The sequence below is a fragment of the Bdellovibrionales bacterium genome, from assembly GCA_016716765.1.
Classification (GTDB): Bacteria; Bdellovibrionota; Bdellovibrionia; order Bdellovibrionales; family UBA1609; genus JADJVA01.
On sequence record JADJVA010000001.1, the window covers coordinates 115,344 to 169,291 of the forward strand.

The following is a 53,948-nucleotide window of genomic DNA, read 5'->3' on the forward strand; positions in this document are numbered from 1 at the left end:
ACAGTGGTAAGGGTATTTACGATTTAGCTGCCTTTGAACAAGCAACACGAGATAAAATTCCTGAAAACTCTGTCTTGAGTCACGACCTGCTGGAAGGCAACTTTGCTCGCTGCGGATTTCTCAGTGACATTGAATTTTTTGAGGATTTCCCTTCGCACACGAACGTTGCTGCCTTGCGTACGCACCGCTGGATACGCGGAGATTGGCAACTTTTACCCTGGATATTCGGATTTCCGAGCCACAGGATCTCCCTCATTGGACGATGGAAAATGATCGACAATCTTCGCCGATCCCTTGTCGCACCAGCTAATTTTTTATTTTTTGTTCTAGCAACAAGCTTTGCGGGGTGGAGAGGTTGGCCTCTGTTCTTGCTTTTTGCAACGAGTCTTTTGACCCCCACTCTGATCAGCCTATGGACAGATTCTTTCTCTCGGCAGCGAGATCAGTCCCTTTTGCTTCATTTTCTTACCGTGTACAAAAAATTTGAAATCAATTTGAGGCGAACCTTCTTGTTTTTTACTTTGCTGCCGTACCATGCTTGGATTTCTGTTGATGCCATCGGTCGGACTTTTTATCGCCTGGTCGTGAGTGGCAAAAAGCGCCTCGAGTGGACAACTGCGGCTCAAGCAAAAGCTTCTGCCAATCTTGACCTGCGAAGTTTCGTGTTGAGTATGCGTGGGGCCATTCTTCTCAGCTTCTCAGGCTTTATTTTTTTATTTTCAATTGGAAATCCAGTTTCACTTGCAACCCCAACACTGCTTTTGTGGCTCACCTCTCCGTGGTGGGCTCGCTTTTTTAGTATCAAAAATAGAAATCACGTGAATAATTTCATCAAGCCGGATGATGCTGCCTATCTTCGCTCCACGGCCCGACGAATCTGGTTATTTTTTACCACGTTTGTCACAGCTGAATCGAATGACCTGCCACCCGACAACTTCCAGGAGGACCCACATCCCATCGTTTTTCATCGAAGTTCGCCGACAAACTTTGGCCTTTATTTGCTGTCGATTCTTGCGGCGAAGGATTTTGGCTGGATCGGAACTCTCGAGACCATCGACCGCTTGGAGTCAACACTCAAAAGTCTCCTTCTGCTGCCCCGACACAAAGGGCATTTCTACAATTGGTATGACATCAAAAATCTCAAGGCCCTCGAGCCGCGCTACATCTCCTCAGTGGACAATGGCAATCTGACGGGTCATCTTTTTGCTATTGCCCAGGGATGCGTTGAGATTTTGAGGTCGCCTCCTCAACCTCCTGTCATCAACTCGGGCATACTTGGCACAGCCTTGATTTTGGAAAACGCATTGAACCGCCTTGGAACCAATCGGACACAGTCGGACGAAAATTTCCGACATGTCAAGGAGGCCTTTGTGGTTCTGCGTTCACTTCTTCAGACAGAAACTGAACAGATTAAGAATTGGTCTCAGCACTGGACGAATTTACAATCACAATCCGTAGCCTTCACCCAGCAATGCATGACAATCTTTCCCATGACTAAACCCACTGGATCCTACGAGATCTTGAACTGGTGTCAGGCCCTTCAAAACGATATAGAAAGCTCAGCCAGGGATTACTTGTCATTGTCACAATGGAGGGATTTTGCGAACGAAGGACAATTGAATACTAAGCTGTCAATGGATCACACTTGGTGGAGCAGTTTTCGCCAAAGACTCAATCGACGCGTTCCTCTCGAGGAAACTGCAACTCACTGCTCTCAGATTTTAGATGAGCTGATGGCTTTCAGAGCAAGCGAAGTCCACCCTCAACAGGGCCATTCAGATCTTTTTGAGGCATTGATTAAATGTCTGAAGAAAACATCTGAAAATTCTAGACTTCTTGTCCAAAGAACAAAGGAGATCCATGCCATTTCTCGACAGCTGATTCAGGAAATGGATTTTAGACTGCTCTACGATTCTAAGCGCAAACTCTTTTCAATCGGACTACGAGTCGCCGAAGATCAGCTCGACCAAAGTTATTACGATTTATTGGCATCGGAGGCCCGGCTGACAAGCTTTATCGCGATCGCCAAGGGGGATGTCCCCGCTTCTCATTGGTTTCATTTGGGTCGAAATCTTGTTCGGGCGGGGCCAGACCCAGCCTTGATTTCTTGGTCAGGATCGATGTTTGAATATCTTATGCCCTGTCTTGTGATGCAGTCGCCCCATGGCAGTCTTCTCGACGACTCCTGTCGCCGCGCCGTAGACAGACAAATTCAATACGGACTTGAGAAAAATCTGCCTTGGGGGATCTCTGAGTCGGCTTACAACAAGCGTGATCTTCACTTCACTTACCAGTATTCCAGTTTTGGAGTCCCGGATTTGGGCCTTAAGCGCGGTTTAGAAGCAGATTTGGTGATCGCACCCTATGCTTCAATTTTGGCGACTCTCTACAGACCGTCGCAAGCGGTCAAAAATTTGCGTCAGCTGCAAGCCCAGGGCGCTCTCGGACTTTTTGGCTTTTTTGAGGCCGTCGATTTTACTCTCAGCCGTCTCCAAGAAGGACGAAATAAAGCCATTGTTAAAGCATACATGGCCCATCATCAAGGCATGTCTCTCGTCGCGCTGGCAAATATTTTTTCGGACTCTTCCATGCAGAAGCGATTTCATCTGGATCCCTCTATTCAGGCGACGAGCCTACTTTTGCAAGAGAGCATACCGCTGAATATCGGAACCTTGAGTGCACCCGACTCGAAGAATCGGGTGGAGGTGATCCGTGAATCGGCGGAACACACGACTCGCCGATGTGTTGCCGTCAATCGACCTGTACCAGCCACTCATATTTTATCTAATGGTCAGTACACAGTGATGGTAACCGCAGCTGGAGCCGGATTTAGTCGAATGCATGATCTGGCCGTCACGCGCTGGCGAGAGGATACGACTCGCGATAATTATGGATTTTTTCTTTATATAAAGGACTGTCAAAGAAAAAAAGTTTGGTCAGCAGGCTACCAGCCGATCTGCTCTGAATCCGCTCGCTATCAGGCCTCATTTTCGGAAGATCGGGTTAAAATTGTAAGAGAAGATTACCAGATAGAAAGTAGGCTTGATATTTTTGTTTCTCCCGAGGAAAATGCTGAAATTCGTCAATTGACGCTCATAAATAGGGGGTCATCAACTCGTGAGCTTGAGGTCACTTCCTATTTTGAGTCCGTGTTAAATGCACATCAATCTGATCTCGCTCACCCTGCCTTTTCAAATCTTTTTGTTGAAACTGAGTTTAATCCTAAGATATCGGCATTAATTGCAAGCCGACGCCCGCGATCATTCAAGGATAAACGGCTCTGGATGATGCACGCCCTACACACGGATTTTCATTCAGTAGGGCCTCTCCAGTATGAGACCGATCGTTCCCGTTTTTTGGGTCGCGGACGAAATCTCAGAAGGCCAGCTGCTCTTTTTGAATCAGAGAACCTTTCAGACACGGTAGGATCTGTGCTCGATCCGGTGATGAGTCTGCGCAGACGAATTCGCCTTGAGCCGGGGGATACTTGCCATTTGGTTTTTTCTCTCGGAGTCACAGAGACCCGTGAGGCCATTGATATCATGGCGGAAAAATTCAGTGATGCCTCTGTTTTCAATCGAATCAACGAATTGGCCTGGCAGCAGGCTCAGATCAAACTCTTTCATCTTGGAGTGGAACCAGACGAAGCCCATCTTTTTCAACAGTTGGCCGCTCGCCTCATCTACTCTGACCCTTCTCTGCGACCTCCTTCTGAGTTACTCAAGAAGAACATCAAGAATTTAGGGGCACTTTGGGCCTTGGGAATCTCAGGCGATCTTCCCATTGTGATTGTCCGAATTGATGACATAGAGAATCGCAGTCTCGTTCGCCATTTGCTCAAAGCTCAAATATATTTATCCACAAAAGGATTTCACTCCGATCTTGTCATACTTAATGAAGCTGCGAGCTCCTATTCGCAGGATCTGCAGCTCTCTCTGGAACGAATGGCTCAGACGGCTTTTATCCCTTCTGATATTTTAGCGAGTAAACATGGCAAGGTATTTGTTTTGCGCCGAGATTTAATCTCAGAAGCCGATTGTATTTTGCTGACAAGCGAAGCTCGCGCTATTTTCTCAACACATGGAGGAAGCCTATCAGATCAAGTGAAGCGCACAAAGACGCAATCCTTTCGAAAACTCGAGTCCGTTGTCTCAGTTCCGGAAGAGTCTGAAACTGGGCCCGCGATACCGCAACTTGAGTTTTTCAACGGACTCGGAGGTTTTTCGACCGAAAGCCATGAGTATTCCATTGTCCTCAAAAACACTGAAACGACTCCGGCCCCTTGGATCAACGTGATTGCCAATTCCGAATTTGGGTTTCAGGTTTCTGAAAGCGGCAGCGGATACACCTGGTCATCAAATAGTCGCGAGAATCAACTGACCCCTTGGTCGAACGATCCTGTCGGCGATCCTTCCGGTGAGGCATTCTTTATTCGTGATCGTGACTCAGGTGCCGTTTGGAGTCCTACAATATCTCCGATTCGCCTTTCTCACGCCACCTACACAGCTCATCATGGTCAAGGCTACAGTCGCTTTGAAACTCAAGCTTACGGAATCTTTTCAGAGCTCAAGCAATTTGTTCTGGTTGATCAGCCCGTTAAGGTGTCCCGCCTCAGACTCGAGAATCGATCAAGCAAAATGCGACGGCTCACTCTGTCTAGTTATGTCGAATGGGTATTGGGGTTTTCACGCTCGACCATGGCACCCACGATGATCACTGAGTTCGACGATTCTTCACAGGCCATCTTTGCACTCAACCCAAGAAATCCTGAACATGGAGGGAAGGTGGCGTTCAATGCAGTTCTTCAAAAACACACCTCTTTCACCTGCGACAGAACTGAATTTATCGGGAGAAATTCAGATTTATCTCAGCCCGCAGGCATTTTATGCGACCGTCCACTTCTCAATGTTTCCGGCTGTGGATTGGATCCCTGTGCAGCCCTACAGACCGAAGTTCAAATTCCGTCCGGCAAAGCTGTGGAGGTCATTTTTGTCCTCGGACAAGCCGAGAATCGAGTCTCTGCACGCAATTTGATGAAGGTTTTGCGAGAAGACATCGATCTTCATCATGAATTTGAACGCGTAAAAACTCAGTGGAACAATCTCCTTGAAACGGTTCAGGTTGAAACTCCAGACCGAAGTTTTGATTTGCTCCTCAATCGATGGCTTCTCTATCAAACCATTGTTTGCCGAATTTGGGCGCGGGCCGCATTCTACCAGGCCGGAGGTGCCTTCGGGTTCAGAGACCAGCTGCAAGACGTCATGGCCGTTATGCTTACTGCTCCATCAATGGCTCGTGAACAAATACTGCGAGCGGCTAGTCGCCAGTTTATCGAGGGAGATGTGCAGCATTGGTGGCACCCTCCGCTGGGTCGAGGAGTGAGGACTCGTTTTTCAGATGATCTCCTTTGGCTATCCTATGTTGTTTCACGTTATCTTGATCTCACTCAGGACCATTCTATTTTAGATGAAATGATCTCCTTTCTTGAGGGACCATCACTTCTCCCTGAGCAAGAGGACAATTACTTTCTTCCAGATGTTTCTTCCCAGAAAGCATCTCTTTATGAGCATTGCGCGCGCGCACTCGATCAGAGCCTCAAGCTTGGTCGGCACGGACTCCCGCTCATGGGTGGCGGAGACTGGAATGATGGAATGAACCATGTTGGCATCAAAGGTCAAGGCGAAAGCGTCTGGCTCGCTTGGTTTCTGATTGATAATTTAAAGAGTTTTGAAAAACTCGCTGCAAAAAGGGGCGATGGGGATCGAGCCACAAAGTGGAAAGAACATGCGACTCACCTCGCAGAATCGACTGAAAAAAATGCTTGGGATGGATTTTGGTATCGACGAGCTTACTTTGATGACGGAACACCACTGGGTTCAGCTGAAAGCTCCGAGTGTCAAATCGATTCACTCTCGCAGACTTGGGCTGTTATGTCAGGTGCCGGCCAGACTGATCGCGCGCGGACAGCCATGAATTCTGTGTATGAGAAACTTGTCAAATCCAATGAAGAATTGATTTTGTTGTTCACTCCACCCTTTGATCAAACGAATTTGGATCCAGGCTACGTCAAGGGATACCTGCCCGGGGTGCGCGAGAATGGCGGTCAATACACTCATGCAGCCAGCTGGGTAGTTATTGCGACCGCCCTTCTTGGTGATCGGGAACGAGCGTGGAAACTCTTTTCTTTTTTGAATCCGATTCGGCGGTCCATTGATTTGCCAAGCGTGAATCGTTATAAAATAGAACCTTATGTTTTGCCGGGGGATGTTTATTCGGAGGAGCCTAACGCCGGACGTGGAGGCTGGAGCTGGTACACCGGAGCAGCTGGCTGGCTGTACCGAGCTGGGATCGAAAACATCCTGGGCTTTCAGGTCATTGGCAGTGAGATACTTCTTAAACCCTGTGTGCCACCCGAATGGAAAAAATTTAAAATTCGATACAAGTACAAGAGCAGCACCTACTTTTTTCACGTTGAGATCGATGGGCCCCAGACGATCATCGAGGCACAGAAGATCCAACTCATTGACGATGGAAAAGAGCACGAGGTTTATGTGAGGTTTTCCTCGTAACCATCTGATCTAGTTTGAATCGACACCAATCGCTTTCACATCCGCCTCCTGATTCATCCCCTTGATGAAGTGCCACCAAAAGATAGTATCCATAATTTTTTGTGTTTCACGATTTTTGGACCACAATGCGATATTCGTTCGAAGTTGATCTTCCTCCAGTCGTTTCGGAAAAACAGAGAGTAACCTCTCCCCTAGTTTCGCAGTGACCAGATCACGAAACCGATAACTCAACACCCTGCTTTGGCTGTGAATTCGATCTTCCGCTCTACGATAGCCAGAAGCAAAAACCACTCCAATTCCCGTCGCTACTGGTGGCAAACCGAAGGCGAACCGTAAATCACCCTGATCGAAAAAGATCCAACTGGCACCAATTACAGCCAAAACTGGGGTTGCCACCGCCAAACCTAAAACCAAATCAGTACCCCATTGCGGAAGTCCCAATTCCTGAATTGATTTGCTTGCCCGATCAAACTTTCCCAAAAGAAAATGCTTCGATCTTAGATTTGCCACGAACTCATGATATACCACCCAATTTATCTCACTCGTTACTTTATCTTTAAAGACTGCATACATTTGTTTCCCATCGGAGTCCCCCTCCTCAACGGAAAATGTCCGACGTATTTCAACAATACTGGTCCATATCGCATCAGCGTAAGATGAAGCGATTTCATCCAAGACTCCATTTTCCAGAATGCTCTTCTCACCTATCGATACAATCAATTTTTGAGCACAGGAAGATTTCAAATTTGAGGCGCCAACAGCCGTGGCCTGAGAGTTGTGACAAATCAGTACGACAAAAGAGACCATGAGAAAAAAGTTGAGCCGCACCGCAACCTCCGAATATGTTTATAATTACAATGTTTACATGTTTCGATCTAAAATGAAATTTTGAATTTTAACCAGGCTCGAACTAACAAAACACCGAAAGCTTGTCCAGTTCATTTTTGGGACATCAAAAAAATGACCGCTTTTCCAGGTGTTAATTTCACAATTTGAAACGAATTCAGACAAGTGCTGAATGTACGAGCTTGTGTTGTTCCGAAAAAATTGCTGACTGAGTCAACTCAGCTGGCTGGGACTCCTGAGACCTGTAATAAATAATTTCAAGTGCCTGCATTTTAATTGCATCAACTACGTCCGCTGGTTTCTGCCGACAATAGAGAAGAGTCTTCCAAGATGAGAAATGGGAGTGATTGTGAAAATCGCTTGACGCAATTTGTGGCAATTTTTCTGACTCGACTTCGAAAAAGTAGCGTTGGAAACTTGAAACTTCCCAGGCATCGAAGACTTCCCTGAAAGTTTCACGGTGATTCCATAGATGGAGCGACTGGAATTCAATTTTTCCTGTATGCAAGGGGTGTGCGGCAATAAGCGCCGTTGTTGTTGATTTAAACTCCTTTAAAATATCTAAGGTTGTCTCGTTGGCATTGGGGCAGGAATCGGGATTCAGAATAATGAAGTGAGAGGACCTGTCACCACAAAAGGAATTTTTTGTCACTTCAACTCCGGGAATAACCAACATGCCGTATTTTCTCATCGCACGGAAGGCTTCACGATGTATTTCTTCCATGTACTGACCAAAATTCTCCTCCGAAATCGATCGTTTGAGCTTGTGAGACACATAACCTATCAGATTATTTGATTCACAAAGATGATCGGTGATCGCGATGACGTCAAATTTTGCTCGACCATAAAGATCAACAATTTCTCGGATAGAGAGTTTTCCATCGCTATAAGTAGAGTGGATATGAAGATCAGAAAGCATTGCCATTATTTGCTTCACTCCATTGCTTTGTATTTTGGGTTGCTATCATGGCCTCGTCGACAAGCGCAGGGGCTCCAAATTCAATCGTCACATCAATTGAGGCGAGTCCGACCAATTGAAAAAGGTGGGCAAGGAACACATCGCGATCAATATATGCGATGGGCTCAAGTGGCTGATAGGTCAATCGAAATGGGATAATTTGGCAAGGACAGGATTTCGCAATTTCAAAGGCACCCTTATTCCACCTAGGACTCTCCCCTAGGGAAGTGGTTCCCGAGGGGAATATACAGAGTTTGCTCTTTTTGCGTCTGAGCTGATTCGTTACACTCGTTTTGGCCTGGTCACGTGAACGGCTGGAATTGCGATCTACAAAAATAGTGTCCATCGCCTTCGCACCACGCCCAATCAGGGGCCATCGGGAAATTTCTGATTTGCTTAGAAATGAAAGTTCAGGAATGGCCTTCACAAGAACTGGGATATCTAAATAACTTAAGTGATTGCCGACCAATATCCAGGGCCCTTCAGAAGGAGGCATAGTCCCTTTGATTTTCAAATTCACGTTCAGATGGCGGAGAATGTGGCGCGCCCAAGCTCTCTTGAGGCTAAAATGGGGAGCCTCTCGTCGCTGGGAAAAAGTCAGATAACTGTGTGTAATCACAAATACCTGGCTCGCGCGTTTAGCCTTGGTCCAATTCTTCAGAATCGTCTTTGTCATTTGTGAATGATAACCGATTTTATATCTTTTAATTTTTAGGAGTTGATTAGCTCATTTTAACCAAACCCTGACATTTACAGAAAATCCGGATGTTAGAATAAGGACAAATGGAGGTAGATATGTCCGAATTGCTAATGCGAGTGAGCGAAGCCCTGAAATGGAATTCTCGACGGCTGAATTCATTTGTTGCCAAAGTACCCTTGTTTCACGAATTGGACAAATTTGAAATCAGGGTCGCAGAGAGAAGCGATGAACTTCGAGAATCATTTCGACTTCGACATGATATTTTTTACGGAGAATTGGCGGGAATTCGTCGCTTGGGAGGTCTCGACATTGATCGCTTCGATATGCTCTGCGATCATCTGATTATCGTTCACAAGCCGACTCAAAAGGTTGTTGGAACATATAGACTGAACTGTTCTCTCTTTTCGAATAGTTTCTATTCGAGCAAAGAATTTGAAATGGATGAACTCCTTCGCTTTCCTGGTCCCCATCTAGAACTGGGCCGCGCCTGTATTCATAGCGATTTTCGTACTGGATCTGTTATTTCATTACTCTGGCGCGGCGTTGCAGACTATATGGAAACAACTGGAGCTCAACTTCTTTTTGGCTGTTCAAGTATTAAAATTTCTTCACTTGAAGATGCGGCTCTTGTCTACAAATATCTGGCGTTCGATAGGAAAGCCCTCGTCGATAGCCCCATTTTTCCAACAGCCAAATTCCGGATGAAAGGTCTAGATGAACTCATTCGCATAGACCCGTCAAATATACAGGAAAATGACAGAAGAAAGGCTCGGGCTCTCCTGCCTCCGCTTCTCAAGGGATATTTAAGGATGGGTGCGAAAATTGCCGGACCTCCAGCCTGGGATGAAGAGTTTCAATGCATTGATTTCCTAACCGTCGTCACTCGCTCAGAAATAGGAGACGACAAAATAGCTCGCTTTAAGTCTTCTGTCCCAACTGAAAAACAAATGATTTGATTTGGCTTATCACCCAATCCGGCTCATCTAAGACGAGATCATGACCCGCAGTCGGATGCACCTCAAGATGGGATGAGAAGGCCCGAGCCAGATCGATGGAGCAACGAGAAGAAACGAGGTTATCCTGTGAAGAAGCAAAAATAACCGTTGGGACCTTTACAGGCTTCTTCAATTGAATTCTAGATGCCAACACAATTTGTCGCAAAAAATTCTCTCTTTTGAGTGGCCACCGCAAATCAAAATCAGCAAAGAATTGTGCAAAATGCTGCTGTTTATCGGAGCTCATCGCGCTTGTCAGGCGGAGAATCATCTTCTCTCGACTGAGCGGATCTTTGGCAAGAATCGCAGCAGCGATTCCGAAAAGCGATTGAGGTCTCAAACGCTGCCAAGGTTTGGAATATTGCTTGAGACTCGGGTTTATGGCTATGAGAGAAAGAAAAGACTCGGGGCTTGCTTCTGCCCATTTGAGTCCAACCATTGCTCCCAAAGACAATCCCAAAAAATGAAATGGAGTCGTTCCTGTCGCCCTATGAACTTCTTCTCTCAGGATATCAATGGTCTCACTTACATTCATTGGAGTTGAAAGATGACATTTTGTTCCGTTCCCAGGCAGATCAAGGAGAAGGATTTTCGAACTCGGAAATTGCTGCTGAAGCTTCTCTCCAAAAGCGCCCCAGTGTCCTGAGTGCCGCATAAGACCTCTGAGAAGCACCCATGGTTCAGAGATGCCCATACCACCGCCTCCCCCTACTCTGGTGATGATTCTCGTTTTTTTTGATCTGGATTTCTTTCCAAAATTTTTCTGAATAGAGGCTTCTCAATAGAAAATCGATCAGTCCATAATGCCGACGCAAAGTGCGAGCTCGGCGATGGCCTTTGACGGGATTGAAAAAACCCAGCTTTGAGAACAACTGGAGAGGATTCTTCTTAATCCAATTCCAGGAACCCATTTCAAGAGATAATGGGAGAAAGATATTTGAGCTTTGCTTTTGATGTTCTAAAAACATGTAATCCCATAGATCCCCATGAGTCGTATAGTCATGAGATTGCGGTTGAATCCGATAGATGTGGTGGGGAAAGTTTTCTTCATAAATATCTACAAGTGCAGAAACTTCCGTCATCAGAGGGAATGGTCGCTTCGAATAAGCAAAGGGAAACCAAAGGCGATCCACAATTCCAAAACCCGAGTGAATATCAAGTGAAACTAACACGGGCGAACGTGCCGCCTCATGGAGAACGCGTTCACATAGTATTTTAGCTTCACTTTCTAATTCGTTTGCAAATCCTCGATACCAAGGAAGGCTCCTGCTCAATCGATGCCCACCAATGAGCCAAGGAGTTCGCTCTTCTGCTTCTATTGGTGCATTCCTCATGAGATCTACATGGTTCACATTGGATCTTCGAAAATGAACAAAACCGTAGGGATTCACAAAAGGCACTATAACCAATCGAACTTTCTCAAAAATTTGATTCAGACTGGCATCCCACTTTATTCTTCGTGAAAGCGTGTCTATGAGCGACAATGAAAGTTCCACGCCTATTCTTTCTAATCCGTGAACTCCACTGGACAAAAGAAGTGTTGGAGCTGGCTTTTCCCGAGAGGGGCCAAATTTCACGATAGGAAGAGGATATCTCGCCCCCTGCCAGGAAAACCAAAATTGCTCGTCCAGAATTCCAAGCTTGTCAAATTGCTCTGTCGCTGCCGTGAGGCGTCCGAGTTCCTGTTTGAAAATTGACATAACACCTTTCAATGTTCTCTATTGTCGCATTCTATCAAATTTTTTCCTGCATTTCACACGCTTAATGGGCGAATTGAGACCTTCCGAAGAAAAAAAGTCAATTTGCCAAGGCTAGAATAAAAAATGTCAAAAATACCGAAAGATTCTCCAATAAAAGCAATTTAGGAGTTCAACTTAAGAACGTTTATGAAGCATCCGATAAGCCTCATGTGCGGGCATTCTTAGCTGACTCATTCATCTGAGCCGACTCATAGCGGGACGTTTTCGGAGGCTCACGTGATACAGATCTCTATCTTTAAGATTCCTTTCTCACTCCTCGCAGCTGTGAGTTTGACTTCTTGCCTCAATGTGGACAACGATATTTCTGGAAACATGGGTTTCTCTCCGATACACATGGATGTTCCATCAAACACAGATCTCAATGCGGAACTCAAAATTGTGATCTCTGGCGGTTCTCCCCCATATCAAATTGACATTCTAGAGGGACGTGGGTCGTTCGATGTCAATTCCAACAGCTTTTTTCCTCAAACGGCAGGAAAAATTCGACTTCAAGTTACCGATTCTAACAATAAGAAGTCGGAAATGATTTTTAAGGTGAGCCTTGGCAAGATCATTGCCAAACAGGCAACTAGTTACTCCTTTGATTTTCAATCGGGACTGATTTTCTTTGCCTCTAACTTAGAAGATGAAGTACGCGTTGATCTCTACTCTCATGACATGGAATCGCTCGTCACCCGCCGTTTGAGCTGCCCCGGGGGAGCCCGACTTGGATCCGTGTCAGATTTTAAGCTCTCGCCCGGCGGGAACAAACTCGTGTATCGAGCAGACCCCGAATTGAGCGGATTAAGGCAACTCTATTCGATTGACATCAACGGGAGCAATTTAGTCAAATTGAATCACACCGAACATTACGTTTACAACTCTATGATTTACGGCCAAGGAGTCCAGAGCGACTACCAAATCACCAATGCTGGTCGGGTCATCTACCGTGATGGAAACCACAACCGTTTCGCCGACAATGAAATGAGAGTGCAGGGTGTAAACTTGGATGGAAGCCTTTGGGGATATGTCAGTGCTGAGTTGACCGGCGGAGCGGACCGATCATCTGAGGGGTTCAATCTTAGTCCTGATGGTTTATGGGCCGTTGCCAGTCTCATGTGGTGGGAAAATTGGTACAAACAAGCCTTTGCCTTTAAGACAGATGGAAGTACGACGTCGATGTCAAATCGCCTGCATATGGTGCCTCCGAATGCAATGGCGAGATATGACGATATGGCTGGTGGTGGCGTTTCATTTAGCCCTGACTCCAATTGGGTTTTTACACCGGTTGTGTATGACTCAACAATTCCAACCGACATGTATCGTCTCTATTCAACTCATTTGAGCGTGGACCCGGCCAACCCCATTTTGCTCGGAAAAAATTATCACTTTGGAGCCATTTCAGGTGATTCGACTAAAATTGTGGTTCGAAAGGCACAAAAAGTCGGCTTTCTTTACTCGCAGGTTGATTTGTTACTTCTTTCTCCTGACGGCAGCTGGTCTTATCCCCTCCTTGAGCCAGTGACTAATTACTCCTTCACTCCAGATTCCAGTCATCTCATCTTTATAAGGCCCTCTTCGAAAAGACTATACGCAATCTCTGTTGATGGCACAGGAGAGATTCCCTTAAGCGGAGTCCATGCTGGTCCTGACGGAACGATTGCTTCTTTTTACTCGAGCGCCGATAGCTCGCAAGTCCTCTACTGGTCATCAGAAGAAAATGGCACAGATTTCTATCTCTACAAAGCAAGGGTCGACGGATCCCTTCGAGAAAAGATGTCAGAAACTGAGTCTTCAAAAGTGCCAATTAAGTTTCTTATCAACGACCAGAGAACGTATTGCTTCTTTGCAGTTGATGTCAACGGTGACGGAAAAGCCAATGAATTTCATATTTTGAATTTATCGACTGGTAAAGTTCAAAGATTGAGTGGCGTTCTCGCACCAAATACCTACATTGATAATTTTTATGTGCATCCTTCTCAAAAGAAAATATATTTCTCTACCAAGGGTGAGTCCGGCGGATATGATCTCTACTTGGCAACGCTCGACTACTAAACTATATATGATTTAATTTGGTCTTACCTTCAATTCGAACAGAGTAAAGTTCCAAAAAAGCATAGTTCCCCACCACTTAAACTCAAAGACCCCTCAGTTTCTTAAATACCCTCATCTGTTTTTGATAGGAAAGCTTGCAAGAGAGGATAATACAAGTCCTCTTCAAGAGGAATTTGCAACTCCTCTTTTATGACCTCTTCAGAGAATTGGATTTCGGCGTTCTCAATGACAGCAAGAGGTCTCGCTTCAGCGCCTTCGCCCATCATCATAACAGCAGCGGCCGCAAGACCATCCGCATAATTCATCTGAGTCATACGCAGCTCACGACCAAATAGGTCATGTGTACCAACAAGATTTCGGACCGCACGAAAGCCCGCATAACTCAAACATATTCCGGTTACACCTCTTCTGAGCGGAGTCGTGTGAGAATCGGTCACCACAAGACCAAGGTTCTCTATATTCCAAGCCTTCCGAAGATCCTTCCAAAGTTCCTGAGCACTTTCGAACGGATCCTCCGGATAAAGGATCAAGTCGGCGTGTTCAGAATTTGATTCGTCAATTCCGGCTGAAGGAATAAGAAGACCGTTCTTGATTGTAAGAAAGCAGCCGTGACCGATCTCCCCAAGGTAAAGGTCCGCCTCCTTTTCTACAATTTCTCGTTTTGAAGTGTTGGCATGGGATTTAAGTCGGCCCTCTGCAAGGCTCATTATCTTTGATGTAACGGCCAACAAAATCCCCTCTTGAACGAGTTGGTTGGGAATCGACTGGACAATAAAGTCACAGAGATTTTCTCGTTGATGAAATATTCGAGTTTGAATGGGGTGGATCGACAGCGGCTTCAATTCAAACCTCCCGAAAAGTGCGAAACGTGCGTTGATGAAGATCAGGTCTGTGTACGCGCAAAATATCAACACCTCTCTCTGCAAGTTTGAGTGAAACACCTAAAGTCTCAGGATCACGATTCCCGACCTCCCGATGGCCCCATTGATTGAAAAAAGATTTTCGGGAATGTCCGACCAGAATTCGAACGGGAAGAAAAAAAAATCTTTGGATTTGCTGTAAGATAAGCACCGAAGTTGCTCCAGTTTTTCCAAAACCAATGCCCGGGTCGAAAATAACCCTGTCAAGATTGACGCCAGAACGATCCAGTTGGTTTATTTTTCTTTGGGCCCACTCAATGATGTTCTGCACGGGATCATCTACCTGCAAGTTTACATCTGGATTGGCAGGAACTGTCAAACTGTGCATCAATACATACTGACACTTTGTCCCTTTGAGAACTTCGAGCATGCCCTCATTTGCCAATCCACTGACGTCATTAATGATTTCCACGCCAAGGGACGCGGCCCTGGCAGCTGTTTGCGGATGGTAGGTGTCTACGCTGATCCATGGGCGAAATATTCGATTTCGAAATCTATCAAAAATTAATTCTAGCTTCGCTGCGAGCCGACCCCACTCTTCTTCCGGAGTGAGAGGATGGGCCCCTGGCCTGGTTGACTCGGCTCCCAAATCAAGGATCTGCGTATTGTCCTGATCAAAGGCCTCCAAGATATCTTCCAGTTTTGCAGCACAAGAGAGCTCGTTACCGTCAGAAAAAGAATCAGGCGTGAAATTTAAAATGCCCATCCAAAGAGGAAGAGGATTATTTAGAGAGCGGCTGCGCTCCAATACGGTCTCCTGATGTCCCGGAATTTTCAATGAGGGAGCAAGGTGCTTGAGCGGCGCCAGCACAAATTGCCGGTTAAAAATCTCTGGATGAGGCACCTGAAGAGTTTCGCTACTAAAAGTCTGGTCTCCAAAAGTGAGAAGATCGAGATCCAGTGATCTTGGTGCCCACCGAGGGGCCGGCTCTCTCCCGAGGTCAACTTCAATTTTTTTAAGACATCGCACAAGCTCATTGGGACTACCGCCCCAGCCTATTTCAACAACGGCGTTCAGAAAGGATTTGCGCCAATGTTCAGGGGCCCCCTCTGGCACCAGCGCCGGAGTCTCAACAAGAGGTGATCGCTGTAGCAATTGAACCGCACTTTCGTTGGAAAGAGCCCTAGCGGCCTTTTCCAGATTGGATCTTCGATCGCCCAGGTTCGAACCGAAGCCAACAAAACATCTCATATCGCAAAATCCCCACACCGAAAGATGACTCCCCCGCGAAGATTCTCGACTGGCGGATGCATTTTGTGAACAGAAATTCCTAGATCAGCGGTGGAACCGACTATCTCTCGAACAAGACCATAAATTTCATAGCCCATCCTCTCGACCAAAGAAAACTCCCGAGACTCGCAATGTCTCTTGATGGACTCGGATATTGTCGCATAACAGATCGTGTCGTCGAGTGAGTCCGTCAGCGCCCCTTTTGGACACTTAAGAAATCGAATCTCAACTGACACCCGAACCTCTTGAGCTTTGGATCGCTCTGCCTTCGAGCACCCCAGTCGCACAGCAAGAGTCAGCTCTTCAAGCTTAAGGGAACTACATGGAAAGCTGATTTGGGACATAATTCGCTCTTTCGTCTTGCACTGAGGTTAGAAAGTCCCAGAGCGACTGAGCCGCATCTGTAGCAGCTCTCTGAGCCAACTGCTTTTTTTCAGATGGCAGTTTTTCAAGCATTTCCAAAATTACAGAGCGATGCTCAATATCGGCCTTTCGATGAACCTCAAAAAACGCGAGCGTCCTCTCGTCATCTATACCATACCGCAACCGTAACCCCTCCAACTTCGACTCTGCAATCTCAGGAACCTGCGATTCATATGCGTAAAGCGCGCCTAGTCCCTCCTCAAAAGAAGATCGAGAAAATCGAAAGAAATGAGATATCACATTCTGAATTGCACGACCAGGCTCCGCTCCGAGAATTTCATCTCGATGTGTACCCAGGCCTTCAGCAAATTGCAGCCAAAGTTCTGGATGCGAAGTCCCGTAAGAAGCTCCCTCTTCTTCATTTAGATTTTCCAAAATTTTCTTTCGTTGACTCTGGTTTTCGCAGTGAGAATGTATAGCGCCCAAATATCGTGGAAAACAGTCAACGTGAAAGTAGTACTGGGTGGCATACCTGCGGAGCACGTCTTTTGACAAAGTGCCAGCCGCCCAAGCTTGATAAAAAGGATGCTTTAAGAGATGAAGATGCGCAAAAGAAGCTGAAAATAAATCAGTCATAGTTCCTCCTAGATGAGAGGGATTCTAACAAATTCACTTGATAAGATAATCTCAATATACTAATTCAATCGTTTAGTGAAACTTAATAATATTGATTTCAATAAAATTTCGATTTTTTGCCAGGTGATAGAATCAGGAAACTACCAGCGCGCCTCCGAGACCCTGCACGTCACACCTTCCGCATTAAGTCAGACCATAACGGGCCTAGAACGCTCACTTGGAATTTCTCTGTTTGATCGACGAGGAAAAAAACTGATTCCCACAAATGAGGGCTTAAAGATTTATCAGGAGTTTGGACGGTCGCAGGCCGCACTCCTTCAAACCTTGAGACAGATCAAGGGCCGGGAAATTGAGGTTTCTGGCATGCTCCGAATCGGCGCCTACCTTGAATTTGCAAAATCAAAACTGACCGTTTTAATTAAGGAGTTTATTCAGGAATTTCCAGAGGCCAATATAAAAATGGTCTTTGATTCTCCTTCGTGTCTCAATCAGCTCTTAAATCGTGGTCGTCTCGATCTCAGCCTCTCAATTTTCCCTTCTATTGAAAAGAAGACCATTCGCTCCCAGGCACTTTGCCAGGAAGAGTTGGTGCTCGTCTCCTCGGCTAACATGTTTCCCGAAAACCCCACTTTCGAACAAATCCTGAAAACTTCGATTGTTGATTACTATTTCAATCATCAGCCCATCCGTCGCTGGCTCGCAATTCACTTCAACAGACGTCCTAAAAAAATTCCCGTTCGTGTCTTTGCTTCAACAGCCGAAATGGTTGTCTCCCTTGTTCGGGAGGGAGCTGGAATTGGCATTGTCCCAAAATACCTTGTGGCTTCACCTGAAACTCGAAAGGGGCTTAAAATTATTCGACCCAGCTCAAACAAAATGACCGATTATATCTGGCTACTGGAGAGGGTCGGGTCTGAAAAATCAGCAGTCCACGCTGCCTTTAAAGCTAAACTGATGGATCAGTTTACCCCCCCGGTTTAAACGAGATAGGTCCACTGATCAATCTTGTTCGAGAGCCTTTTTGGCCTTGGCATGAAGGGAATCCAAAGCATCACCAAGCTTCTTTCTTAAAGTCTTCAAATTGGCGCTTGCATCCTGTTTCAAGGAATCCACCTCAGCACGTATTCCGGTGCGTTTTTCTTCGAGTTCCTTGATGGTTTCTTCGAGAGCTTTATCGCCTTTCGCCTTCACTTTTGTTCGCAACTCTTCAATTTCTTTTTCAACATCATTAAGTTTGACCGACATCTCATTTTTTAGAGCTTTGATGTCTTGCTTCGCGCCCTTAACCGTTTCAAGTTCAGCATACGCAAACCTCAGCGAAAACATCAACAACAGTACGAACACCAAAAACTTCATATCTCACCTCAAATAAAGTTGTCACAATGAACGAATAGGCGACACACTATCACCTATTTGGTTGTGATGTAAAATCTAGTTTAAGTGCCTTGAATATCGGTTAAATTGCTTTCGCTTGTAAAAATGAGCAATATTTACCCAAACTGACCCGCATGATTGTTGTTCCAAAATCCAAGGGTCCATGGCTGAAGTAGATTTCAGGAATTCAGGATCTTCAAACATGCGTCCGGCAGCAGCGCTCCCCTTGTGAGCACTGCACCAAGCCGAACTCGATCCTGAACTCCTGAAATCTACTTCAGCCAACTCCCTGTGTCTCTTGGACACAACTGAATCACCGAAGGCTTGCGGGCCAGCGGCTGTATTAAGGTAAAACACTTTCGAACGACCTGACCTAGGATCCAAACTTCAGATCCTTTCTCAGAAAGTCGGATGGACGCCGACAGATCATTGATTATTGCATGAGTCGAATGCCGGCCAAGGGGAGCTTCAAAAAATTGGTTTTGATCCTTTATTTTCTCTTAGTCAAACCTACGCCATATTCAGAACTAACATCAATCGCCTGATCCGTAAAACCTGGCGTACAACGAAAGACTTCAGAAGCCTTAAGGGTCACATACCATGATCCCCATCCGAATTTGGAATCCTTGGTTGGCCCGCAAGCCTCCGGTGATTCAGTTGTGTCCAAGAGACACAGGGAGTTGGCTGAAGTAGATTTCAGGAGTTCAGGATCGAGTTCGGCTTGGTGCAGTGCTCACAAGGGGAGCGCTGCTGCCGGACGCATGTTTGAAGATCCTGAATTCCTGAAATCTACTTCAGTCATGGACCCTTGGATTTTGGAACAACAATCATGCGGGCCATTTTATAAAAATTACACCGGCCACCTGAAGCTTGTCTTTTATCAAACCCAACTTGAAGCTTATCTATCGGACTCAATGGAGATTCCAAAAACGTATTTTCGGGGGATTATATGAGATATCTGAAAAGTGTATTTTTAGTTGCCATCTTTGCTGCATTTGGGGCTCTCGCAATGCCACCACCAGAAATTCGACTCACTCCTGGTGTTTTCAAAATGGTTCCCATCAATGCAGTGGGAAAACCCAATCCTCATTGTTCTGTTTATCGAGAGCTTGTTCTCGATGAAGCTGAGATGACTCGGTCGTTTGCCTTGATGAGCAACCGACTGCAAGGCTTTTGTGAGATATATGTCCTTCCGGACGAGACTTACTACAATCTCCAATACAAATCTACCAGCTGCGGATCACATAACTATGAGGGCAAGCGAATAACAGCAGAGGGAGTTGAAAAGATCACCGTAACAGATCACAGAACTAGGATGTGCCAAGACCTTCGAGTTGGACTCATCGAACTCAGTCTCGAAAAACCTGACGGCGAAACGATCAAGTTGATCAATGAACTTTAGAGTTTGAAATTTTTTATTTTTACTCCTCCTGAATAGAACATGATCATTCAGGAGGACGCCACCGATCGACCTGCAATTGCGAAAAGGCCAATAGGACAAGCCACCTTGATGCATCATGTCTTTCTGGCATGACTCACGTGACTTCCTCAGACACCAATCCCACTCGCTTTGTCAGATCTGTAAATTCCGTTCTTCTTCCTGCAAGCCAAAAAGCTTGTCCGTCTATCGAATATTTCTGCTCTGAGAGCTCCTCATCAATTTTACAAAAGGCTCACTCTCTTTCATGGTCCCTATCTCCGCACAATTCCAAGGAAATAAATTTCTTCAGACTTTTCAAGCCATTGGATTTCCTCAGCACCCTTCTTAGCTTGGCGCAACTATTGCTGAGAGACGCTTACGACATTATTTTTGAAATTCCAAAATGGAGGTTCTTCCAGATGCAAACCCGATTTCATATGACTTCTTTGTTGACCTGCTTGTCACTCGCAACTGTCCTAGCAAGTTTGCCAAATGCGTCATCTGCAGCAGAAAATAGTGAAAAAGTGAAAGTGCGAGTCTGCGGCGGAGGCAAAAGCGGCACCTATATAAAGGTTGGTAAGTACCTAAAACATATGCTCGAAGCTTCGGGTGGCAATAAAACTTTTGATGTCGAAATTTATTCGACCTCGGGATCAAAGGAAAACATTGAAGCCATCAACAATAACAAGTGTGATGTTGCCGTTATCCAGCACGATGCAACAGCCTGGTTTAGAGCAAATTCTGCGGACAACCCTATTGACTTGAGAATTGCTTCCAGGGCCTACGACGAACATGCACATCTCCTTTGCCATCGTGATCTCGGTGTCAAATCCTTCGCGGACTTAGAAGGTCTTTCCCAAAAAGGCCAAGGAACCGTTTATGTTGGTTCGCTTCAGAGCGGCGGAGCCATGACTCTTGAAAATCTAAAGGCCTTCTACCCATCTGCGTATGGAAAGATCGACGCCACCCCCGTTGAGCCAACTTTGGATTCTGCTGGAAATATCAAGTTTGATACAACTCAAAATTCAATTCGAGCCGCTCTTGACAACAAGGCCTGTGCCTTCTTTGTAACCAGGGCTCCCTACAAGTACCTGGCTGATCTTCCTTCTGAGGTAGCTACAAAACTGAATCTCGCAGATATCGATGATTGGAAATTCAATGACTTGAAAGACGGCGGAGAAAGGGTTTATGACTTTGTGCCTTATGACGAGATTTCTCCAGCCGATGGTGACAAAATTTACGAGAGTCTCCGAAACCTCTCATGGTCACGGACTACAAAGACAACTTTAAAGTTGTCGGCTGATCTAGTTGTCAATAGCGAATGGGAAAAGGACATGATTGCTCGTCTCAAAGAGGGCCAGCGTCCTGGAGCCGCTCAACGTTGGCAAAGCACCCTAGAGAAAATTGGTACAAAACAGGGCAACTTCAGCCAGCTAGATTCTCAGTTCAAAGACATCCCTGTAACAGTGCTTCCAGAACAGAATTAAACAAAAGGGGCGGATTCGAATGCACAAATCATACAAATCCAATTTGAATTTGATGGCTGTCATTTACGCAGCCTTTGTAGCGGTCATTGTGGGAGTGACGGCCCCCTCTCTTGCTGGCTGGTGGCCATGGGGTCAATCAGATCAGGATAAAAAGGAAGAAATAGCTGAAAATAGTAGAGAGCAAAGACTCGCCAACCTGCGCACTCAAGTCGAAGCGCTTAAACTGAAAGATCTCAAAGAACGCAAGTTCAGTGGAGAAATCCGGTTCACAGAGGGCAGAGTGAGCGAAAAGAGTGATCCTTCAACTGCCTTGGACGGCAGCTCCGAGATCCAATCGGATTTGAGTTTTTCCATTCCTGATATTGACACTTTCGCAGTTCCCGTTCTGCCGGATACCGGCGACCACACCATAACGGTTGAGATTTTTTCATCTACCGAAAAATCAACCGATAAAGGCCGCGACAATTGGTTAAACCAAATGGCACGCCTCTACAATGAACTTCCAAGTAAAGCTGGTAAGGTGGCTATTCGGCGAATCGATTCTGGAACGGCCTATCAGTTTTTAGTGCAACAGATGCTCAAACCGGACGAGGCCTATTCTGTTGAAGCCTTCTCTCCCTCCAATGGCTTGTGGGTAAGAATGGCAGAAGCAAGAGGTGTGCCTCTTGCTAAAATCAGCGACAGTTTAGTTCAGAATGTAGCTGGAATTGTTATTTCAAAGGAAAAACTCCGACTAATTAATAATGGCCTTGATGCAGCTCAATTCTCGGTGACAAACCTAGTTGATGCCGTCAATAACGGTAAAATAAGAATGGGCTATACGAATCCCTATTCGAGTTCGACCGGATTGAATTTCTTGGCGACCGTTTTAGAAACTTTGGCCGCTCAAAACCAAACCGATTTTTCAAGCCCCTTGGTCACTGATGCCTTCCGAAAATTTCAGGATGGAGTCCCATTGATTTATGAATCGACCTTACAAATGCGTGAGGCCGTAAAGGGCGGAGAGTCTTTGGATGCGATGGTCATGGAATATCAGACTTTCATTAATTCAGCTGATCTCCGGGACAGATTCCAATTCCTGCCATTTGGAGAACCCCATGGAAATCCCCTCTATGCCTCGAGCGATCTCGACCACAAAAAAATGGAAATCCTGAAAGACTTTGCTCACTTTGTTGAACAAAATGCAGACGCAAAACAAATGGCTCGTGAAATGGGGTTCTTTGGCAGACCGGACTATGTCTCTGGCAGTCAGGTGAGTGGAAAAGATCTTATTGCCATGCAAAAAATTTGGAAACGGGAAAAAACCTCCGGTCGTTCTGTGAACGCAATCTTTCTCGGCGATATTAGCGGATCCATGAACGACTATAAAAGGCTTCAAATGGTGATTGAATCTCTGGTTATTGGAGCTGAATTTATTCGCCCCGAAAACCGCGTGGGACTTATATTATTTGATGATCGAGTCACCAGGGCTCTTCCGATCGAACCATTTTTGAACAAACAAAAACTGAGCTTTATTGGAATTGCCAGAGTTTTAAAAACTGAGGGTGGAACCGCCATGTTTGATGGTATTGCGGTTGCCCTTCATGACTTGCTCGAGCAAGAAGAGAAGCACAAACAGGATAAGACTGTTCTGATTGTGCTGACTGATGGAGCATCGAGAGACGACAGGCTCGATCAGGCACAAATCAAAAAAATGGCAGCTGAGTTCAAAATTCCGATGTATATTTTGGGGATGGAAGCTGATGATGGTTTGATGGAAGAATTGATAAAAACAGCTCGAAGCACCGGCGGAGATGCATTCCGAGTGACACCCAAAGACGTCAAGGGCCGTATTGCAAGTCTGCTCAATTCACAATTGTAGTAGAGCTTGAAAAAATCGGTTAAAACCAGGACTTTCATCGAGCGACAGGAGTATTGGCTTGTCGCCGTGGACGTTCATGCTGAAAATCAAGAAAATTGCAAATGATTGGGAAGGCTGTGGTTAAATCTGTAGTGACTGTAGCGACTGTAGTGATGATCTGCTTCTTGTTTCATTTTTCTCCTCTGCATGCGGAAGTCACTGCAACGGGAAAGAAAGCGAGTCCCGGTCCTGCACAATCAACGAACGACTCTTTGCCCAAATGTTTCGATGAGAATTCTGATCTTGAGAAAATAAAGACCCATCAGAAAAACAATTCACGGTCCCAATACAAATATCAGGGATATACTCAACTATTTGATCAATCAGCCCTTGACGACGAAGAAATCCTGACTCGCCTTATTTATGCTGAAACTCTTGCAGCCAATTGCCCAGAAAAAGAGGATTCCACTCTCCAGTTGATTGCAGAAGTTATTCTCAGGCGAATTGAGAAAAGACGCGGCCAGATCCGACAAGTCGTTTTTGAGCGGGACCAGTTTGCTTCTTCGCTGAATATCTACCAGGAATCAAGCTACACGAATTTTCTTTGCCCTAAATCCCCCGAACTTTGGAATAAAGCGAAAAAATCGCTGGGGCTGCTTCGGTCTGGGGCTGAAATGAACTCTCTCTCAAGCACAGCCTACAATTACTATCTATTTAAACACAGCACTCGATTCAAGCCACCTGAGTGGACTCGTACTTTTCAGGAGGTAAAGAAGGTGAACCTAGATGCCACCTCAATTTGTGTCGCTGCCTATAGCAACCCTCAATGGAAATAAAATCAAAGAGCTAAGGAATTGGCCCACCAGTAGCGGCTGTGCTCCGAAGGTCTGAACCAGGGTGGGTTCCATTTGCGGACTGATGAGTTCAATACGCGAAACTAATTACTATCCAAATCTTGGTATAAGACCTGCATACTGGACGGTTGTATGATGATGCGCTATATTGTTAACCCCAATATTGAGTGGTCCGATCGTCTACTCTGTAGACGGAGAGATGCCAATTTGCGCCGTACCATAAACCCAGTATTGATTGGAGCAATTCAATGAAGATCCTGATCAGCTATTTAGTTCTATTTTTCTGTCTTTGTTCAGATGTTTTGGCAGAAAGCAGATATGACTTTTTCAACGAAAGGTTTCAAATCGGCCCATGGACTCCTGAAACCCTAAGCCTCACCGAAGGACTAAAAAAAATAAAACTGATCGATGATTGGTTTTATAGCCTTCCTGTTCCGGAACGTCGTAAAGTCCTGGATCAATATGTTATTAATCGCAACCGACTCTTTATTATCACCCAGGAAAAGCGATTGCTAGCGGACCTTCAGTCCATTTCTAACGATATCATTTTTGGTTCTGCTTCCGGCCTAAAGCAGTTGGAAGAAGAGCTGGTCACACAACTCACGACATTACAGCAGGTACGACGCCAAACTCTTGATGATACAGAAGCACTGAAAAATGCATTAGTGAATAAACTGGATGATCTGAGTGACCTTTTGCCAGCAGATACAAGAGACAACGGAGGGACTAATTCAGGGGCTTTGTTTTCTAATTCCTTTAGCTTCGGAAGTCAAGTTTCAAAGGCTGGAGGGTCGAATATTCCGAGATCCTTAAATAGGAGCGGTTTTGAGCCGACCAACATTGAACCCTTGAATGCCTGCCGGAACGACGACGTTTGTGTTAATGAAGATATGACTGAGATCTTAGAGAAAATTGGAATAGGCGACGAATTATTTCCAAATGAACAAGAACCCAAAGGGATGGCCAGGACTCTCGAGATAAAAGAGACCCAACGGACTCGTATTGTCCATCAAGAATTTGGAGCGTGCGAGGGTCTCGAAGCTGCTCAGAACGATTTCAAAGAGTATTTTGACCCTTCCAAGAATCCAAAACTTGCTCTTTTCCTGAAAGAGACCGGAATTTCCCGTTCACTTTCGAATAGAACGTCAAACAACCTATCCAGCTGGTATTCCGAACCAACGACACAATGGCCGGAAGGAACAGGAGGAAAACCAAGCGCAACATGTGTAGGTCACGCCATTGCTAGTGATGCGACGGCTGCGATGTACAGAGCGAATTGGATCAAACATCCCTCCATAAATACACCGAAAGGAGTCTCTCCGGATCATACCTACGCTGCCGCTTTAATGAACGAAATCAATTCTGATATGCACCGACGCTATCCCAATCTGAGACCAGAACAAATCAATTGGAACTATCCAAAGCCAGATCCATCAATGCTAGGATATTGCGATCCAAGGCTCCATGATGTTAGTCAATATTCTGGGATCCAGAATATCATGGATGCTATGGTCACATTTACGTTGGTCCCCCTGTGCTCTAATTCAAAAGTATCCCCGGTCTCAGCGAGTGAACGATATCAGATTGATAAATTCAGCGGAATTGACTTTAATCCGGGCGATCAACTCCCGAATTTTGATGTGATAAAAGCAATGATCGACAGTGGCCATCCACCCATTGTTCGCATCACTTCTGACGCACGATTTGAAAGTGCGGACTGGCTCACGATAACGTCGCAGGGATCTATGCATCACGTCCTGAATATCGTTGGCTACGACAAAGGAATTGACCCCATGACTCTTTGTCCAACCAAATATTTTATCGTTCGCGATAGCCTTGGAAAGAAGAAAATTCATTACAAAGTCACGGCAAACAACCTTCTCAGATATATCGCGGGAATATATCATATTTCAAAAATCCGCGCGCTTGGTTTCGCGTATTGAACCCGCCAGTCCAGCCAATGGAACCCACCCTGATCAAAAGGCCTTCGGAGCACAGCCGCTACTGGTGGGCCAATTCCTTAGCTCTTTGATTTTATTTCCATTGAGGGTTGCTATATGCGACGAGATATAAACTCAGAAACCCATCTCAGTTGGGCTATTGGTAGCTCAAACGGAACAAGCCACCGCCCCACATTGCCCCCCAAAAATCCGTGGTCGATCCGGCAACGGGATAAAACCCCCAGAAACTTGTACATGGATATAGACTGCTAGACAGGTCTGTCCAGTTGACACCATCATCGAAAGATTTCCAAAGGCCCAATGCTGCTCCTGAAGAAAAATAGACATCCGCTCCAAATGAACTCACATAGACAGCTTTTCCACCTGATTCGTTTCGGATATAAATCTTCTGAACCAAGGCATTTGATATCGGTGAATTGACACTTTTCCAAGAAATACCTGAGCCCATATTGTTGTAATTTGTCGTCTTAAATAGCCCACCCGAGATACCTCCAACCCACAACTCACTGCTATTTGAGGGATTAAATGCTATTGCGGTCATCCCTCCCTGTGCTGAAGACTGAACCGAAAGACCAAGGGAATGACCCGTCAAGAATCCATCAGTAGATACGAATCCGTCATTTGTGGACACCATGGCCGCTTCATTCAAATTCGTGGGGTGAGTTGCCAAATCCCCCGCAAAAAAAAACGTTCGCTTTGCAAAAGAGGCTCCACCGTCGGCAGAGTAGTAAACTCTAATATCTGAGCTCAATGAGCCTGCGCGTGCCAATGCATACAAAACTGAACTTGAACTATTATCTCTCACAATACGATCGATTTTAACGTCCGTATTAACAACCCGAGTCCATGGGCCATTGACTCCACTCGATGATCGATACAGTCCCTTCCCAATCATTCCAGCCAACACAACCCCAGAGTTTGAAGGATCGAAACTCCATGCGACCACTCCATCGGCTGAACTGACTTCATTTATCGCTGACCAAGTTGCTCCTTCATCGGTTGATGAATAAGATTGTCCCAATCCAAGGCCTACGGTTGAACTCATAACCAACTCCCTTGGATTCAAGGGGTTCTGTGCAAACCCCAATACCGCATTTGCCATTAGTCCCGATGAAGATGCGGCCCAATTACTGCCACCATCTGTGGTTTTAAACACTCCCGAACTATTGGTTGAGCCGACCAGAATCACGCTATAATTCGATGGATCAATCGCAACCGAAAATATTGAATGACCGGAAAGCGCAGACCCCATTTGCACCCAGGATGTTCCGCCATTTGAACTTTTGAAAAGCCCCCAACGACTGGATGCGACTGAATCAATTTTTGAGGTTCCTAAGAATATTGTATCTGCGGCCTGACTATTTCCGGATACGACCGTGATAACAGTTTGAAGTCCTGTCGTTATAGCTGACGCAGGATTGTTAACAATCACACTCGAACCAAGGCTTGGCAGAGTGGTATACATCAGGGTCGCGTCCGCAAACAAAGTATAAAGCGCATGTGCGGAAACAGCAAGTTTAGAAATCGGTACGGCTCCTGTAACCAAATCAGACCATGTTGTTCCGTTATCGTCTGAATACTTCAGCACTCCATTCGTTGCTCCGGCAAAGAGACGACCGGAGAAGTCGTACACGACAGCCTTAAACGCTGTACTCCAAGCAATGGATAGTTTTGAAAAGCTGTCACCAGAATCCGTTGATCGATACAACCCATCGTCGGTCGCTACGACAATTGTTGATGCAAGAGTCGGATTGATCGCCATTTGATAGACGTGCTTATTGGTCCCACTTGAGGGCAGACCACTTTGGCTAAGCGACCACGTGATACCGCCATCTGTGGACTTCAACATGCCCCAGCCAAAATGACTGACAGCATACATTTTTGCTGAGTTCGTCGGATCAAACGTGAGACTATATGAAGAAACATTCTTAGGTGAAGAAATCAACTGCCAAGACGAGCCACAGTCAGTGGATTTATAGAGTCCAGACATATCGTCACCCGAAGCCCAGACCTCACATGGCTTGCTTGGATGAAAAACAATGCTTGGTACATACCCGCCAAATACACCCTTGAACGTCCATGACATCCTTGGACTTATCGGGGAAGCTGGAGCAGGAGAATCATTGCCTTTTTTTGAGCAGGAAACCAAAGCAAATAATGCAAGAAAAACCAGATATTTCATTTTAACGTTCCGGCTTCCATTAAGTGCACCAGATTCTGTTTGCACCTCAATTTCATAAAAATTCAAAACTTCAGATTTGATTTAAAAACTCTAAAAAAATCCGTTTCCGAAAGATCTATCTCAGAATAGTAAAATCCGTTTGTCGCATTCTCGTTAAAACTACAAGATCCATTGAATGATTCAGCTGAGCCACTCACACTCTTAATCGGTGATGATGAGGCCAGCGCGCCCATGGCGATATTAGAAAACTTGTAGATATAACACCCATGATATATGCCGGGGGCACCCGTGACCCCTCGGGCGAAACCATAAGATAGTGCTCGTTCTGATAGGTAAAAAGCTCACTTGCCGAAAAATTTAAATATCCGAGGCTCACCGCCTCGGCGTTTTGAAGTACGGTTTTTATATAAGACCAACCCGAAGTTACGGCACAGGGCTGAAGGCAGGAGAACAAAGCGACGCGAAAATTCGTGGCTTCTACACAGATCAAACTCAAATACAGATGAGTTGAGGTTGATAAAACTCCTGGTTCAGTGAATATCAAACAACCATTGAGATCTGGATGGAGGTTCTGTAAGTCAATGACAGGTGCACCACCGACCGGGGAACCCGTTGCACCTCCCTGTGTATCGTTTGCGGCGTTATACCCAGCAGCTCCAAACAACTTCGTCTCAGTGGCAGACGCAAGCAATTGTGGAGAAGCGGCCTTTTTGTACGATATCCATCCATGCTCGAACCTGCGCTCCGCACTCGAATCAGTTGTCTTCACTTGCAAATAGTGGTGAGTCAAAAGCTTCCATCGATCGTTTGCACTCGCAGAGCCAGGATCAAATAGGATTCTTGAGACCTCGTTGTGCCAAGTTCCTAGTGACGGAAGCCCTGAAAAACTAATTGAGACATTGTTGACACCAGCCAAAACGATTCCTTGATCCACCCAAGTGACACCTCCGTCATTGGAACTAGCGACGCGAGTAGAGACGACTCTTTGAGTCGTCTCCAACTGTGACGAAGTATCCACTGCGGAATAGCTCATCCATAAGACTCCATTTGCTGTATCGTATGTCAATCCTGGATCAAATATTCCTTGGTTTGAAATAGATCCTAAATTCAATTTTTCCGGCGAACTTGGTGGGATGAAAGGATTGTCCCCATCACTTTTTTTTGAACACGAAATCAAGGTAACCATGAGAAAAACAAACAAACATCTCATGTGAAAAGTTTAGCTGACTCTTTAATGCATGTAAATAGAAGAGCGATATTCTGCCTGACATAATAATCAAATTCGTGTTTAGAAAATCTCAATTTGGGGCGTTTGTCCTTCTCACTTGAAGAGTCCTGGAAGCATCCGTACACAGTCGTATCTCTGTTTGTGATCACAAAAAAACTATACAGGCATCGAAGTGCGCTCTGATAACAATTGGAATAAGTCCCAAAAGAGATATAATTGAAAAATGAAAATATTTACAGATTCCCTGTTGATCCTTGCAATTGCAATTCAGGCTTGCAGCAAGAAGACAGACTGTTCTGACATTGATTTAGATTGAGGGGGATCCGTCTACGCTATAAAAAGTTCACCGATAGCGATTTGCCAGTCTGGCTCCAGCTATTTTTTTTGAACTTTCCTAAGAAATATTTCCAATGGACAAAATCCGGTCAGACTCGATTGCAGCAGATTTGCTCCAACGAAAGTTGTAAACCACAGCCAATTGGGCGAGTGATAGTGGGCTAACGAAAGGCTCACTAAAACAAAAATACCCGCAAAAGCACGAACTTGCCTTTCAATTGTCATACTCATTCTCCTTCAGTAATTGTTTCCATGGCGATTTCTCTGACTCTGCTATTTCCGACAAACCAATAGTACAGAATGGGCACCGCAAAACGACTTAAGATAGTGGCGGCAACCTCACCAAAAATCAGACTGATAGCCAAACCTTGAAAGATTGGATCTGCAAGCATGACTGAACTGCCAACAACGACGGCGGCCGCAGTCAGCAGCATTGGGCGGAATCTCAAAACGCCAGCGCTCACCACAGCCTCTTTTAGATTCATCCCAAGGCCCAATTGATGCTCTATGAAGTCGACAAGAATAATTGAGTTACGCACGATAATCCCTGCTCCAGCAATGAAGCCGATCATCGACGTCGCCGTAAAATATGATCCCAAAATAGCGTGACCCGGCAGAATGCCAATAAGACTAATTGGTATCGGCGCCATGATGATCAAGGGAACAGAAAAACTCCTGAACCAGCCAAGTACCAAGATGTAAATCAAAACCATGACCACCGCAAAGGCCCCACCCAGATCTCTAAACACCTCAAAGGTGATGAACCACTCGCCATCCCACTTGACTACGGGCGCGACCGTATTCCAGGGAACATCTGCAGTTTGCAGAGGATACTTGATTTTTGAGGCAAGCTTCAAAATACCGTAGACCGGTGCTTCTTCGCTTCCAGACAGTTCACTCATCACGTATGAAACGGGCTTCAAATTCTTTCGATACAGGCTTTTGTTCGCCTCGTCCTTCGCCGGCTTCAGAACTTTATCAGCTTCTACTGTTCCGGTTTCAAATGAAGGTACGCGAAGACCAACAAAAGCTTGTTCACCCGAGCGGGCATCTTGTTTCAAAGATAGATTAACCTCCACATGTTCGGGAGAATTCACATTCGCCAAAGCTGTAACTGGAGTTTCCGAAAATACCAAGCGCCCCAACTCCATCAGCTCACTCGACCTTGTTCCTAAAAGGCCACCTTGAACTTGATCATACTCAAAGACCTTCCGAGGTCGCCCCAATCTCAAAGTCGTGTCAAGATCAACAACACTTGGCTCAGCGGCAAAAATAGACTCGATTTCTTTTGTGACCCTTTCTCGTGCCTGAGCATTAGGTCCATAGACCTCGGCCATCATTGTCGCAAGCACAGGGGGACCAGGAGGGATTTCGAGAACTTTTGTGACAGCTCCCTTGTCGCTGCCAAACTTTTTGATTAAAGGACGCAAGCTCTCAATGATTTGGTGGCTAGAATCTTTCCGCTTTGCTTTTTCCGTTAAAACAACTTGCAGATCATTTTGGTAATCAGAGTTCCTTAGAAAAGTGTGTTTAACCATTCCAGAAAATGAATACGGAGAAGCTTCGCCCGCGAACACTTGCACTGATTCCACTTCTTCGTTTTTCAGAATTTCATTAGCAAGATCGGTTGACCATTGCTTACCCACCAAAAGCGGTGTCGTTGCAGGGTAGTCGATCAAGACTTGAAACTCCTGCTTATTGTCGAAAGGAAGCATTTTTACCTTAACAGACTTAAAATAGACCAAACTGATTGCGGCTAAAAGCAAAAGAACTGAAAATGCCCCGAACAGAAGCGCCTGCTTCTTTGATCCGAGCAGTGTCTCCATGACCGCCTGATAAAGCTGGTCCAGACGACTTACTTTTGGTTCTGACCTTGAATTGTCATTGTGATTGGCCTTTAAGAGCTTTACCGCCGCCCAAGGTGTTACGACAAAGGCGACAAACAAAGACAACAACATTGCAAAGCTAGCCCCAATCGGAATTGGCTTCATATACGGTCCCATAAGGCCTCTTACGAATGCCATCGGAAGGATCGCAGCGATAACCGTAAATGTCGCAAGGATTGTTGGATTTCCGACTTCGTTCACGGCTTTGATCGTGGCATTGACTAAACCATCTCTGGTGTTTTCTTTGAGGTGGCGTTCGATATTTTCGACAACGACGATGGCATCGTCGACCAAAATACCGATGGAAAAGATCAGAGCAAAAAGAGTAACGCGATTGAGCGTGTAGCCCATAAAGTAATAGATTGCGAGTGTCAGTGCCAAGGTTACGGGAATTGCGATTGCCACGACAAGTGATGCGCGAATGCCCATAAATAACGCGATCAAAACTGAAACTGATAGTGTTGCTAGGAGCAAGTGCTCAATCAGTTCGTTCGACTTATCGGCAGCGGTCGATCCATAGTCCCTGACGACTGTCATTCTGAGATCAGCTTTCTGCGGCTGTTCCTTAAGAAAAGAATCGGCCCTTTGGAGAATTTCACGTGAAAGTGTCACGACATTCGTGCCTTTTCTTTTTGAGAAGACAATTGAAACGGCTTTTTCGGGCTCTTGATTTTTTTCTAATAGAACCGAACTACGAACGATTTCCTCTGGGCCGTCCAAAACCTGGGCCACATCTTTGATAAAGACAACTCGCCCCGCTCTTTGTCCAATAGCCAGGTCTCCTACCTCTTGCCCTGAGTGCAATCGTCCGCCGACCTCAACATCGAACACTTCCCTTTCACTCCAGTTTTTCCCGGAAGGCGCGAGGGCATCATTCATTTTAAGTGACTGCATGATCGCCATAAGAGAGATCCCATAGGCCTGCATCCTTTTTGGATCTGCAACCACTCGAATCGCTCTCTTTTGTCCGCCTAAAAGCTCGACCTTTGAAAGATCTGGCGTGCTTGATAGCTCGCGAGCGAGAGGAGCAACCGAACTTCTCAGCGCAAACTCATCCATTTTTTTAGATGTGAATGTCAAAACAAGAAAGGGAACATCATCAATTGAAAATGATTTTACCTGCGGAGACAGAACATTGCCTGGAAGTTCATGTTGGATCGTCATCAGCTTATGATGAATCTTAACAAGACTGGGCTCCATCGGCTCGCCGACTTTGAATCGGACCGTCACAAGGCTTCCGTGTGGTTGACTGGTCGAATAGACATACTCAACACCATCGAGTCCCCATACCGCGCGCTCGATAGGTTCAGTCACTTTTCTTTCTGCTTCTTCTGCCGTAAACCCCGGAGCGGCTGCTCTAATGTCAATCATCGGCACCGAGATCTGCGGTTCTTCTTCTTTCGGGGTTAAATAAACGGCGACCAGTCCGAGCAGAAGACTGGAAATCGCAATGACGGGCGTAAGCTTAGAATGAACGAATGTTTGAGCCAGTTTTCCGGCAAAGCCAAGTTTGTTATTTTTCATTTTTCACTCCTGAACCAACATGCATTCCAATATCAAATTTCTGCTTTGTGATGACTTGAGAACCAGCTTTGATCAGGCCAAGCTCGGCTTCGCCTTGCTGGGCAATGAGGTCGGCTCGCCGACTGAGTATTTCCACAATCTGAAGCGCATTTATGGATCCATTTCTGAAGAGAGTCTCAGTCATTTTGGATTGCTCAACTAGTAACTTATGACTGTCATTCAGAAGCTCAATATTTTGTCGAAAGGACTTGAGTGCTTCATTCAGAGCCGCTCGCTCAGCGCGCTCTTGTTGATCTGAGGCCTCTGAATATTTCGCGGCGGCCATCGATTTCAATTTCGCTTCCCTGAGGCTGCCATAGCTAGAAGGGTCATAAAGACTCCACTGTAAATAGAGTCCGGCAGTGTAGCCGTTCGCCGTGTCGCGACTACCGTTGAAAACAAAAGTTTCAGCAAAAACCCCCGCACGCGGAAGGAACTTTGCTTTTTCCATATTGGCCACTTCCTCACTGGCTTTCGCATTCTCTTTTGCAGATTCAATTTTATAGGAGGAGAGGGACTCGTGCTGCTGTGAAGAATCGGAGAAATAGCGATTCACAAAAACAATTGACTCAATATCTTCCGGAGACCAATCCTGGTCTTTCAAACCCATCTCACTCAGTGTAGCGTAGTGAGACCGACTCTGAGCCTCGTATTGCTTGATGAGACCACTGAGTCGATTTGCCAGGGACTTCATTCCGAGCAAGCCCGAATATCCGACGGGATTCGATTTGCTCCCAAGCTGATATCCATTGATCATTCGCGTGACCTCCGAATTCAATTCCTGAAGTCTACCTTTTTGTTGTTCAAGAACTGCAATAGATCCGTAAGAGAGGCCGACGGCAGAGTATTGCTCGATTTGGATTTGTGATGTTACACTCTTTTGTGCGGCAACTGAGTGCTCGAGAAGATCCACTTGGGATGATTTCATTCCGCCCTCATATAGCGCTAAATCGACTCCTAGCGCACCTCGTGTGTACACATGAGGATCCGGATGATTGATCGAGTCCACACTGAAATCAGTTTGCTTAATGGAACGCTGTTCGAGAAGTCCAAAAAACGAAGTCCCGGGATCGTTGGTCTGATAGGTTCTTGCGTCAATGTAAACTTTAGGCAACCAATGACGAGACGCTCTTGATTGGGATTCAATCAAGGACTCCGCCTGTAATCGTGAGGACTCTTGAGCAGCGGACCCCTCATTGACTTTACTCCAGGCGGATCCAAACGATAGCGTTTCAGCACGAGCCGCACTTGCAACAAAGAAAATGACACTTCCTACGAAAATGAACTTTTTCATTTACTCCCTCTTCGCTAATAATTCGTCAACCAGTTCACCGCTGATCACTTCTGGTCACTTCTGGTCACTTCCTCTTCGCAGTTCTCCGTCTTAACCGGTTACTTACTTTTTCCGATATTACAGGTGTTAATTCCCAACATAGCGTAGGGAGGACACCAGCCGATAACACCCGTTGCGATTGGGATTAAGCCTAAGAGAAACCAAAGATTCGCTGGTCCAACGAACGCAAGCGAGACAAGTAATAACCCGAGAACAATTCTGACCACTCGCTCGATTGAATGAATATTAGTTTTCATATTTCCTCTGCTCCTTTGTTTTGTTTGGTACTCCATTTGAAATCATCTGATCAATCAACCTTTGCAATATTCCGCCTGAATCGTCTTCATTAGACCGACCAGGCGCTTGTCTGCCAAAGAATAGACCTGATATTTTCCGTCTTTTTCAGAGCTAATCAGGCCCTCAAACTTCATCCGGATTAGGAATTGTGACATTTGCGACTGTGAGGCGCCACAAAGGCCCACGAGTTCACCCACTGTTTTTGGTCCCTCAAGTAAATGTCCAAGAATAAGAAGCCGCTGAGGATGAGAAAGTGACTTCAGAATGAGACACACTTCCTCACAGGACTTCTTTATCTTCTGGATAGAAACGGTGCGTCTCACTCAGCCCCCCAGGTATTAAATGGACCACTACGATATACATATATATTATGGTATAATAATATCTTAATGTAAAGGGGGAATAAAAAATAGATTCTTGTGCAAATAGTCGCGCAGACAGCTTGAGAGCTTTGAAACTACCTGTCTTGGTTTCCCTGTGCCCGCCTTTAAAAGTGGTAGACTCTCCGACAGTTATCGCGCCTAACCGCTTTTTTTACTCCTTTTTGGTAGACGATAGGGGTAAAAAATCTGATCCTGTTGTTTCTGGCGTGGCTGAATTGAAATTTTTGCCGAGTCGACAGTGACCGCCCGGGAGTTTCTATACCACTACCAATGTTAATGATTAGCTGACAAGCTCAATGTTTGCCTCCTTCGCTTGGGGTGCTTTGGGTGGCTTTCAGCCAAGTGATGAGTGAGGCCTGACCTCATTGTAGTGTCGTCTCCATCTCTCGATGACCACTTGGGCCTCGAAGAGAGCGTAGAAAATCTCGCCGTCAAGAAGTTGATATCGCATTTTGCCGTCAAACGACTCTACGTATCCATTCTCCCAAGGAGAGTCCTTTTCGATAAAAAGAGGTTTCACCTGCAGTGTATTGAGCCACTTGAGTAATTTTCTTGCGGCGGTTGGCCCGCTGGTAACTTCATTTATTTCCTCCTGTGTCTGATCAGGGAAACTTAATTTGACTTTTAATAAGTGACTAGGATGGGGCGGTCAATTCGCTTACTAAAATCCCAAACCTTGAATCTCCTGCGCATTGATGGCCAGGGGATTTTTTGTTTTTGCGGTATCAAGAATTCACCACCCTTGAAATGCACTCTTTGCCGAGCGCGCCTTAAAACATGAGCCATATATTCACGGACAGTTACCTCTCGAAAGCTTAAGAAAAGGTTATCAAAGGCTCAATTGCAATAAAATCGAATTCGAAAAAGGGATTTGGTTTTAGCAACGTAGATAGACTTCAAATTGGAAGTCCTGTAAATTGCCAGAAAATCTGAGGTGCACCATGTCTGCTGAAAAGAAATATCACGGTTCTTGCCTTTGCAAATCTATAACATATGAAATTGAAACTCCCATAAAATTTGTGGTTCACGATCACTGTACAATATGTCGTCGAGCAAATGCTGCTGCATTTGTCACATGGGGAGGAGTAAATTCAGAACAATTCAAACTTACTCACGGCGGTGAATATTTGACATCCTTTAAATACTCTCACGAATCAGAAAGGCAATTTTGTAAAATTTGTGGAAGTCAGCTGTTTTTTAGAGCTAAGCGATGGGAAGGAGAGGTTCATTTCACTCGTGCCACCATTCATGAGGAGATGGATGAACAACCGAAGGCACATGTTTTTTATAGCGATAAAGCCTCTTGGGTTGAAGTTGGTGATCTTTTACCAAAATTCGGAGGCCCCACAGGAATGGTGACTCTTGACAATTAGAACCACTGTTTTCCCCGCACGAGTTTCTTCCCAAAGGCATTGGCTTGATGACAATTCAAAGTCTTCCACTACATCAATCTCTAAAGGCAAATTAAGCTGATGCACAAGATCGTGATGGAACCCGCTAAGCGTGAGCAAATCCTCTGGATCATTAAAGCAACCGTGGTGCCCCGGGCCAGACTTGAACTGGCACGTCGGTATAACCCAACCCAGGATTTTAAGTCCTGTGCGTCTACCTATTTCGCCACCGGGGCCTTACTGACTAAACTTTATTTCGCTGCCGCAATAAAGTGAACGTCTGAGGCTTCGCTGTCAATCGAAAACAAGGTGAAAAACCAGGAGAAAAGCTCAAAATTTGAACAAAATTAGGCTTTTTGACAAATCCAAATTTAGGTGGCTCAATTGTCAACTGTGATCCCCCAAATCCGCTCCCTTCAGAGGAATACCCCATGATCAAAGAGGCCTTTGCACTCTCGAATAGATCCTATGTACCTCTCATCAAGTCCTCGTACGGAGTTCTTCTCCCCCTGTGGATACTCTCTGAACTATTGAATCAATATTTTGATTTTTGCATTAAGGTTGCCCCGAGAGGGGGCGTCGAGCAAATTACTGCTCAGCTAGGTCAGCTGGCAACTTCGATTACAGTAAGTTTTGTGTTGATCCTCCTCCTTCCGATAAGACTTGATGATTGGCAGAACCGGCGCCCCTATCAGGAATGGGCCAAAATAGTTTCTAAACACAGCTGGCCCCTGTTTGTTGAGGGCCTTCGTATGACTGGGCATATATTGATGTGGGCAATTTTGTTTCTTGTCCCCGGTGTATACAAACAAATTCGCTACCTCTTCGTGCCCTTCGTCGTTCTATTTGACCCCGAGTATAAAAATGGTGAGGTGGACGCACTCGCTAAATCAACCGATCTCACCAAAGGAGTCTTTTGGATTCTAACGGCCCTACTTGTGGCAAGCTTCTCTGCAGAACTTCTGTTCAAAATGAATAGCAAAATATTCCCATGGTTGGCCCATCCTGTTTTTCAGTTCCTCACGGGAGGATTGACTTTTCTCGTCACGAGCTACTTTTATTCCGTTTTTTATTTCATCTTTTCTCTCCAGATAAAAAGTCAAAAAATATCTCAACAACAAACTACCTGATAAGGAGTCCTCGACATGGAACTTATGTTTGACTGGAAAGCCCTGACTGGCAGAGGCAAGGCCTACACCTTTGACGATGTCCTCATTGTCCCTAACAAATCCGATGTACGATCCCGACGAAGCCCTGATCTAAAAACCCGACTGACTCGGGAAACAAGTATTGAAAAACCTTTTATTAGCGCCAACATGGACACGGTAACCGAACACGAGATGGCAATTGGAATGAACCAACTCGGAGCGATCGGTATTCTTCATAGATTTATGTCGATCTGTGAACAAGTTGAACAAGTTGCAAAAATCAAGGCTTCAGGAGCGAGAGACATTGCCGCGTCCATTGGGGTCAACGATGACTTTAAGGATCGCGCCAAGGCCTTGGTGGACTCAGGAGTCAACATTCTCACTATCGATATAGCTCATGGACATTCTGTTGCCATGATTGAAACTCTTGTTTGGCTAAAAACCGAGTTTCCCTCCATCCAGTTGATCGCAGGCAACGTCGCCACTCCAAAAAGCACGGAGGATCTCATAGAAGCTGGCGCCCATGCGATCAAGGTGGGCATAGGCCCCGGTTCCATGTGCACAACTCGAATCATTACCGGATGCGGCGTTCCGCAGCTCACGGCGATTTCTCTTTGCGCTCAAGTTGCCAGACCAAAAGGAGTCCCCGTCATCGCAGATGGAGGAATCAGGTCCTCCGGCGATATTTTCAAGGCCCTTGCTGCAGGGGCGGATGCTGTTATGCTCGGCTCTCTTCTTTCTGGAACAATTGAGTCTCCAGGACCTATCCACAATGGGATGAAACAATACCGTGGCATGGCATCAAAATCCGCACAAGCCTCCTGGAGAGGCGGAGTCCCGGAGGGAATGGCTCCTGAGGGGGAGTCCACCCTCGTCCCCGTAAAGGGCCATATTTCAGATGTTATCAATGCGTTATCTGGCGGACTGAGAAGCGGCATGTCATATATCAACGCATTGGCCATCGAGGATATCCGAGCCAACTCCCTATTTGTCGAGATGACGCCCATGGGGTACTTCGAATCAAGAGCACATGGACTAAAGAACTGATTTCAATTGCTGAGATTGGTCCCATCAATCTGCCTTTGACCAATGACTTTGCTTTTTCTAGGCTTATTTGGCGAGGTTTTTTGATCTGTTCTTCTTAGCCGTTTTTCCTTTGTTGATTCCGTTCCGTGCTTTCTGAAGGAGTGTTGTTGGAGTCCAGTCCGTTGGTCCAATAGCCTCATCTTTCGTTTTAGCCTCCTCCTCTCCGAGGGGGCTTTTTTCTTTGTGCTGACCTGTGCGACTAAATCAGGTAAACTCAAATGATGTTTCTTGAAGCTTCTGATAGGGCTGAATTTCCAATTGCCGTTTTTGACTCTGGAGTCGGTGGCCTCACTGTGCTCAAGTCTTTGGCTGAAGATTTCCCTAAAGAAAATTTCCTTTATTTGGGAGACTCTGCAAGGCTTCCTTACGGAACAAAATCGCCGCTCACGATTCGTCATTACGTGGAACAAAACATTCAGTTTCTTTTGAGCTGCAAGGTAAAAGCCATCGTGGTCGCTTGCAACTCCGCCTCAAGCGTTCTGGATCTCGAAAGAAAAATCGCAGTGCCTCTTTACGAGGTCATCGGACCGGGAGCGCGTACAGCCTATAAAATCTCACAAACTCTCAGTATTGGCGTCATTGCCACGAGAGCCACTGTCAACCGAGGGGCTTACGTCCGCGCCCTTCATGAACTCGATCCACGCACAAAAGTATTTCAGCAAGCCTGTCCGCTCTTGGTCCCTCTCGTTGAAGAAGGATGGGTTCAAGATCCCCTTACGAATCTGGTGATCCATCGCTATCTGAGCCCGATAGCTACGCAGGAAATCGACACACTCATTCTTGGCTGCACCCACTACCCCATTTTGAAAGAATCCATTGCAAAGGTTATGGGCGGCGGAGTGACTCTCGTCGATTCTGGGAAGGCAATTAGCGCCGAGATAATGAGCGATATGAACGAAGGAAAATTAAAAGGGAACCCCGCAGGCTCCGGAGAAATCGAGATACTCAATACCGATCTTGACCAACACATTCAATTCACAGCTGAAAGAATATTGCATCCCTTTAAAGCCGCCAAATTCACGCATGTAAATCTCACAGCTTCGGACATTTCCAATCTCGACCAAATAAGGAATTTTTAAGCTACTTCTTTTTTATCCAACCCGTGAGCGCTGAACGCATGACCGTCTCTACCTTCATATCAAGCGGAGTTAGCCAAGTCTTGGGAAGAAATAGGGTAAAGCCCCCCATCTGGTAACTCATCGGGAAAAAAACTGCCACTCTGCCCTCTCTGTCCAAACCATTTGGAAGCCCCGACAAATCACTCCGTGTCACCAATCCTATTGCTTGAGCGCCCGAGTCGGGCCACTTCACCGCAACGACTTGTCCATCTCCACCTGCGCCTTTTTCCGGAGAGAAATAATCCGTCAGATCTTGAATGGCGATGTAAATGCTCTTTACCAATGGGACCTGACGAAAAAGACGATCAAGTAATTGATGAGCTTTGTTCCCCAAATAATGAGAAAGGGAAAGGCCCAGGATAAATATAAATAAAACTCCAAAGACAATCCCCATACCGGGAATGTAAAAACTGTCCGGAAGAAGCAGAGCCAATAAACTATGAATGATGTTATCTGCCCATTGAAAAAAACGAATCAAAATATACACCGACAAAAAAGTCGGTAGCAAAGCCACTAAACCACGACCAAAAATACCTAAAAAGGTTCTCATCAATGAAGCTCCTCACCGTTATGATAGACCCATTCAAGGGGAAGCTCATGGCTGTTATAGTGGGAAGCCATCACCGCTCCATAGGCTCCCGTATCCATAATAGCCAAATAGTCGCCTTCTTTCAGCTCCGGCAACTCCCTTTCGAAGCCTATCACGTCAGCTGATTCGCAGATGGGACCTACCACATCGTAAGTTTTTATTTCTTCCCTTTGGACCCTGCCCTCCTTGAGAGGAAGGATTCGGTGATAGGCTTCATAAAGAGCGGGACGAAGCAAGTGATGCATCCCCGTGTTGACAATAGCAAAACGCTTATAAGGTGTTTCCTTGATATACTGCACCTCTGTCAGCAACACTCCTGCGCCAGCAACCAAAATCCTTCCGGGTTCGCAGAGCACTTCACATCCGAGGGGTTTCAGAAGGCCTCTCATTGTTTGAGCATAAACCTTCACATTTTCAATTTCCGAGCTCTCATTGTCTTGATGATAATCAATACCCAATCCTCCGCCCACATCAAAACCATTTAGAGGATGACCGGACTCACGCAAAGATTTAAACAATGGCAAAGATTTTCGCACGGCCTCTTCGATAGGGCCTAAGTCACGAATCTGAGACCCTATGTGCAAACTCAGCCCCACGAGCTTCAGTTCTCGAGAGAACTCTGTCAGAATACTCTTTAATTCAGAGACAAAACTTTCATCCATTCCAAATTTATTTTCCCTAAATCCTGTTCGAATATAGGGATGGGTGTCCGGATTCACATCAGGATTCAATCGAAAGGCCACATTGGCCTGAAGTCCCAATGACCGTGCGACCTGTCCGATTCGCCTCAATTCTGAGGGACTCTCAACGTTGATCTGCTTGATTCTATTTTCAAGGGCCAATTGAATTTCGTATTTTTCTTTTCCGACTCCGGAAAAAACCATTCGACTCCCAGGAAAACCGCAGGACAGAGCCAACTTTATTTCGCCTCCAGAGACAACATCAGCGCCAGCCCCGTTTTGAGCCAATGCCCTCAACAAAACAGGGTGTGAGTTCGCTTTGATCGCATAACATACAAGCACATCCCCCTGAAAGGCTTCGACGAAACGCTGATAGCGCTGAAGGATAGAATCCAAATGATAAACGTACACCGGACGCTTTTGCTCTGGAAGCAATATCATTTAGCGAAAAAAACTTTTCCTGATAGAAAACCAAGCTCATTGTTACGATAAAAAAAGTCCATCCCTCTCCTTAGCGATTCTTCCCCTTCAAACACTTGCCTCGCGGTCCAAACCAAATTCGGTATGCAAGGCTCTTGCGGCCTCTCCCAACTTCCCCCGCTCAATCACAGCACTGATTTTAATATCGGAAGTCGTTACAAGATGAACAGGTACATTCACTTTATCAAGAATTCGAAAATACCTTGAGGCCACTCCCGGATGATTCGCCATACCGACTCCAACAGCCGAAAGCTTGGCCATTCCTCTCATCGGAACCACTTGAGTTTTAGGACCGACTACGGACGCCACCACTTCCAGCGCCATGTTCAAATCATCTTCGGGAACTGAAAAAGCAACTCTTTGCCCTCTTCATTTTGACTCTGAGTGATGATGTCGACCACGACTCCTCTTTCTGCGAGCTTTTCAAAAAGATCTGCCAAAAACTTAGCTCCAAACGGAACGGGAAAAAGCTTTAATACGACCACAGAGGCATCATGAGTTATTGAAGACACAACTGGAGTTTCCATTTTCTCTCCTTCTGGCACCACCCAGGTCCCCTCTCGAGTTTCAAAAGCAGACCTTGGGTGGATTTTCACATTATATTTGGCAGCTATTTCAACGCTTCGAAATGCAAAACTTTGGAACCCCAAAGTAGCCATTTCCATCATTTCTTCAAAAGCTCAACACGTCTATTTCGCGAGCCATCGGCACCAAACGCGGATCAGCAGTAAATATAGCCGGGACATCTGTATAGATTTCACAGACATCCAAACCAACAGCTGCCGCAAGAGCCAAGGCCGTCGTATCTCCCCCGCCTCTACCTAATGTAGTTATTTGATGTCCCTCTGTAACGCCCTGAAAACCGGCCACAATCGGAACAACTGAGGATTCCAAAAAACCGAGAAGCTTTTGCCCGTCGACATTCGTGATGCGGGCCTTCGAAAAAATAGCGTCCGTTTGTATACCAAGTTGGTGAGCCAGCAAAGGTGCGACTTTGGCGCCTCGCTTCTTCAATGCAATTGCCAGCAGCGCAATAGAAACCTGCTCCCCGGATGAAACGAGCATGTCATAGGCCGGACCCCGATAAGAAGGATCAATATCATTGGCCAATTTAACCAGCCTGTTGGTTTCTCCCGACATGGCACTCGCGACCACAATTGGCTTTTGTCCAGCCTTCATATCCGCTAACACACGGTCTGCAACGGCCTCAATTCTTTCAATTGAGCCAACTGAGGTGCCACCGAACTTCTTGACCATAATGGATGAGTGAGTTTTCATGGGCCCCTAACCTATCACGAGGAAACTAGAAGTGAAAAGTTTTATATTTGGTCAATCGGAATTGAATCTGCCAATTATCGGCTATCAAGTTGGCCAAGGAGGCCCCAATGTGTTGATTTTAGGGGGCGTGCACGGCGACGAAAGCGAAGGAACCGTCGCTGCCTCCGCCCTCCTCGGAAGGCTCGCCAAAGGCTCAGTGCCATGCCTGCGGCTCACCATTGTTCCTTTGTTTAATGTCGATGGTATTCTCAGTGGTCAACGGCAAAATGCCAATGGAGTCGATCTCAATCGCAATCTCCCCACTCAAGACTGGACAGCTTCTGTTGAAAATCCCCGCTATTTTCCCGGAAAGTCCGCAAATAGCGAACTCGAGAATCAAGCGCTCACTGGGTGGATCGAGAGGAACCAACCTGTTTTATTCTCAGCCTGCATTCCTGGAAGCCAATGCTCAACGTAAACGGAGATTGCAGAAATGTAGCCGAAGTCATTTCTCGACTGACGGGTTACGAGATTCAAGATAGCATTGGATACCCAACTCCAGGTTGCCTCGGCACTTATTGCGGCTTAGAACGCAACATGCCAACACTCACCTACGAGATAGAACGCGGACTCAGTCACAAAAGTGTGGTGCAAATCCACGTTCCCGCCATTCTGGAAGCACTCAAGGTTCTCGAAGTTTGATATTCAAAACTCCAGCGATTCCTCCAATCTTTATTTATTATATTTAGTATTTTAATCGATGCTGATCTCTGGTAGGTATGATGAGAATTTCTGAAAGGCATTTTTCAATGCGCTTCGACAACTAACAAGGAATGATCTCATGAACAGGGACAGGGACAGTCAAACAGAACGTGCAAAAAAACTCATTCAATTGGCCTTTGATGAATTGGGATCGATGAAAAAAAATGAGGACATCGAAATGGATGTCCTTGAGGCGATCCAATTTGCAATCGACGGCCTGGATTCGGGCGAGCAGAGAGTTTGCATAAAACAAGGTTCTGAGTGGGTGACTCAACAGTGGCTCAAGCAAGCCATTTTACTGTATTTTAAAATCAATAAAATGAAATTAATTGAAATTGGCGAATTCAGTTTTGTCGACAAGATACCATTAAAAAATGGAGGGGGACTGAAGGCGTCAGAGTTGTCCCTCATGCTCTCGTTCGAAAGGGATCCTTTGTCAGCCCCGGCGCCATACTCATGCCTTCTTACGTGAATATCGGAGCCTGGGTTGGTCCGGGAACGATGATAGATACTTGGGCGACGGTTGGCTCCTGCGCACAAATCGGGCCAATGTACACCTCTCTGGTGGAGTTGGTATAGGCGGAGTCTTAGAGCCGATCCAGGCCAGTCCCGTCATCATAGAGGACAACGTGTTTGTGGGCAGCCGCTGCATCATTGTCGAAGGAGCTGTCATTGAAGAGGGAGCCGTTCTGGGTGCGGGAGTTACCATCACGGCCTCTACTAAAATCATCGACGTGACCGAAAAAATCCAAAGATCACCAAAGGAAGAGTGCCGAAAAATTCTGTTGTCATTCAGGAACGACCATGAAGGATTTTCCAGCTGGCCAATTTGGAGTCCCTGCCGCATTGATAATAGGGCAACGTTCCGAATCGACAGACAAGAAGACCTCTCTAACAAAAGTGCTCAGAGAGTTTGAAGTCTCAGTTTAGATCTATTTATCTATTTGCTTCCACGCCTCAGCGCCAAGGCGGGCCATCGAACCGTATTGGCCCGAGCCGGAAAATAAGAACTGACAAAAGCCACGATCACCGAAATAAATATGACAAAGTAAACCAATTCTCGTGTGACGAGGACTGGAATAGATGAATCATAGTAGATATCAGGCAATAAATCGATGGGGTATCTGTCCAGCACCCAACACAAACCAAGACCCAAACCCAGTCCACCCAGCATTCCAGTCAAACTCAAAATCATACCAACACGTGTAAATATCCATCTCGTTCTCGTTTGACTCAATCCCATAGCCATCAAGATGCCCAGATCACGTCTTTTTTGAGTCAGCAAAAGAACTAATACTGTGATGATTGAAAAGCAGGTAATCAATGCGCTCAAAGCAAGAAATATAGTCATTGCCAATTTTTCCATTTTTAGAGCGAAAAAAAGAGCCTCATTGCGCTCAATCCAATTAGAAGTTCGAAATCCCCTCTTGTGAAGGTCGCCTTCATAAAGACATGATCGCCTGGATCTTTAAAACGCAGCTCAAGATTGATCTCTCTGCTCGCTGATTTCTTGAATTGCCCAAAGTCTCTCCCAGGTGATAAAACATAAATTTGCTGTCTATGTCGGCCACTCGCGAATTGAGAAGAGACTTTACGGTGACTGTTTCATAAACTTGAGCTTCGCCCTTCGGCTTCAATAAAGATTCAGGAGGTATCACCATGATCTGATCTCCTTCAAGAATTCGAAGAGAGCGGGCTAAATCAGATCCCAAAATGACTTCCTTCGGGCCCAGACGAGCAAGTTCTTTAACTCCCTCCTACACCCTCCTCTGAATCTTTGACTTCTATCTCTTCTCCATAGTGACCCTTGTGTCTTTGGCCCACTTTCTGAACGCTAACAAGGAGATTCTGTAAGTCACCAACCTCCATCCCCTTGGCTATAGCGCCGCCAAAGGTTCCCTCGATAGTTTTCAAAATCACATCTTGGCTTTCTACCAAATCCGTATCCACGCTCCGTATTTGCCCGAATTCACTTTGCAATTCAACCAGGGAGCTTCGAATCTCGGTTGAATCTCTAGTGTCGGAAACAATAGACCCAACAACCAAGTGAGGATCCACTGCGAGCAATCGATCTCGTATCGTTCCATTAAAACCATTCATAACACTCAAAACAACAATCAAAAACATCACACCCAAACCAATTCCAAAGACACAGATCCAAGAAATGGTCCTAATGAGCGCCCCGGCCCGCTTTGAAAATAAATATCGCAGGAAAAATTTTCCAGAACCTGAATTCACATCTGAGTCCGAATCTGAAGAAGGAGACCTCTGTCTTTCCTCCTCGAGAACTTCTTTCACACTTCCACGCAGAAAAAGGATTTCTGCATGGCCTTCAAAAGAACAACAGCTTCATTGAGGGCCTCAACCGCGCGCCGGCTTGTTTGCAGCAACTCAGGGGCGACCTCCCGAAGAGCAGGAGCTGGGCTTCAAACTCCTTAGCCAAAATAGTCATACTTGTCACAAATTGACCTAATTGCTTTCCAATATGGGGCGCTTCTCTCGTCAGATCGGGAAGAATTACTTTGAGCTCATCTGTTAAATTCGCCAAACTTCCCGCCATCAGTTCCATTCGCCCATCTCGATTGAGGGCCTGAGTCATCTTTGTCACACCAAGTGACATGGCATTCATATTAACGACAAGAGGCTCTATCCGATCCATCGTATTAACAAAAGCCTCTGATCTCCGTGGATCAGCGAAAGCCCGACTCAGAATTCGAAAACTCTCAACAAAGCCACTTATGCTTGCTAGAAATTCGTTCATTCTTTTTCCTGAAACCAGATCCATCAAGTCGACCGAAGGACGAGACTGGACATGCTCCCCTTCATGGATTTCTTTCGATTTATCTGATCCACGGACAGATCCAATACCTCTCTCCAATCAAAAATGGCCTAATCACCTGAATGCGACTGTCTTCTCTCACTCGCACTGAAAACTTCTCAAGAACCCTAAATTTCACCATTACTTGCTCGTTATTTAAAAGCTCGACTTCGCTCACTTCTCCGGCCCGCAGCCCTGAGACCTGAACCATCGTACCAGGTGTATGCCCTCGGCATTGTCCAAATTTGTTTCGTAGTAGATCTTTCTAGAGAACCACCCTTTTTCGCGGCAACACCAATTGTCACAGCGATAGACCCGACGATAGCCCCTACCAGAAAAAGACCGGCCATCCTTTCATACCGATTGAGTTTAACGATCACGTGGCCCTCTTTTTCTACAATAATGAATCCAGCTTGCACAGCTTCCGTCTGATGAATTCGCTGATCTTTGATTTCAATTGTGCGAGTTGCAATCTTTCTAACAAAAGACATGTCTTCCGATACAAAAAAAACAAAGTCAATTTGGCCGTTCATTCTTCCCTGATGAATGACTTCTGCCAACTTTGATACTCTTGATCCCGCTATTCCAGTGGTCGGATCATCCAGAAGCAAAACTCTCGGTTTCATCACTAAAGAGCGAGCCACTATTGTTGCTTTCTTGTTGCTTCGAAACGCGGCTGGGTCGCAAGTGTAACACTGGAGAAATTTCAAATTCTTCCGCCAATTGATGAACCCATGATCTCGCCTCCTCGGGAGGCATAAAATGATGATAGGCGAGCGGCAACATGAGGTTATCGAAAAGAGTGCAATTTGAAATGAGACCCCCCAGATCAAAGCTGTATCCAATCTGTTTTCTATAAGGGAGAAATTCTTCAAAGCTCATGTGTCTAAAACCATCCCCATTAATGAGCATATCTCCTGCAGTTGCCTGAACCAGTCCAACTAACAATTTTAAAAGCGTTGATTTGCCACTTCCGGGAACACCCTTTATCCAATATGATTCACCCTTTGAAACTCCAAAATCCATTCCAACAAACAAAGGTTTGTGCGAAGAACCAAACGAAAATGACAAGTCATCAAAAGAAATTCTTTCTATTCTTTTGGAGATCTCCAAATTAAAACACTCCCAACTTTCTCAGTTGATTGAGATAAAATAAGGTTGTGGTCCCCAAGTTAAAAACAGTCACATAAATAATGCTATTTACAACGGCCTTTGTCGTAAACTGGGGTACCTCCTCTGGACCACTTTGAACCAACATTCCCTGATAACAACAAACAACAAAGATGATCGCCCCACTAAACGTGTTTTTTGCCAAAAATAATAGGACATCCTCGCCCGTGAACGCTTGCGCCAGGGACTCCGAATAAAATATAAATGGTAAATCATGAACAAGAGATGTGACCACTCTCTATTAACCTTCATGTTTCCGAGTTCAGAGGCGACGGCTGTTCCGCTTCTGGCAATCACAACGAGTGCGGTTAGCAGAGGCGAGATTTCTCTCACGATGATAATGACAAGAAGATTTCCAATCATGTCGTTTTGCCACCCAATAAACTCAGCTGCATATTCGATTGCATAATTACAATGCCACCTGAGGCCAGAGCCAAAACTGAAATGAGCGGGAGCGCCTGAACTCCTGTAAAATAAATCTGAGCAGAAATAACGCTCACGATTGTTCGAATCCCTTGGGCTTGATCATAAACGGCGGCACGAACTGCAAAATAGATCATGATGAACACTTTAAAAGTGTATTTGCCGATATTCAAAAACCACTCGCCGAGTGAATCTACCTGTCCAACCAAATAGGCTGCGATTTGAGCCATGCTCTTCTCCAATTGTTCCATATAACAAATCGGAGACCTGTGCGTTGAGCTTGACAAAACTCAACTAAACAGGACTTCGAGAAAAATGAGGCGTGCTGGCCTTTAGTAGGCCCAAAGCGAATAGAAAAGATTTAAACACCTCGATAGCCAGTTCTGCAAAAGGCGTCTCATAGCTACCCTGCACGATGGACCGGGGATAAATAGGAAAAGACTCTGGAAACACAGACGAAAAGATTCTCATGGAACGATACATATGAATTCTTGAGGTAATTAAGATCATGTCTCTGCAATGCAGAGCCTCGATCAAGGGCAAACTCTGCTGAGCATTCCCGTAAGTTGTGCCAGATCTTTTTTCTAAAATGATATTACGTTGGTCCAAACGCCATAATAGGGCCACTGAGGAAAAATCTCCCCGGAGAGTCGCATGAGGATAGACTCCAGATATAACCAATTTCTCAAAACCCTCGCGGACGCGCCCAGCACCCCCAGTCAAGACCACGGCGCAATCTGCCGCGTGATCTTCTTCCCAACTTGTCACCGTTTGTCCAGAAATCTTAAGCGATTCTTCATAGAAGGCCCAGGCCCCTAAGCCAGAAACAAATACACCAGCAAAAAGAATTCCCCTTTGCAGTCGCACCCTCGCTCAGGACCTTTTTGCCAGAACTTCGATCTCCACACTGACTCCCTTTGGCAAACCTGATACGGCCACCGTTGATCTAGCGGGCGGCGAGGATTTAAAATACCTGCCATAGACTTCATTCACATGGGCAAAATCGCCCATATTGATCAAATAGATTGTGGTTTTTACCACATTGGAAAAATTCAAACTCGCCGCTGCTAACACGGCCTCTATGTTTTTCATCACTCTCTCTGTCTGAGCTTTTACATCTCCGGTTAACACCTCTCCTGTCGTCGGATCAATCGCAATTTGCCCGGAACAATAAAGAGTATCTCCGATTTCAACAGCTTGTGAGTAAGGCCCCACAGGTGCTGGCGCTGACTTGGTTTCAATGATACGCTTTGACATTTTTTTCCCTTCATCTTTTTGCAAGTTAAAAATAAAAGACCATTCCTGCCTTGATTGGACTATTCCCCATTGTTCGAAAACGAATTTCCTCGAAAGTGAAGTGACTCCAACTCCAGCCTCAAAAATAAATGCCAAAGAATCCAATCCGGGAAGGAAAAATTCAGAACCAAAAAATCCACTGACCTCAAATCCAGAGTTTGTTGCTCCTGCCAGTTCAACGCTCAAAATTCCCGCCCCGGCTCCCATGTAGAAATTCAAATTGTCTTCCATAAATATCACCCGATGAACTCGTGCCATAAATCCAAACCGTGAACTGTCCTTATGAGTATCGACTCCAAGTGAGGCAGACAAACCGAGATTCTGATTTGGGTAATATCTTACCGCAAGACTGGGCAGCTCCTCGGCAAACTGATCGGCATAACCAACACCAAGACGGTTGGTCAGATTCTTCGCCTGCCCTTGCAAACAACTAGCAAGGCAAACAAATAATAAGGCAATAAGTCTCATAGACTTCTTCAGAATCGCTGTCCTATCTATCATATCGGCTCCTCCCCAAGATTCATTTAGGTCCTATTAGATCCCCTAACTATTGAGTTTTTCAACAAAATTATTACTTGCCACCATTGGACAGAAGAGCTAGAAATAATCCTCAATAAATTCTTTGAAGATTCGCAAAAGTGGGCCTGTAGCTCAGTTGGGAGAGCGGAAGCATGGCATGTTTCAGGTCGCAGGTTCGATCCCTGTCAGGTCCACCAACTTCCACCTTAACGAGCATAAATTAATCTTTATTTATTTTTTGTCCAGAGATATCCAATATGACTCTACCCAGACTGTTCGCCTCCACAGGTTTTGCCATGTGCGCCTGGAAACCCGCAGCCAAAATACGCTTGGTATCGTCAGCAGTAGCATAAGCTGTGAGAGCTAAGGCTGGTACATCCCCTCCTTGAGCCAACTTCAAATTCCTGACTTTGCGGATCAAGCTGTAGCCATCTTCTCCTGGCATAGCAATGTCGCTCACCAAAACATCTGGTTTAAAACTTGGCATTAACTTGATAGCCTCACCAGCTGACTCGACAGCCATGACCTCAGCACCAAAAGACCTCAAATAAATGCCTATTGCCTCAAGGGCACTTTGGTCATCATCTGCCAGCAGTATGCGCAATCCGTCCAGCTTTGGCTTCTGTAAGAAAGCAAGCTCCTTCAGGTAATAGTATTCCATCGCCCAATTTCTTGGGCTAAATCGAGACCTGAGGCTTGCATCCCCGGTCGTCGTGTCTAGTAACCCTTTCTTCTTCGAATATGCATGGAAGTTTTTCTATGAACCTCTTCCATTGTTTTGATCGGATTTATGCTTCTAGCGCATTCATTCTTCTGTTTGGGCCTCTTCAAAATCCAAGTCCCTTTCGGGACGGCTGGCAATTATTATAATGCCGCTCTTTTGGATATTTCGTGCCATAACAATGCTGGATTAAAAACGCAGGCGTGCCAGTCTAAAAGTGGACGTGTTTTATCGTTAAACCGTCAAGAAAATATTGGGCCTCATCCTGCACCTTGAAGTTCATCCGAAGTTATCCTTTCCTATCAAAAATCAATTAACCTTTTCGGCTTATCAGCTTGAAAAGGGAATCAACTTCTCGCATCACTTCTATGTGTTATTCGAATCAATCAAGGGCTATCAGCTATAAATTTTGTTCAAAAAATTCTTTTCGTAACTTCTTTCGCTCCTTTAAATAATCAGAATAGTTTTCATTGTATTTGTCGTTGTTTTTCAGGAGGCACAATGCAATCGAAGCAATTTCCGGGCCAAACTAATCTTGGCATCTTTGTGATCAGTTCCTTTGGCGCGAAGTGCATCGTATTGATCCCGAAGCTCGCCATCCAATCGCATCACATTTTCTGCAGCTCCAAGAAAGACATTGCGGAGTTCGCGCCTACCAAAAAATCTCTTGTTCCCATAGATTTTTCCGCCTGAGATTTGGATATGCCGAACCAACATGCAATAGCCCCAAAACTTGTGTTTATTTTCAAATCGCGCTGGCTGACAAACAATCGCGGCAATTATATTGGCCCTGATAATGCTGATTCCGGGAATCGTCATCAGATTTCGAATCGGTCGATACTTTTTGCGATTCCTTTCGAAAACCTCTTTGTATTTGTCCTTCTCTGACTCCAGGTACTCAATCTGATCAAATAATTTCTCCGCTACAAACTTTGCTGATGGATTTTTTAACTCCTTGATTCGGTTTTTATTTTTATAAAAACTGTTTTCATCAGTCTGAATGGCCTCAGCCCTGAACACAGCTTTCAGGCGATTCTTGAATCTGACAATTTCTTCCACAATATCCAAGTATCCACTCACCGTGGTGCGGATCTCCATCCAATGACTGGTGTCGTGAAATACCGTCTGCAAATGATTAGTCCGCAGTTCTTGCGCTAAGTGAAGGGCATCACGAAAGTCCGTCTTGGCTCCCTGCTTTTTTGCCACATAGGTGGGATTGCAAATCAATAAATTGTCCACCTTGTCTTTCAACTGAATATACAACCACTGCGAAATTGTGGATTCTTCGAATGTCATATGGCGCTCCCCATGAATCCGATTGATCACGTGAACTAGACTTTGTTCTGAAGTCTTTACGGTTTCGCGCAATACACACTGTCCATTTTCGTCAACAACTGCAAAAGTTGATGTTGTGCTGTGGGCATCGAGTCCAATATAATATTTCATAAGCGGCATCCTCCTTCGGATTTGAATGGGTTTAACATTCAATTTTACATCCACTCCCGAAAGGGTCTGACACGCCTAAGGTTTAATTTAAGCCTAGGACGAGGTCCATTTGTAGATGTTCCCCTGAGGGGATGCTCGCTTTCTTACATTGTCTGATTTTTCCATTTTTCCGTCTGGATTGACCTCGGATCGCCTGTCGTTTCCGCCTACCCTTGGCACGATTGCTTCTGTAAGAAAGCAAGCTCCTTCAGGTAATAGTATTCCATCGCCCAATTTCTGGGCTAAATCGAGACCTGAGGCTTGCATCCCCGGTCGTCGTGTCTGGAGGCTCTTTTTCTTCGAATACATCATGGAAAAGTTTTTCTATGAACCTCTTCCATTGTTTTGATCGGATTTATGCTTCTAGCGCATTCATTCTTCTGTTTGGGCCTCTTCAAAATCCAAGTCCCTTTCGGGACGGCTGGCAATTTATTATAATGCCGCTCTTTTGGATATTTCGTGCCATAACAATGCTGGATTAAAAACGCAGGCGTGCCAGTCTGATAGTGGACGTGTTTTATCGTTAAACCGTCAAGAAAATATTGGGCCTCATCCTGCACCTTGAAGTTCATCCGAAGTTATCCTTTCCTATCAAAAATCAATTAACCTTTTCGGCTTATCAGCTTGAAAAGGGAATCAACTTCTCGCATCACTTCTATGTGTTATTCGAATCAATCAAGGGCTATCAGCTATAAATTTTGTTCAAAAAATTCTTTTCGTAACTTCTTTCGCTCCTTTAAATAATCAGAATAGTTTTCATTGTACTTGTCGTTGTTTTTCAGGAGGCACAATGCAATCGAAGCAATTTTCCGGGCCAAACTAATCTTGGCATCTTTGTGATCAGTTCCTTTGGCGCGAAGTGCATCGTATTGATCCCGAAGCTCGCCATCCAATCGCATCACATTTTCTGCAGCTCCAAGAAAGACATTGCGGAGTTCGCGCCTACCAAAAAATCTCTTGTTCCCATAGATTTTTCCGCCTGAGATTTGGATATGCCGAACCAACATGCAATAGCCCCAAAACTTGTGTTTATTTTCAAATCGCGCTGGCTGACAAACAATCGCGGCAATTATATTGGCCCTGATAATGCTGATTCCGGGAATCGTCATGAAATTTCAAATCGGTCGATACTTTTTGCGATTCCTTTCGAAAACCTCTTTGTATTTGTCCTTCTCTGACTCCAGGTACTCAATCTGATCAAATAATTTCTCCGCTACAAACTTTGCTGATGGATTTTTAACTCCTTGATTCGGGTTTTATTTTTATAAAAACTGTTTTCATCAGTCTGAATGGCCTCAGCCCTGAACACAGCTTTCAGACGATTCTTGAATCTGACAATTTCTTCCACAATATCCAAGTATCTACTCACCGTGGTGCGGATCTCCATCAATGACTGTGTCGTGAAATACCGCCTGCAAATGATTAGTCCGCAGTTCTTGCGCTAAGTGGAAGGGCATCACGAAAGTCCGTCTTGGCTCCTGCTTTTTGCCACATAGGTGGGATTACAAATTAATAAATTTGTCCACCTTGTCTTTCAACTGAAGAAATAAGCCACTGCGAAATTGTGGACTCTTCCAAATGTCATATGGCGCTCGCCATGAATCCGATTGATCACGTGAACTAGACTTTGTTCCGATGTTTGACGATTTCGCGTAAAACACACTGACCATTTTCGTCAACAACTGCAAAAGTTGATGTTGTCCTGTGGGCATCGAGTCAATATAATATTTCATAAGCGGTATCCTCCTTCGGATTTTGAATGGTGTTAAACATTCTATGGTTTACATCCACCCCCGAAAGGGTCTGACACGCCTAAAGGTTTAATTTAAGACTAGGACGAGGTCCATTT

The 53,948-nt window shown here is 45.4% G+C and carries 51 protein-coding genes, 2 tRNA genes and 5 pseudogenes (1 of these 58 only partly in view); 17 read left to right on the plus strand and 41 right to left on the minus strand.

What is annotated here, in order from left to right; genetic code table 11:
• Nucleotides 1–6,569, plus strand: the 3' portion of a protein-coding gene (locus IPL83_00520; GenBank protein MBK9037646.1) for a phosphorylase. It extends 2,095 nt beyond the left edge of the window; 6,569 of the gene's 8,664 nt are visible here — the last part of the coding sequence; its start codon lies beyond the left edge, outside the window; the stop codon is at nt 6,567–6,569.
• A gap of 9 nt (nt 6,570–6,578) precedes the next feature.
• Here IPL83_00520 and IPL83_00525 read toward each other — a convergent pair whose 3' ends face one another.
• The 3 genes from IPL83_00525 to IPL83_00535 all read right to left on the minus strand — a co-directional run bounded on the left by IPL83_00525 (nt 6,579) and on the right by IPL83_00535 (nt 9,049).
• Nucleotides 6,579–7,397 carry a hypothetical protein gene (locus IPL83_00525; protein ID MBK9037647.1) on the minus strand — a complete coding sequence of 273 codons (819 nt, stop codon included), beginning with the start codon at nt 7,395–7,397 and terminating at the stop codon, nt 6,579–6,581.
• Nucleotides 7,398–7,572: 175 nt separating this feature from the next.
• Complete coding sequence (locus IPL83_00530; protein MBK9037648.1) at nt 7,573–8,340, minus strand: PHP domain-containing protein; 768 nt, start codon at nt 8,338–8,340, stop codon at nt 7,573–7,575.
• Nucleotides 8,324–9,049 (minus strand): 1-acyl-sn-glycerol-3-phosphate acyltransferase, encoded by a 726-nt coding sequence (locus IPL83_00535; protein ID MBK9037649.1) that lies wholly within the window; start codon nt 9,047–9,049, stop codon nt 8,324–8,326. Before IPL83_00535 ends, IPL83_00530 begins: the two co-directional genes overlap by 17 nt.
• A 119-nt stretch (nt 9,050–9,168) precedes the next feature.
• On the opposite strand from IPL83_00535, the gene IPL83_00540 reads away from it, so the two are divergent.
• Nucleotides 9,169–10,029, plus strand: coding sequence for a GNAT family N-acetyltransferase (locus tag IPL83_00540; GenBank protein ID MBK9037650.1), 861 nt, complete (start codon nt 9,169–9,171; stop codon nt 10,027–10,029).
• On the opposite strand, the gene IPL83_00545 is transcribed toward IPL83_00540, so the two are convergent.
• Both IPL83_00545 and IPL83_00550 read right to left on the minus strand, forming a co-directional pair.
• Nucleotides 9,992–10,762 carry an alpha/beta hydrolase gene (locus IPL83_00545; GenBank protein MBK9037651.1) on the minus strand — a complete coding sequence of 257 codons (771 nt, stop codon included), beginning with the start codon at nt 10,760–10,762 and terminating at the stop codon, nt 9,992–9,994. The two genes, IPL83_00540 and IPL83_00545, sit on opposite strands and share 38 nt — an antisense overlap.
• Entirely contained in the window at nt 10,749–11,768 is a 1,020-nt protein-coding gene (locus IPL83_00550) for a DUF2817 domain-containing protein (GenBank protein ID MBK9037652.1), read from the minus strand. The genes IPL83_00545 and IPL83_00550 overlap by 14 nt, the downstream gene beginning before the upstream one ends.
• A gap of 276 nt (nt 11,769–12,044) precedes the next feature.
• Between IPL83_00550 and IPL83_00555 the strand changes: the two genes are divergently transcribed.
• Nucleotides 12,045–13,862, plus strand: a complete 1,818-nt coding sequence (locus tag IPL83_00555; protein MBK9037653.1) for a hypothetical protein — start codon at nt 12,045–12,047, stop codon at nt 13,860–13,862.
• Nucleotides 13,863–13,963: 101 nt separating this feature from the next.
• On the opposite strand, the gene IPL83_00560 is transcribed toward IPL83_00555, so the two are convergent.
• From IPL83_00560 to IPL83_00575, 4 genes are read right to left on the minus strand one after another with little or no spacing between them, the layout of a single operon-like run.
• Nucleotides 13,964–14,704: a coenzyme F420-0:L-glutamate ligase gene (locus tag IPL83_00560; protein ID MBK9037654.1), complete on the minus strand. Its 741-nt coding sequence runs from the start codon at nt 14,702–14,704 to the stop codon at nt 13,964–13,966.
• 1 nt (nt 14,705) lies between these two features.
• Nucleotides 14,706–15,974 carry a dihydropteroate synthase gene (folP, locus tag IPL83_00565; GenBank protein ID MBK9037655.1) on the minus strand — a complete coding sequence of 423 codons (1,269 nt, stop codon included), beginning with the start codon at nt 15,972–15,974 and terminating at the stop codon, nt 14,706–14,708.
• Nucleotides 15,971–16,357: a dihydroneopterin aldolase gene (locus tag IPL83_00570; GenBank protein ID MBK9037656.1), complete on the minus strand. Its 387-nt coding sequence runs from the start codon at nt 16,355–16,357 to the stop codon at nt 15,971–15,973. Before IPL83_00570 ends, folP begins: the two co-directional genes overlap by 4 nt.
• A complete protein-coding gene (locus tag IPL83_00575) occupies nt 16,332–17,012 on the minus strand; it encodes a CADD family putative folate metabolism protein (protein MBK9037657.1) in 681 nt (226 codons plus the stop codon). Before IPL83_00575 ends, IPL83_00570 begins: the two co-directional genes overlap by 26 nt.
• A 123-nt stretch (nt 17,013–17,135) precedes the next feature.
• On the opposite strand from IPL83_00575, the gene IPL83_00580 reads away from it, so the two are divergent.
• Nucleotides 17,136–17,993, plus strand: coding sequence for a LysR family transcriptional regulator (locus IPL83_00580; GenBank protein ID MBK9037658.1), 858 nt, complete (start codon nt 17,136–17,138; stop codon nt 17,991–17,993).
• Nucleotides 17,994–18,011: 18 nt separating this feature from the next.
• Here IPL83_00580 and IPL83_00585 read toward each other — a convergent pair whose 3' ends face one another.
• Nucleotides 18,012–18,368, minus strand: coding sequence for a hypothetical protein (locus IPL83_00585; GenBank protein ID MBK9037659.1), 357 nt, complete (start codon nt 18,366–18,368; stop codon nt 18,012–18,014).
• 75 nt (nt 18,369–18,443) lie between these two features.
• Complete coding sequence (locus IPL83_00590; protein MBK9037660.1) at nt 18,444–18,770, minus strand: hypothetical protein; 327 nt, start codon at nt 18,768–18,770, stop codon at nt 18,444–18,446.
• 275 nt (nt 18,771–19,045) lie between these two features.
• On the opposite strand from IPL83_00590, the gene IPL83_00595 reads away from it, so the two are divergent.
• The 6 genes from IPL83_00595 to IPL83_00620 all read left to right on the plus strand — a co-directional run bounded on the left by IPL83_00595 (nt 19,046) and on the right by IPL83_00620 (nt 25,930).
• Entirely contained in the window at nt 19,046–19,339 is a 294-nt protein-coding gene (locus IPL83_00595; protein ID MBK9037661.1) for a hypothetical protein, read from the plus strand.
• Complete coding sequence (locus IPL83_00600; protein ID MBK9037662.1) at nt 19,336–19,788, plus strand: hypothetical protein; 453 nt, start codon at nt 19,336–19,338, stop codon at nt 19,786–19,788. Before IPL83_00595 ends, IPL83_00600 begins: the two co-directional genes overlap by 4 nt.
• A 437-nt stretch (nt 19,789–20,225) precedes the next feature.
• A complete protein-coding gene (locus IPL83_00605) occupies nt 20,226–21,293 on the plus strand; it encodes a hypothetical protein (protein MBK9037663.1) in 1,068 nt (355 codons plus the stop codon).
• A gap of 19 nt (nt 21,294–21,312) precedes the next feature.
• The gene (locus IPL83_00610) at nt 21,313–23,154 is read left to right on the plus strand and encodes a VWA domain-containing protein (GenBank protein MBK9037664.1); all 1,842 of its coding nucleotides are present in this window, start codon (nt 21,313–21,315) and stop codon (nt 23,152–23,154) included.
• Nucleotides 23,155–23,255: 101 nt separating this feature from the next.
• Entirely contained in the window at nt 23,256–23,969 is a 714-nt protein-coding gene (locus tag IPL83_00615; GenBank protein MBK9037665.1) for a hypothetical protein, read from the plus strand.
• A gap of 266 nt (nt 23,970–24,235) precedes the next feature.
• On the plus strand, nt 24,236–25,930 hold the full coding sequence (locus IPL83_00620) for a hypothetical protein (GenBank protein MBK9037666.1): 1,695 nt from the start codon (nt 24,236–24,238) through the stop codon (nt 25,928–25,930).
• A 154-nt stretch (nt 25,931–26,084) separates the two neighbouring features.
• Here IPL83_00620 and IPL83_00625 read toward each other — a convergent pair whose 3' ends face one another.
• The 8 genes and pseudogenes from IPL83_00625 to IPL83_00660 form a co-directional block, all read right to left on the minus strand.
• Nucleotides 26,085–28,130 (minus strand): hypothetical protein, encoded by a 2,046-nt coding sequence (locus IPL83_00625; protein MBK9037667.1) that lies wholly within the window; start codon nt 28,128–28,130, stop codon nt 26,085–26,087.
• 193 nt (nt 28,131–28,323) lie between these two features.
• Complete coding sequence (locus IPL83_00630; protein ID MBK9037668.1) at nt 28,324–29,163, minus strand: hypothetical protein; 840 nt, start codon at nt 29,161–29,163, stop codon at nt 28,324–28,326.
• Between the two features lie 570 nt (nt 29,164–29,733).
• Nucleotides 29,734–29,919, minus strand: coding sequence for a DUF2892 domain-containing protein (locus IPL83_00635; protein ID MBK9037669.1), 186 nt, complete (start codon nt 29,917–29,919; stop codon nt 29,734–29,736).
• 2 nt (nt 29,920–29,921) lie between these two features.
• Nucleotides 29,922–33,104: an efflux RND transporter permease subunit gene (locus tag IPL83_00640; GenBank protein MBK9037670.1), complete on the minus strand. Its 3,183-nt coding sequence runs from the start codon at nt 33,102–33,104 to the stop codon at nt 29,922–29,924.
• A complete protein-coding gene (locus IPL83_00645) occupies nt 33,094–34,437 on the minus strand; it encodes a TolC family protein (GenBank protein MBK9037671.1) in 1,344 nt (447 codons plus the stop codon). Before IPL83_00645 ends, IPL83_00640 begins: the two co-directional genes overlap by 11 nt.
• A gap of 98 nt (nt 34,438–34,535) precedes the next feature.
• Complete coding sequence (locus tag IPL83_00650) at nt 34,536–34,733, minus strand: DUF2892 domain-containing protein (protein MBK9037672.1); 198 nt, start codon at nt 34,731–34,733, stop codon at nt 34,536–34,538.
• A 54-nt stretch (nt 34,734–34,787) separates the two neighbouring features.
• The gene (locus IPL83_00655; GenBank protein ID MBK9037673.1) at nt 34,788–35,096 is read right to left on the minus strand and encodes a winged helix-turn-helix transcriptional regulator; all 309 of its coding nucleotides are present in this window, start codon (nt 35,094–35,096) and stop codon (nt 34,788–34,790) included.
• 397 nt (nt 35,097–35,493) lie between these two features.
• A pseudogene (locus tag IPL83_00660) lies at nt 35,494–35,649 on the minus strand (transposase).
• A gap of 448 nt (nt 35,650–36,097) precedes the next feature.
• Here IPL83_00660 and IPL83_00665 point away from each other — a divergent pair.
• Nucleotides 36,098–36,529: a GFA family protein gene (locus IPL83_00665; GenBank protein ID MBK9037674.1), complete on the plus strand. Its 432-nt coding sequence runs from the start codon at nt 36,098–36,100 to the stop codon at nt 36,527–36,529.
• A gap of 163 nt (nt 36,530–36,692) precedes the next feature.
• Here the strand turns inward: IPL83_00665 and IPL83_00670 are convergent.
• A tRNA-Leu gene (locus IPL83_00670) sits at nt 36,693–36,783 on the minus strand.
• 195 nt (nt 36,784–36,978) lie between these two features.
• Between IPL83_00670 and IPL83_00675 the strand changes: the two genes are divergently transcribed.
• From IPL83_00675 to IPL83_00685, 3 genes are all read left to right on the plus strand, one after another.
• Complete coding sequence (locus IPL83_00675) at nt 36,979–37,677, plus strand: hypothetical protein (GenBank protein ID MBK9037675.1); 699 nt, start codon at nt 36,979–36,981, stop codon at nt 37,675–37,677.
• Between the two features lie 24 nt (nt 37,678–37,701).
• A complete protein-coding gene (locus tag IPL83_00680) occupies nt 37,702–38,742 on the plus strand; it encodes a guanosine monophosphate reductase (protein ID MBK9037676.1) in 1,041 nt (346 codons plus the stop codon).
• Between the two features lie 260 nt (nt 38,743–39,002).
• On the plus strand, nt 39,003–39,860 hold the full coding sequence (locus tag IPL83_00685) for a glutamate racemase (GenBank protein MBK9037677.1): 858 nt from the start codon (nt 39,003–39,005) through the stop codon (nt 39,858–39,860).
• Between the two features lies 1 nt (nt 39,861).
• On the opposite strand, the gene IPL83_00690 is transcribed toward IPL83_00685, so the two are convergent.
• The 5 genes from IPL83_00690 to IPL83_00710 all read right to left on the minus strand — a co-directional run bounded on the left by IPL83_00690 (nt 39,862) and on the right by IPL83_00710 (nt 42,926).
• Nucleotides 39,862–40,449 carry a DUF502 domain-containing protein gene (locus IPL83_00690; GenBank protein MBK9037678.1) on the minus strand — a complete coding sequence of 196 codons (588 nt, stop codon included), beginning with the start codon at nt 40,447–40,449 and terminating at the stop codon, nt 39,862–39,864.
• Nucleotides 40,449–41,609 (minus strand): diaminopimelate decarboxylase, encoded by a 1,161-nt coding sequence (lysA, locus tag IPL83_00695; GenBank protein MBK9037679.1) that lies wholly within the window; start codon nt 41,607–41,609, stop codon nt 40,449–40,451. The genes IPL83_00690 and lysA overlap by 1 nt, the downstream gene beginning before the upstream one ends.
• Nucleotides 41,610–41,696: 87 nt before the next feature.
• Nucleotides 41,697–41,972, minus strand: coding sequence for an ACT domain-containing protein (locus IPL83_00700; GenBank protein MBK9037680.1), 276 nt, complete (start codon nt 41,970–41,972; stop codon nt 41,697–41,699).
• Between the two features lie 2 nt (nt 41,973–41,974).
• Entirely contained in the window at nt 41,975–42,316 is a 342-nt protein-coding gene (locus IPL83_00705; GenBank protein MBK9037681.1) for a hypothetical protein, read from the minus strand.
• 4 nt (nt 42,317–42,320) lie between these two features.
• Entirely contained in the window at nt 42,321–42,926 is a 606-nt protein-coding gene (locus tag IPL83_00710) for a hypothetical protein (protein MBK9037682.1), read from the minus strand.
• A 31-nt stretch (nt 42,927–42,957) separates the two neighbouring features.
• Here IPL83_00710 and IPL83_00715 point away from each other — a divergent pair.
• A pseudogene (locus IPL83_00715) lies at nt 42,958–43,607 on the plus strand (succinylglutamate desuccinylase/aspartoacylase family protein).
• A gap of 214 nt (nt 43,608–43,821) precedes the next feature.
• Nucleotides 43,822–44,597, plus strand: a pseudogene (locus IPL83_00720) (2,3,4,5-tetrahydropyridine-2,6-dicarboxylate N-succinyltransferase).
• 10 nt (nt 44,598–44,607) lie between these two features.
• Here the strand turns inward: IPL83_00720 and IPL83_00725 are convergent.
• The 10 genes and pseudogenes from IPL83_00725 to IPL83_00770 all read right to left on the minus strand — a co-directional run bounded on the left by IPL83_00725 (nt 44,608) and on the right by IPL83_00770 (nt 49,335).
• Nucleotides 44,608–45,018 carry an FtsX-like permease family protein gene (locus tag IPL83_00725; GenBank protein ID MBK9037683.1) on the minus strand — a complete coding sequence of 137 codons (411 nt, stop codon included), beginning with the start codon at nt 45,016–45,018 and terminating at the stop codon, nt 44,608–44,610.
• 91 nt (nt 45,019–45,109) lie between these two features.
• The gene (locus IPL83_00730; protein MBK9037684.1) at nt 45,110–45,379 is read right to left on the minus strand and encodes a hypothetical protein; all 270 of its coding nucleotides are present in this window, start codon (nt 45,377–45,379) and stop codon (nt 45,110–45,112) included.
• A 34-nt stretch (nt 45,380–45,413) separates the two neighbouring features.
• A complete protein-coding gene (locus IPL83_00735; GenBank protein MBK9037685.1) occupies nt 45,414–45,965 on the minus strand; it encodes a hypothetical protein in 552 nt (183 codons plus the stop codon).
• A gap of 34 nt (nt 45,966–45,999) precedes the next feature.
• Nucleotides 46,000–46,428 carry a hypothetical protein gene (locus IPL83_00740; protein MBK9037686.1) on the minus strand — a complete coding sequence of 143 codons (429 nt, stop codon included), beginning with the start codon at nt 46,426–46,428 and terminating at the stop codon, nt 46,000–46,002.
• A 79-nt stretch (nt 46,429–46,507) separates the two neighbouring features.
• A complete protein-coding gene (locus tag IPL83_00745) occupies nt 46,508–46,696 on the minus strand; it encodes an MCE family protein (GenBank protein MBK9037687.1) in 189 nt (62 codons plus the stop codon).
• Complete coding sequence (locus IPL83_00750; GenBank protein ID MBK9037688.1) at nt 46,638–47,129, minus strand: hypothetical protein; 492 nt, start codon at nt 47,127–47,129, stop codon at nt 46,638–46,640. The genes IPL83_00745 and IPL83_00750 overlap by 59 nt, the downstream gene beginning before the upstream one ends.
• Nucleotides 47,083–47,598: an ATP-binding cassette domain-containing protein gene (locus tag IPL83_00755; GenBank protein MBK9037689.1), complete on the minus strand. Its 516-nt coding sequence runs from the start codon at nt 47,596–47,598 to the stop codon at nt 47,083–47,085. Before IPL83_00755 ends, IPL83_00750 begins: the two co-directional genes overlap by 47 nt.
• A gap of 1 nt (nt 47,599) precedes the next feature.
• Nucleotides 47,600–48,215: pseudogene (locus IPL83_00760) on the minus strand (ABC transporter permease).
• Nucleotides 48,216–48,372: 157 nt separating this feature from the next.
• Nucleotides 48,373–48,945, minus strand: coding sequence for a YdcF family protein (locus IPL83_00765; GenBank protein MBK9037690.1), 573 nt, complete (start codon nt 48,943–48,945; stop codon nt 48,373–48,375).
• Between the two features lie 6 nt (nt 48,946–48,951).
• Complete coding sequence (locus IPL83_00770; GenBank protein MBK9037691.1) at nt 48,952–49,335, minus strand: RidA family protein; 384 nt, start codon at nt 49,333–49,335, stop codon at nt 48,952–48,954.
• A 679-nt stretch (nt 49,336–50,014) separates the two neighbouring features.
• Between IPL83_00770 and IPL83_00775 the strand changes: the two genes are divergently transcribed.
• Nucleotides 50,015–50,090: transfer RNA gene (locus IPL83_00775), tRNA-Ala, on the plus strand.
• Between the two features lie 23 nt (nt 50,091–50,113).
• On the opposite strand, the gene IPL83_00780 is transcribed toward IPL83_00775, so the two are convergent.
• From IPL83_00780 to IPL83_00805, 6 genes and pseudogenes are all read right to left on the minus strand, one after another.
• Nucleotides 50,114–50,554: a response regulator gene (locus tag IPL83_00780; GenBank protein ID MBK9037692.1), complete on the minus strand. Its 441-nt coding sequence runs from the start codon at nt 50,552–50,554 to the stop codon at nt 50,114–50,116.
• Between the two features lie 549 nt (nt 50,555–51,103).
• Nucleotides 51,104–52,060: a transposase gene (locus tag IPL83_00785; protein ID MBK9037693.1), complete on the minus strand. Its 957-nt coding sequence runs from the start codon at nt 52,058–52,060 to the stop codon at nt 51,104–51,106.
• 93 nt (nt 52,061–52,153) lie between these two features.
• Nucleotides 52,154–52,411, minus strand: a complete 258-nt coding sequence (locus IPL83_00790; protein ID MBK9037694.1) for a hypothetical protein — start codon at nt 52,409–52,411, stop codon at nt 52,154–52,156.
• 377 nt (nt 52,412–52,788) lie between these two features.
• Nucleotides 52,789–53,208, minus strand: a pseudogene (locus IPL83_00795) (transposase).
• A 104-nt stretch (nt 53,209–53,312) separates the two neighbouring features.
• Nucleotides 53,313–53,468: a hypothetical protein gene (locus IPL83_00800; protein MBK9037695.1), complete on the minus strand. Its 156-nt coding sequence runs from the start codon at nt 53,466–53,468 to the stop codon at nt 53,313–53,315.
• Between the two features lie 133 nt (nt 53,469–53,601).
• Complete coding sequence (locus tag IPL83_00805; protein MBK9037696.1) at nt 53,602–53,832, minus strand: hypothetical protein; 231 nt, start codon at nt 53,830–53,832, stop codon at nt 53,602–53,604.
• Nucleotides 53,833–53,948 lie beyond the last annotated feature (116 nt).

What these genes read in the sequence shown, in the direction of transcription:
- IPL83_00530 (MBK9037648.1), bottom strand. Translation starts at nt 8,340, where the DNA reads ATGGCAATGCTTTCTGATCTTCATATCCACTCTACTTATAGCGATGGA.
- IPL83_00535 (MBK9037649.1), bottom strand. Translation starts at nt 9,049, where the DNA reads ATGACAAAGACGATTCTGAAGAATTGGACCAAGGCTAAACGCGCGAGC.
- IPL83_00540 (MBK9037650.1), top strand. Translation starts at nt 9,169, where the DNA reads ATGTCCGAATTGCTAATGCGAGTGAGCGAAGCCCTGAAATGGAATTCT.
- IPL83_00545 (MBK9037651.1), bottom strand. Translation starts at nt 10,762, where the DNA reads ATGGGCATCTCTGAACCATGGGTGCTTCTCAGAGGTCTTATGCGGCAC.
- IPL83_00550 (MBK9037652.1), bottom strand. Translation starts at nt 11,768, where the DNA reads ATGTCAATTTTCAAACAGGAACTCGGACGCCTCACGGCAGCGACAGAG.
- folP (MBK9037655.1), bottom strand. Translation starts at nt 15,974, where the DNA reads ATGAGATGTTTTGTTGGCTTCGGTTCGAACCTGGGCGATCGAAGATCC.
- IPL83_00570 (MBK9037656.1), bottom strand. Translation starts at nt 16,357, where the DNA reads ATGTCCCAAATCAGCTTTCCATGTAGTTCCCTTAAGCTTGAAGAGCTG.
- IPL83_00575 (MBK9037657.1), bottom strand. Translation starts at nt 17,012, where the DNA reads ATGACTGATTTATTTTCAGCTTCTTTTGCGCATCTTCATCTCTTAAAG.
- IPL83_00585 (MBK9037659.1), bottom strand. Translation starts at nt 18,368, where the DNA reads ATGAAGTTTTTGGTGTTCGTACTGTTGTTGATGTTTTCGCTGAGGTTT.
- IPL83_00600 (MBK9037662.1), top strand. Translation starts at nt 19,336, where the DNA reads ATGAGATATCTGAAAAGTGTATTTTTAGTTGCCATCTTTGCTGCATTT.
- IPL83_00605 (MBK9037663.1), top strand. Translation starts at nt 20,226, where the DNA reads ATGCAAACCCGATTTCATATGACTTCTTTGTTGACCTGCTTGTCACTC.
- IPL83_00610 (MBK9037664.1), top strand. Translation starts at nt 21,313, where the DNA reads ATGCACAAATCATACAAATCCAATTTGAATTTGATGGCTGTCATTTAC.
- IPL83_00615 (MBK9037665.1), top strand. Translation starts at nt 23,256, where the DNA reads ATGATTGGGAAGGCTGTGGTTAAATCTGTAGTGACTGTAGCGACTGTA.
- IPL83_00620 (MBK9037666.1), top strand. Translation starts at nt 24,236, where the DNA reads ATGAAGATCCTGATCAGCTATTTAGTTCTATTTTTCTGTCTTTGTTCA.
- IPL83_00625 (MBK9037667.1), bottom strand. Translation starts at nt 28,130, where the DNA reads ATGAAATATCTGGTTTTTCTTGCATTATTTGCTTTGGTTTCCTGCTCA.
- IPL83_00630 (MBK9037668.1), bottom strand. Translation starts at nt 29,163, where the DNA reads ATGAGCTATTCCGCAGTGGATACTTCGTCACAGTTGGAGACGACTCAA.
- IPL83_00635 (MBK9037669.1), bottom strand. Translation starts at nt 29,919, where the DNA reads ATGACAATTGAAAGGCAAGTTCGTGCTTTTGCGGGTATTTTTGTTTTA.
- IPL83_00640 (MBK9037670.1), bottom strand. Translation starts at nt 33,104, where the DNA reads ATGAAAAATAACAAACTTGGCTTTGCCGGAAAACTGGCTCAAACATTC.
- IPL83_00645 (MBK9037671.1), bottom strand. Translation starts at nt 34,437, where the DNA reads ATGAAAAAGTTCATTTTCGTAGGAAGTGTCATTTTCTTTGTTGCAAGT.
- IPL83_00650 (MBK9037672.1), bottom strand. Translation starts at nt 34,733, where the DNA reads ATGAAAACTAATATTCATTCAATCGAGCGAGTGGTCAGAATTGTTCTC.
- IPL83_00665 (MBK9037674.1), top strand. Translation starts at nt 36,098, where the DNA reads ATGTCTGCTGAAAAGAAATATCACGGTTCTTGCCTTTGCAAATCTATA.
- IPL83_00675 (MBK9037675.1), top strand. Translation starts at nt 36,979, where the DNA reads ATGATCAAAGAGGCCTTTGCACTCTCGAATAGATCCTATGTACCTCTC.
- IPL83_00680 (MBK9037676.1), top strand. Translation starts at nt 37,702, where the DNA reads ATGTTTGACTGGAAAGCCCTGACTGGCAGAGGCAAGGCCTACACCTTT.
- IPL83_00685 (MBK9037677.1), top strand. Translation starts at nt 39,003, where the DNA reads ATGTTTCTTGAAGCTTCTGATAGGGCTGAATTTCCAATTGCCGTTTTT.
- IPL83_00690 (MBK9037678.1), bottom strand. Translation starts at nt 40,449, where the DNA reads ATGAGAACCTTTTTAGGTATTTTTGGTCGTGGTTTAGTGGCTTTGCTA.
- lysA (MBK9037679.1), bottom strand. Translation starts at nt 41,609, where the DNA reads ATGATATTGCTTCCAGAGCAAAAGCGTCCGGTGTACGTTTATCATTTG.
- IPL83_00700 (MBK9037680.1), bottom strand. Translation starts at nt 41,972, where the DNA reads ATGGCGCTGGAAGTGGTGGCGTCCGTAGTCGGTCCTAAAACTCAAGTG.
- IPL83_00705 (MBK9037681.1), bottom strand. Translation starts at nt 42,316, where the DNA reads ATGATGGAAATGGCTACTTTGGGGTTCCAAAGTTTTGCATTTCGAAGC.
- IPL83_00710 (MBK9037682.1), bottom strand. Translation starts at nt 42,926, where the DNA reads ATGAAAACTCACTCATCCATTATGGTCAAGAAGTTCGGTGGCACCTCA.
- IPL83_00725 (MBK9037683.1), bottom strand. Translation starts at nt 45,018, where the DNA reads ATGACTATATTTCTTGCTTTGAGCGCATTGATTACCTGCTTTTCAATC.
- IPL83_00740 (MBK9037686.1), bottom strand. Translation starts at nt 46,428, where the DNA reads ATGAACGAATTTCTAGCAAGCATAAGTGGCTTTGTTGAGAGTTTTCGA.
- IPL83_00745 (MBK9037687.1), bottom strand. Translation starts at nt 46,696, where the DNA reads ATGGTTCAGGTCTCAGGGCTGCGGGCCGGAGAAGTGAGCGAAGTCGAG.
- IPL83_00770 (MBK9037691.1), bottom strand. Translation starts at nt 49,335, where the DNA reads ATGTCAAAGCGTATCATTGAAACCAAGTCAGCGCCAGCACCTGTGGGG.
- IPL83_00780 (MBK9037692.1), bottom strand. Translation starts at nt 50,554, where the DNA reads ATGGAATACTATTACCTGAAGGAGCTTGCTTTCTTACAGAAGCCAAAG.
- IPL83_00785 (MBK9037693.1), bottom strand. Translation starts at nt 52,060, where the DNA reads ATGAAATATTATATTGGACTCGATGCCCACAGCACAACATCAACTTTT.
- IPL83_00790 (MBK9037694.1), bottom strand. Translation starts at nt 52,411, where the DNA reads ATGATGTATTCGAAGAAAAAGAGCCTCCAGACACGACGACCGGGGATG.
- IPL83_00805 (MBK9037696.1), bottom strand. Translation starts at nt 53,832, where the DNA reads ATGAAATATTATATTGACTCGATGCCCACAGGACAACATCAACTTTTG.